The sequence below is a fragment of the Sorangium sp. So ce128 genome (assembly GCF_051525245.1).
In the GTDB taxonomy this organism is placed as follows: Bacteria; Myxococcota_A; Polyangia; order Polyangiales; family Polyangiaceae; genus Sorangium; species Sorangium cellulosum_B.
The window spans coordinates 6489731-6546857 of record NZ_CP150313.1; the positions used below are offsets into that span (position 1 = coordinate 6489731).

Here is a 57127-nt window from a genome sequence, read left to right on the forward strand (position 1 = left end):
AGGGAGCGAGCCCCTCGCCACCGAGCGGCTCGAGGTGGACGAGGACGTCCTCCAGCATGCGACCGAAGCCGTAGATGTCATCGCGGGGATCGCTCGCCCGCCCGGCGAGCCGCTCCGGTGAGACGTACCCTGGGCTGCCGCCGGCGGACGGCGCGCCACGCGGCCTGGCCAGCCCGAAGTCGGTGAGCACGGGCTCGCCGAGGTTGCGCAGGAGCACGTTGGCCGGCTTCACGTCCGCGTGGACGTAGCCGCGCTCATGGATTCGGGCGAGCGCGCGCGCGAGCGGACGCGCCCACCGCGCGATCGGCGCGAGCGCCGCCGCGTCGCCGGCGCGGAGCACGTCTCTCACCGACCCCCGCGCGATCCACTCGAGCGCGATCCACCCCTCCTCGGGGTCCGCGTCGAAGACCCGCACGACGCCGGGGCCCCCGAGCGCCGCGGCGAGCCGCACCTCGCGGGTGAGGTGCGCCCGGTCGCCGCCCCGCCCGTGGTAGACCTTGAACCCGATGCGCCGGCCGAGCACCTCGTCCTCGGCCTCGTAGACCGCGCCGGCGCCGCCGCGCGCCACCTCCCGGAGCAGGCGGAACGGGCTCTTGCCCGCCGAGGGCGCGACGACGGTCGCGTCCTCCAGGCGGGCGACCGCGGCGGGCCGATCCGCGCCGAGCGCCGCCCGCCAGCGCTGGTGGCGCTCGCGCGCGCCTGGCGCGCCGATCTCCCGGACGAGCACGCGCTCGATCGTGCCGACCGCGCGCGGGAGCTGCCCCAGCGAGGCGTAGAGATCGGCCGCGAGGACGAGGCCTTCGGTCGAGGACACCGGCTGCGCGCGCGACGCGCCCCCGCGCTCGCGCGACGCGGCGCCCTCCAGCACGGCGAGCGCGCCCCGCTCGTCGCCCCGGGCCGCGAGCAGATCCGCGCAGGCCACGCGGATCGGATCGGGCAGCACCCGCTCCTCCATCGCCGCGACGAGGTGCGCCACGGCCTCGGCCTCCCGGAGCGTCCCGCGCGCCCGCCGGAGCACGGCGATGACCTCGTCCGTCGAGGGCCCCTCCCGCGTGCCGGAGCTCCGCAGGCGCGCGATGTCGTCGCCTCCGCCTTCACGCGACGCGCGCACATGCGCCTGGGGCCGCTCCGCTCGCGCAGGATGCGCGCTGCCCCCGACGTCCACCCCGCCCGGCCCGGCGCCGCCGCGCGCGTCCGCTGGCGCACCGCCGTCCGCCGCGGCGCCGCCGAGGCGCTCCTTGATCCGCCGCCACAGGCTCACGCCGCGCCGCCCTCGGCGCCGCCGCGCCGGATCGACGGAGTCTCGCCCGCGGGGGGTAGCCGGAAGACCGCCGTCCCCCCGCGCGCCGAGGCGATCGCGTCGCCCGCGCAGAGCTCGACCGACGGCGCGAGCTGGTAGTCGCCGAGGAACGGCGGCGGCGCCCCCGGCGGCGTCTTCAGCGCGACGAACGCCGAGGCCCCCGCCCGATCGACGCGGATCCGCCAGGGACCGACCGGCAGATCGCCGAGCGGCGCCGTGAAGCGATCGCCCGCGATCTCCACCACGCACCCCTCCCCGGTCCGCGGCGTGATCGCGCACGGCACCTCCCCGCCCAGCAGGAGCTGCACGCCGCGGCCGACGGGCAGCGGCCCCGTGAGCCGCGCGCCCGCCAGCGTCGTGCCGTTGCGCGTCCCGAGATCCTCGACCTCGACGCCGGACGGGCCGCGCCGGATCCGCACGTGCGTCCTGCTGACGGCGCGGGACGCGACGACGATGGTCGCCTCGCCGCGACCGATCGTGACCTCGTCGCCGAGCGCGCACCGCAGGAGGGCGCCGCCGAGCTCGAGCGACAGGATCGGCCCCGAGAGGAGCCGCGCTCGGATCGCGCGCAGGGCGTCGGCCACCTGCTCGCCGCCGCGGTTCCCCGCGATCCAGGCCTCGGCCACCGCGATCGCCTCGCGGCGCTCCGCCATCCGGTCGAGATCCGCGATCGACCGCAGGACCGAGGCGAGCTCTCGCTGGTCCCTCTCGACGGTCATCGCGGAGCGGAGCCGCTCCTCGAGCCGCTCGATCGCGCCCGCCGCGGCCAGCACCCGCGTCTCCGACTCGGTGTCGCCCACCAGGGCGTACGCGTCGGCCGCGCGCTCGAGCTCGCCCGCCTCCTCGAGCTCGCGCGCGACCGCCAGCGCCTCGCTCCGCATCACGCTCGCGCCCCGCGCGCGCACCAGATCGAACGCGAGCAGCGCCTTGCGCCCGAGCGCCGAGCGCTTGAGCTCCGGGCTCTCCGCCATGCGGGACGCCGACGCGCAGAAGGCGATCCGCTTCTCGACGCTGCGCTCGGCGTCGGCCCGGAGGAGGAGGACCCGGGCCGCGTCGTCCGGCATCCCGGCGTCGAGGTACAGCTCGACCGCCCCCGCGAGATCGCCGGCGAGCTCCTTGGCCTCGGCCGCCCTGCGTCGGCTGTCCCCCCGCCTGAGCCCGAACCACTCAAAGAGACTCACGCAGCGCCATCCTCGCCACCATCCGACATCCTACCCTTGATGCGCGCCGGCCCCAACCGCCAGCGTTGACTCCCTCCCTCGTCACCCGCAGGATTTGCGGCCTCGATGTCGACAACGAACCGCCTCGGCGAACTGCTCGTCCGCGAAAAGCTCATCAGCCTCCAGCAGCTCAGGCAAGCCCAAGAGGAGCAGCGCAAGACAGGTCAGAACCTCGGGTACGCGCTCGCCAAGCTCGGGTACATCTCCGACGGAGAGATCACGAGCTTCCTCTCGACGCAGTACCGCGTCCCGGCCGTCGCCCTCGACGAGTACGAGATCGACGCGGAGGTCTCGCGCCTCGTCTCGCGGGACGTCTGCGAGAAGCACAAGATCATCCCCATCTCCAGGTCGGGGACGGCGCTCGTCGTGGCGATGGCCGATCCGACGAACCTCCACGCGATCGACGACATCAAGTTCCTCACGGGCTTCAACGTGGAGCCCGTCGTCGCGTCCGAGACCGGCATCACGGAGGCGATCGAGCGCGCCTACAACGTCGGGCCCTCCTACGACGAGGTGCTGAGCGAGTTCGGGGAGGAGGAGGTCGGCTTTCAGGTCGAGGCCGACGACGTGAACGTCCTCGAGCTGGAGAAGGCCGCCGAGGGCGCGCCCGTGGTCCGGCTCGTCAACGCGATCCTCCTGAACGCCATCAAGAAGGGCGCGAGCGACATCCACGTCGAGCCGTACGAGAAGAAGCTCCGCGTGCGCTACCGCATCGACGGCGTGCTGATGGAGGAAATGCAGCCGCCGATCAAGCTGAAGAACGCGATCTCGAGCCGCCTCAAGATCATGAGCTCGCTCGACATCGCCGAGCGGAGGCTCCCGCAGGACGGCCGCATCAAGCTGAAGATGGGCAGGGGCCGGGAGATGGACTTCCGCGTCTCGGTGCTCCCGACGCTCTGGGGCGAGAAGATCGTCCTCCGTCTCCTCGACAAGTCGAACCTGCAGCTCGACATGGCGAAGCTCGGCTTCGATCCGAAGCCGCTCGCCGACTTCAAGTGGGCGATCGGCCAGCCGTGGGGCATGGTCCTCGTCACCGGCCCGACCGGCTCCGGCAAGACGACGACGCTCTACTCGGCGCTGTCGGAGCTCAACCAGATCGGCTCGAACATCAGCACCGCCGAGGACCCTGTCGAGTACAACCTGCACGGCATCAACCAGGTGCAGATGCACGACGACATCGGGCTGAACTTCGCGATGTCGCTGCGGTCGTTCCTCCGGCAGGACCCGGACATCATCATGGTCGGCGAGATCCGCGACTTCGAGACGGCCGAGATCGCCGTCAAGGCCGCGCTCACCGGCCACCTCGTGCTCTCGACGCTGCACACGAACGACGCGCCGTCGACGATCTCGCGCCTCCTCAACATGGGCGTGGAGCCGTTCCTCATCACCGCCAGCGTGAACCTCGTGCTGGCCCAGCGCCTCGCGCGCAAGATCTGCCCCGACTGCCGCGTCCCGCTGAAGGTCGACGCGAGGGTGCTCCTCGACTTCGGCTTCACCGAGCAGCAGGTGGCGCGCGCGGAGCTCGTCCGCGGCGCGGGCTGCAAGACCTGCAACGGCTCGGGCTACAAGGGCCGCGTCGCGCTCTACGAGGTCATGCGCTTCACCGACGCGCTGAAGGAGATGGTCCTCCAGGGCGCGTCCACGGCCGAGCTCAAGGCCGCCGCGATCAAGGGCGGGATGCTGACCCTCCGGATGAGCGGGATCGAGAAGGTGCTCGCGGGCGTCACCACGACCGAGGAGGTCGGCCGCGTGACGATGGGGGACTGAGCGCATGACCACCGAGCTCGTCGGACAGCAGGAAGGCCTCCGGTACACGCTCCAGCAGCTCCTCCGCGCGATGGTGGAGAAGGGCGCGAGCGACATGCACATCACGAGCGGCACGCCGCCGCTCCTGCGCATCGACGGCACGGTGGTGCCGCTGAAGCTCCCGCCGCTCATGCCGAGCGACACGAAGCAGCTCTGCTACTCGGTGCTGAGCGAGGAGCAGGTGGCGGCGTTCGAGCAGCGCAACGAGCTCGATCTTTCGTTCGGCATGAAGGGGCTCGCCCGCTTCCGCGCCAACATCTACATGCAGCGCGGCGCCGTCGCCGCCGCGTTCCGGCAGATCCCCTTCCGGATCATGAACTTCGACGAGCTGGGCCTGCCGCCGGTGGTGCTCGACATCACCGCCAAGCCCCGCGGCCTCGTGCTCGTGACGGGCCCGACGGGCTCGGGCAAGACGACCACGCTCGCGAGCATCATCGACAAGATCAACTCGGAGCAGCGGCTGCACATCCTCACGATCGAGGATCCGATCGAGTACCTGCACCCGCACAAGCTGTCGCTCGTGAACCAACGCGAGATCGGCTCCGACACCGCGTCGTTCAAGGACGCCCTGCGGTACGCCCTGCGCCAGGATCCGGACGTCGTGCTCGTCGGCGAGATGCGCGACCTCGAGACCGTCGAGTCGGCGCTGACGATCGCCGAGACCGGCCATCTCGTGTTCGCCACGCTCCACACGAACTCGGCGATCTCGACGATCAACCGCATCATCGACGTCTTCCCGCCGCACCAGCAGTCGCAGGTGCGCCAGCAGCTCTCGTTCACGCTCGTCGCCGTGATGACGCAGCTCCTCCTGCCGCGCGCGAACGGCCCGGGGCGCGTCATGTCGATGGAGGTCATGATCCCGAACGCGGCGATCCGGAACCTCATCCGCGAGGACAAGCTCCACCAGATCTACTCGCAGATGCAGGTGGGCCAGGCGGGCAGCGGCATGCAGACGATGGCCCAGTCGCTCGTGTCCCTCTACCAGCGCCGGATGATCACGCTGGAGGAGGCGTTCGCGGCGGCCGCCGACGGCGAAGAGATCCGGGCGATGCTGGAGCCCCGTCAGGCGGTGAGCTCACGGAACAACGGCCCGAAGCAGCCTTGACCACAACGGCGCCCTGCCCTTCGGTTCACCCTGCACGCTCGACGCGCCTCGCGGCTCACGGCGCGGCGCGGCGCGGCGGGAGGCGGGCGGACGGGCGAGCGCCGCTGGCATCCAGAAAATCGCAGTAAAATCGAGGCCTTGGAGAAGGGGCTCCACACTTTTTTGACATCTACCCAACCGTTCAGTAGGTTCCGCCCGATGCAGGGGCTCACCGAGCGACAACAGCAGGTGCTTCACTATATCCGGCAGTCGATCAGCGAGCGCGGGTACCCGCCGACGCTGCGCGAGATCGGCGCGCATATGGGGATTCGCTCGACGAACGGGGTGAACGATCACCTCCGGGCGCTCGAACGCAAGGGCTACCTCACGCGCGAGGACATGAAGTCGCGCGCGCTCCGCCCGCGCGATCTCGATGGCGCGGGCGCCGGCGGCGGCGCCGATCTCCGCGGCGCGCTCGTGAACGGTGGGAACGACGCCCCTGCGAACGACCAAGAGGACGACCTCGTCGAGATCGCGGTCGTCGGCCGGATCGCCGCGGGCCTGCCGATCCTCGCCGAGGAGCACGTCCTCGATACGGTCCGGATCGAGCGCACGCTCGTGCGCGGCGGGCGCGAGGTGTTCGGCCTACGCGTCACCGGCGACTCGATGATCGAGGCGGGCATCTTCAGCGGCGACTACATCTTCGTGCGCCGGCAGCTCACCGCGCAGCGCGGCGACATCGTGGTGGCGCTGATCGGCGACGAGGCGACCGTGAAATACTTCTTCCCCGAGAAGGACTACGTGCGTTTCCAGCCGGCGAACGCGGCGATGGCGCCGATCCTGGTCCGGGCGAGCGACTTCAAGCCCGCGATGCTCCTCGGCGTGGTCGTCGGCGTCTACCGGAAGCTCTGACCTTACCCTTCCCTTCCCCGAGCCGGTTGACGCGCGCCGAGCGGCCTTGATAGCGTCGCGACGGCCGGGCAGACGGTCTTAGGTGCCCGCTCCAGAAAGAACGCGATCGTGACGACGCACGGGCGGCGATTCGGGACTTGGATTTCAGGCGCGGGCATGGTGCTCGCGGCGGCTCTCACGGGCGGCTGCGGCGGTACCCTCTACGCGTTCACCGCGAACTCGGCCTCGAGCAAGCTCGAGACGGCCGAGGCGCTCGGCGCAGAGAAGTATGCGCCGTACGAGTACTACACCGCGCGCGAGCACCTCTGGAAGGCTCGGGAGGAGGCCGCGGCCGCCGACTACGGCGACGCGATCGACTTCGCCGACGTCGCAGAGGAGTACGCGGACAAGGCGATCACCCTAGCGAAACAGGCGCACGAGGGCGCGGGTCGATGAGCATTGGAATGACGCGCCGCAGTTCCCGCCGCGCCCGTCGCGCAGGCGCCATCGCTGTCGTGGCGATCGCCGGGGCCGCCTTCTCGTGCACGCAGGTGCCGGTCATGCGCGGCGACATCGAGGCGTTGAGCACCATCGCGAAGCAGGCGGAGCGCAACGGCGCGCTCCGCTGCGCGCCGCGCGAGCTGGCGATGGCGAAGTCGCACCTGTCGTTCGCCTCGGTCGAGCTCGATCAGGGCTTCTTCGTCCGGGCCAAGGAGCACCTCGACATCGCGAAGGCGAACACGCACGCCGCGTACGACCTCTCGCCGCCGCAGAAGTGCGCCGAGCGCGGGTTCGTCGAGGAGGCGCCGCCGCCCAAGCCCGGAGACTGCGACGGCGACGGGCTGCTCGATCCGCAGGACAAGAAGTGCCCGTGCGACGCCGAGACCTGGAACGGCTTCCAGGACGATGACGGCTGCCCGGACGATCCGGACACGGACGGCGACGGCCTGACGGACGGCAAGGACAGCTGCGTGCTCCTGCCCGAGGACAAGGACGGCTACCTCGACGAGGACGGCTGCCCCGAGCTCGACAACGACCTCGACACGATCCTCGACGCGAACGACAAGGACAGCACGGGCAAGAACTGCGCGAACGACCCGGAGGATCCGGACGGCTACGAGGACGCCGACGGCTGCCCCGAGCCGGACAACGACCAGGACACCGTGGTCGATCTCGAGGACCAGTGCCCGAACGAGCCGGGCGTGGTCGGCGGCGACAAGCCGGGCTGCCCGAAGAAGCCGAGCCTGGTCATCGTCACCGAGAAGGAGATCAAGATCACGCAGCAGATCCACTTCGAGTTCGACAAGGACAAGATCCGGCCCGAGAGCTTCCCGATCCTCGACGCCGTGGTGGAGGTCCTCCAGCAGAACCCGAAGATCAAGATCGAGATCCAGGGGCATACGGACAACAAGGGCGCCGCGGCCTACAACAAGAAGCTGTCGGATCGGCGTGCGGCCTCCGTGAAGAAGTACCTGGTAGCCAAGGGCATCGACGAAGCCCGGCTGACATCGAAGGGGTACGGCATGGAGCAGCCGATCGTGCCGAACACGTCCGACCAGAACCGTGCCCTGAACCGGCGCGTGCAGTTCGTCCGCACGGAGGGCGCGCAGTAGTCCAGCCCGTCGCGGGGGCACCGCCTGGCGTGTCGGGGTACGGTCGCTCTCGACCGCGCAGTCCAGGGGGCCGGATCCGGCCCCCTCCTCCTGAAAGCAAGAGCCCCTCCCCAGCACACCCTGGAGGTCTGAACCCGTGTTTTTCCGTCGTTCACGCCGCGCTCGTCTCGCGTCTGCACTGACTTCGCTGTGGGTCCTCGGCGCGCCGGCGGTCGCCGGCGCCGCCGGCGAAAAGGACGCGGAGGCGATGAAGCTGCACAACCAGGCGATGGACGATGACTACCTCTCTGTCGAGTTCGACAAGGCGGAGAAGAAGCTCAAAGACGCCCTGAAGAAGTGCGACAAGAACGCCTGCTCGAAGCCGGTGGTCGGCAAGCTGCACATCGCGCTCGGCACGGTGTATGGCGGCGGCAACAAGCTCCAGCAGGCCAAGGCCGAGTTCGTGCTGGCGCTCCAGGCCGATCCGAAGGCGGCGCTCATCGACGCGCTGACGACGACCGAGCTGGCCCAGGCGTTCAAGGAAGCCCAGAAGGAGGCGCAGGCCGCCGGGAAGGCGCCTCGCGACGGCGGCGGCAAGGCCACGAAGGCCGCGGCGGGCGACGTTCCCCACACCCCGGTGGCGGAGCAGGCGGTGAACACGCCGGTGCCCGTGTACGTCGAGATCCCGGAGGAGATCGACGCGTCCAAGGCGACGGTCCGCTACAAGCCGTTCGGCTCGCCCAAGTGGAAGTCGCTCGAAATGAGGCGTGTCGAGAGCGGCTTCGGGGTGGAGATCCCCTGCGAGGATGTCACGACGACCGGCGATATCCGGTATTTCGTCATCCTGAGGGACGAGGCGGGCGATCCTGTGGGCACCGCCGGTTCGATGCAGGCGCCTCACCGGGTGCCGATCAAGAACGAGATCGAGCAGGAGCCGTCGCTGCCTGGCCAGGCGCCGCCGAAGCGGTGCGCCGCGAAGGAGGATTGCCCGCCAGGCCTGCCTGGCTGCCCCGAGGCTGGCGGCAAGCGCGGGGACAAGACCTGGGGTTCGGCCTGCGAGGCGACCGAGGAGTGCCAGTCGGGGCTCGCCTGCGTGAACGGGACCTGCGAGCAGGGGAGCGACGAGGGCGGCGGGGCGTCGAAGGGCAAGGGCAAGGGCAACCGCAACGTGGTCGGCGTCTCCGGCCAGCTCGACCTGCTCCTGGTGCGCGGTACGGATTTCGTCTGCTCGGGCAGCGACGCCGCCTACGCCTGCTTCTATCCGGGCGGCGACGGCCGGCAGTTCTACGGCGAGCCCGTAGATCTGGAGGGAACGAACGGGGTCAAGGGCGGCCTGAGCCTGGCTGGGTGGCGGGTGATGCTGTCGTACGATCGGCAGCTGTTCTCGGACCTGTCGCTGCTCCTCGGCGTGCGGGTCGGATTCGCGTTCGGCGGCTCGCCGTCTTCCAAGAACGGGCCGAACCCGTGGACGGACGAGGCGGGCAATGACCTGCAGAACCCGCATCTCCAGGCGCTCAGCTTCCTGCCGCTCCATGCGGAGCTCCGCGCCACGTATTTCCTCCTGGGGGATCGAATTGTCGAGAAGGGCGGGTTCCGCCCCTATGCCTTCGCCTCGCCCATCGGGCTGGCCCAGGTGAACGCCTCGGTGCCTGTGGATGTGTGCGATCGCCGCACCGAGGAGGGGGATCCTCTGCGCACCAGCAGCAGCAACAGGTGTCCGGCGAACACCCGCTACGTCGAGAATCTCGATGCCTACCAGATCACCGGGCGGAACTTCTCCGCGCTAGGCGCCGGTGTGGTCTATGGCATCACCCAGAACTTCGGAGTGTCTGCCGAGATGAAGGTGATGCTGATGTGGCCAACGCTCGGCCTCGTCCTGGCCCCCACCGTCAGCCCCGTGTTCGCCTTCTAGCGCCGTCTCCCGCACCCAGAGCGACGTTGTCACGCGCAAGCGTGCTCCAGCACGCCGCCGCGGCGCAGCGCGTCGGTACAGCCGAACCCCCTCCTCCCTCCCCCGTCCCAGCCGCAGCGCGGGGGGTGCCCGCACAGGAGACGGGCCCATCTCGGCGTTTTCGGCGCGCAGGCGTACTCACGTACGCCGAGCACCGAAAACGTCGAGATGGGCCCGTATCCGAAGCGGGCGCCCCCCGCGCTAGAGGTCGAAGTGTTCGGTGCCGAGCAGCTGGTAGAGGCCGTAGAGCGACCCGGCGTCATGGTGCTCGAAGCGAACGCCCGCGCGCGCCGGCCGCCCCGCCGCACCGCGGCGGATCCAGGCGATACGACCGCGGAGGCTCAGCGGATCCCACAGGTTCGGGGCGGTGACCTCGAGCGTCACCGACGCCTCGGGATCCAGGAGCTCCGACGCGAGCTGGGCCTCGGACAGCTCGATGCCGGCGCCGCCCAGCCCCAGATCGCGGAGGCGAACGCCATGCTCCTCGATCGACTGGCGATCGCGCAGCGTCGCCCCAAGATCGACGCGTCGCCTCGCGTGAACGCGAAAGTGGTCCCGGACAGCCATCCTGGCGCATTCTCCAGTCGACGCGAACATATCACGAGAGACGCGCGCACACGCTCGGTTCGCCAAGCCGTGCGGCGCAGGGGCGCGGGCGCGGCCACGCGCGGCGCGCGCCGCGCGAACAGCATGCTCGCCCGGTCGCCCATGGCTGCGTTCGGTAAAGCGACCGTCACGTGTTAGCCTTTGGGCTTCGCGGCGAACCTTGGGTAACATGCGGACCACATCCGCTGGAGCGAGTCGCGAAGTAGACGGGAGTTCTACCCTGATGGCCCAGGATACACGCAAAGATCCGCGAGCGAGAGTGCTGCAGATGACCGTGCGCTACAAGAGCGCCACGGTCGACGAGTTCATCGAGCACCACTCGCATGACGTGAGCCGTGGCGGCATCTTCATCAAGACGCCGTCGCCCTTCCCCGCTGGCACGCTGCTCAAGTTCGAGATCCGTCTGCAGGACGAGCAAGCCGTGATCGCCGGCGTCGGCCGCGTCGTGTGGAAGCGCGAGCCCGCGCAGGGGAGCGACGCGCACCCGGCGGGCATGGGCGTGAAGTTCATCAAGATCGATGAAAAATCCAAGGCCGTGATCACCCGGCTCGTCGACGCGCAAGCGGGCGCCGGGTCGGCGTTCGAGGCCGGCATCACCGACCGCACGGATCTGGGCGACGACGTGCAGGAGATCACGGCCCCGTCGGCGACCGCGAGCGCGCCGCAGGCCGAGCCCGCGGCCTCGAAGGCAGCGCAGGCGCAGGTGAAGCGGGCGTCGACGATGCTGGGGCTCGGCTCGATCGGGGCGAAGGGCGACGCGGGCAAGGGCGAGGCGAAGAAGACCGACGTCGCGGAGGGCGGCAGCTTCTTCCCGCAGACGAACCCCGAGAAGGAGATGCCGCCGCCCGACGAGCGGACGATGATGAAGCAGGCGGCCGAGCTGCTGAAGCAAGCGCTCGCCGACGCCGGCGGCTCGCTGGACGAGATCGGCCCGTCCAAGGAGCCGCTCATGGCCGCCCCGCCGAAGAAGGCCGAGCCCGCTCCGGCGCCGAAAGAGGAGCACGTCAGGCCGCTGGCCGAGCCGGCGGCGATGCCGGTCCCGGCGGTCGCTCAGCTGGCGAACGAGCGGGAGGCGCGGGACGATGCGCCCGCGGCCGAGGCGAGACCAGCGAAGGCGGCCGCAGCCAGGAGGCCGGCCGAGGTCGCGGACCGGGCGCCGGCGGACGATCTGCACGGCAAGCCTGCGCGCCAGGACGTGAAGGCGGCCGACGATCAGGCGAAGGCGAAGCCAGCGGCCGCCAAGCCCAAGGAAGACAAGGTGGCCACGGCCAAGGCCGCACCCGCGGCCCAGGCTCCGCTCGCACAGGAAGAGGAGAGCAGCGGCACCGGGCGGCTGCTCACGATCCTGCTGGTCGCGGCGGCGCTCTGCGGCGCGCTCTGGCTCGTCTTCGGGCAGAGCGACAAGCCCCCCGCGACCCCGCCGGCCGCGCCGGAGCAGCCCGCGGCGAAGCCTGCAGCTCCGGCGGAGAAACCTGCGGCTCCGACAGAGAAGCCTCAGCCGACGGAGGTCGTGCCCGCAGCGACGGACAAGGCTGCGCCCGCCGCGACGCCGGCGCCCACGACGACCGCCGAAGCGCCGGCGGCGCCGGCGGCGAGCGCCACCGCGCCCCTCGGAGCGACCGCGGAGCCTGCGGCGCCCAAGGTGACGGCGGAGCCTGCGGCCCCGGCGACGGCGGAGCCCGCGGCGCCCAAGGCGACGGCGGAGCCTGCGGCGACCACCCCAGCGCCAGAGCCCGCGGCCCCCACGGCGACGGCGGCGCCCGCGGCGCCCAAGCCTGCGGCGCCCAGGCCCAGGCCGGCCGCGCCGAAGCCGCCGAAGAACGACGATCCCTACGGTTGATGACCAGGCCGCGGGTCCTCCGCGGGAGAGGCAGCTGCGATGAGCGGCTCGGTGAGTCACGTCGGTGAATCAGGGCTGGGCCCGAAGGCGGCCGCCACGCTGGCCGCGCTGGGCCTGCTGGCCGCGACCGGGCTCGTCTGCGGCGCGGTCGCGCTGCGCGATCCGACGGCCGTGACGGCGCTCGAGGGGGGCGCCAGCGCCTCGCCGAGCCCTTCGCCGGCCGCCGCGCCCAGCAGCAGCGGCCGCGAGAGCAGCAGCGCGCCGGCCCCCGAGCCGGCGCCGGCGCTCGCGCCCGCGGAGCCCGAGGCCCCGGCGAAGGCGCCGCCTGCCCTCGCTCAGCCCGCGGAGCTCGAGAGCGCCCAGGCCGCGGGGAGCGCTGCGCTCGGCTCGCTCGCGCAGCGGTATCCGGAAGACGCTGCGGTCCTCCGGGCGCTCGCGGTCGCGCAGGGGCGCGAGAAGGCGATGGCGGCCGCGCTGCTCACGGCGCAGCGGCTGTTCGAGATCGCTCCCGAGGAGGCCGGGAACGACGAGCTCAAGCAGATCATCCTGAGGGCAGCGAACGGCACCCCGGACCTCGCCCTCACGGCGTTCGATCTGATGGCCAAGCACATGGGAAGCCGCGGTCCCGACCTGCTCTACGAGGTGGTGACCGCGCCGAAGTTCGGCGATTGGCCCAGGGACCACGCGAGCACACGGCTGATGGAGAGCAGCGTGCGGCAGCTCGCGTCGCCGGCGCTGCTCGTCGCCGACGATCTGCGCCGCCTCACGGACTGCCCCACCAAAGCGATGCTCGCCAGGGCGCGCGAGGAGGGCGATGTCCGCGCGCTCCATTACATCAAGGCGCTGGGCACCCCCCAGCCATGCCGGGGCCATCGGACGCGCAGGTGCCTCAGGTGCGGCCCCCTCCAGAAGGAGCTTCGCGCGACGGCCAGCGCCATCGAGAAGCGCAAGAACGACAAGGCGGCGGCAGCGCCGCCCGCCGCGAGCGCTGCTCGCTGACCGCCTTCGTCTCGCCAACCCCGGAGCGGCCTGTTCCCTTGCATCGCCGCTGTCGCGCCTCGACGTGACGGCGGCGACCGGCCTTCCGCCCTGCCATATCCGCAGCGCTTCCGGCACGCATCGAGGTCCCATGCACGGCCGCGTGGGCGACTCGATGCTCCGAAGCAGCCGCTCACTATCCAGTGGGAGCGGCACGGCCACGCAGACGGCTCGACGCGTGGAACCAGCTCACCAGGGGAGCGAATCGGGGTGGGCGCAGCAGGACTTGAACCTGCGACTTCGTCCGTGTGAAGGACGCACTCTACCGCTGAGTTATGCGCCCGATGCCAGCCGGTTGTCACCCGGCCGTTTCGGAAAGACGTGGCGTCTTTTAACCCAAACATCGGCGTTCGACAAGAAGAACTCGCTGGCGATGCCGAACTTCTTCGCGGCGCTCCGTCAAACCCGGAGCCGGCGGCCCGTGGGGCAGGCTCGGAACCGGTGGGGCGCCGGTGAAGGCGCGTCTGGCGGCTGCGGCCAGCGAGCCGGCCGCGGGGCCCGCGCGCGCCGGCTGCGCGCCCCGCCCGTGAGCGACCGGGGCACGGAGCCAGGCGGGCCGCCGCGTCCGCGCGGCGTCGCGGTCGGGCGATCGGGGACGGGCGCCGCTGCTCTTCGAGCGCGCGGGTGCGCACCGGCGCAGAGCGACGCGCGCGGTCAATCGAGCGTCGCGACGGCGCGCCGGAGCGCGGCGAGGCCTGCTTCGATGTGGTCCTCATCGCAGGCATACGAGAAGCGAAGGTACCCGGGCGCGCCGAAGGGGGTGCCGGCGACCGCGGCGACGTGCGCCTGCTCGAGCATCCACGTCGCCACGTCCTCGTCGCTCGCGAGCGTCGTCCCCTGGAAAGCGCGCCCGCAGAGCCCGCGCACGTCGGCGAACGCGTAGAACGCGCCTTCCGGCATCCTGCAGCGCACCCCTGGTACGGCGTTGAGCCCCTCGACCATCAGCGAGCGCCGCCGGGCGAACGCCGCGCGCATCGCGAACACCGCGTCGCGGGGCCCGTTCAGGGCGGCGACAGCGGCCGCCTGGGAGACGGCCGCCGCGTTCGTGGTGCTCTGACCCTGGACCACATCGAGCGCCCTCGCGACCTCGGCCGGCGCGATGCTCCAGCCGATCCGCCAGCCCGTCATGGCGAAGGTCTTGCTGACCCCGTCGACGACGATGACCCGCGGCGCGAGGTCCTCCGCGAGCGCCGGGAGCGACACGTGCTGGAACCCGTCGTAGGTGAGATCGGCATAGATCTCGTCGACGACGATCCAGCAGTCATGGCGCCGCAGCACGCTCAAGAGCGGGAGCAGGTGCTCTTCCGCATACGCCGAGCCGGTCGGATTGGAGGGCGTGCACAGGATGATCGCCTTCACCCGCGGAGAAAGCGCGCCCTGGAGCGCGTCCGCCGTGAGGCGGAACCCCATCTCCTCGGTCGTGTTGACGATGACCGGCGTGGCGCCGACGAGGCGCACCTGCTCCGGGTAGCTCACCCAGTAGGGCGCGGGGATGACGACCTCGTCTCCCGGCTCGAAGAGCGCGGTCGCGAGGTTGAACAACGCGTGCTTCGCGCCGCAGCTCACGGTGACCTGGCTCGGCAGCGGCCGCCAGCCGCGGTGCTGCTCGGTCGCGGCGCAGATCGCCGATTTCAGCTCGGAGATGCCGGACACGGCCGTGTAGTGGGTGGCGCCGGCGTCCAGCGCCGCCTTCGCCGCGATACGAATGTGCTCCGGCGTGTCGAAGTCAGGCTCGCCCACGCCGAAGGAGAAGACCTTGTGCCCGTCGGCGCGGAGGCGCGCGGCCCTCGCCGCCATGGCGAGCGTTGCACTGGGCGCGACGGCCGACAGACGGTCAGCGAGCTTCCTGGGCATCGAGACACTGAGGAATAAAGGGCGGCCTGAGATAACGCAAGGCGCTACCGCTCCGGCGCTTGCGCGGGCGGCGCGGATGTGCCGCTAGGGCGACGGCGTGGCGCCGCCGACCTGGACCGCGGGCTTCTGCTCGTCCTGCTTGATCGAGTAGCGCACGAGCGCGCGGAGCACGTCGTTGCGCTGCACGTTTCCGAGGAGGCTCTTCATGTCCTCGTAGATCGACGGATCGACCAGCAGGGCGCCGAGGGTCCCCTTGCCCGCCCTCATGTCGTGCACGATCGCCCGCAGATCGCCGGTCATCGCCGTCACGTTGGCGAGCGCCTCGGCGCCGTCGCCCTTGCCGCCATAGAGCGCGTCGTGCGCGAGGCTGTCGCTCTCGCGGATGCCCCGCAGCGTCATGGCGACCTCGTCCGCCGCGCTCCCGAACTGCTGAATCTGCTTCTGCGGGCCGTCGCCGTAGATGACGTCGTGCGCGAACCCCGGCCCCTCCTTGACCCGCGAGACGACCCCCCGCACCTCGCGCACCGCGCTCGCGAGCTCCGTGCTGAGACGATCGAGGCTCTGCACGGTGCGCGAGATGCGCTCGGCCTCCTCGGGATCGGTCAGGAAGCGGTGCGGGTAGCCTTCCCCCTCGGTCACCTGCTTCATCAGCGTGTTCGCCGAGGCGACCGTCTCGCGGAGATCCCTGTGCAGCTTCTCGTCGGCGATGTTCTCCGAGACCTTCTGGATGTTGTCGAGCGTCGCCTCGGCCTTCTCGGCCATGCCGGTCACCTTCCCCATCACGTCGGTCGGCACCTCTCCGGGGATGTGGCCGCCAGGCGGCACCGAGTCCGGGCTCTGCCCCTTCGTGAGCTCCAGCATCTTGTCGCCGAGCAGGCCCTTGTTCGCGATCTGGGCGACGCTGTCCGTCTTGATCCGGCTCGCCTCGCTCTCGACGATCTCGAGCTTCACATAGATCTTGGCGTCCTTCGGATCAGGGCCGTAACCGACCTCGGCGACGTGACCGATGTCGATGCCTCCCATGCGGATGGGCGCGCCCGGCTTCAGCCCCTGGACGTCGGCGAAGTTCGTCGTGAAGCCGACGGAGGAGTCGAAGAGCCGCCGCTCGTCGCCTATCAGGAAAATGACTACGGCGGAGAGCACAAGGCCCGCCAGCACAAAGAGTCCGACCTTCAGATCGCGCGCTCTGCCCATGCAGAAGGGCATCTTGCGCGATCTCGGGGGGATCGTCACGCGCCGAGAAGCGTCTGGACGTCCTCATTCACCGGAGCGGTCCCGGTAATGAAATCGGCGACATGCGGATCGGTAGACGTCCGGAACTCGTCCGGGGTGCCGGTCGCGATGACCTCGCCGCGGAAGATCATCGCCATCCGATCCGAGATCGAGAACGCGCTCTTCATGTCGTGTGTCACCACGATGCTCGTCACGTTGAGCGCCTGTTTCAGCCCCTTGATGAGGTGGTTGATGCGCTCGGTGTTGATCGGATCGAGGCCGGTCGTCGGCTCGTCGTAGAGCAGCACCTCGGGCTGCACCGCGATGGCGCGCGCGAGGCCGACGCGCTTCTTCATGCCGCCGGACAGGTCCCCCGGGCGCATCTGCTCGATGCCCGGCAGGCCGACGAGCGACAGCGCCCAGTTGACCCGATCCGCGATCTGCGCCTCGGTCATCTCCTTGCGGTAGTGCTCGTGCAGGCCGTAAGCGACGTTCTCACCGACCGAGATCGAGTCGAACAGGGCGCCGCCCTGGAAGAGCATCGCGATGCGCTGCCGCACCCCGGCGATGCGCGACTCGCTCAGGCGCGTGATTTCCTCACCGTGAAACTGGATAGATCCACCATCGACGTCGAGCAGACGGATGAGCAGCTTGAGCATGACGCTCTTGCCGACGCCCGAACCGCCCATGATGGTGATCGTCTCGCCCGGGTACACTTCGAGGTTCAGGTCGCGGTAGATGACCTTCGGACCGAAGGCCTTTCGCACACGCGAGAACCGGATCAGCGGCTCAGCCACGCGTTCACGCTAGCACGCCGCGGAGGCCCGCCGCGAACGCTCAGTCGGACGCGGCGACGTGCTCGATCCTGATCTCGACGGCGTCCCCGCCGCGCCAGGCGTCGCGCCGGAGGCGGCCCACCACGTCGACGCGCTTGCCGGTGAACCGCGGCGCGAGCTCGCCCAGCTCGAACCCGAAGCACGAGATCTCGCGGCGGGCGAACGTGAGCTCCAGCTTGAGGTGGCCCTTCAGGTTCCTCGCGGAGCGCACGGCCGCGCCCGCCACGAGGACGTACGACGGGCGGTTGCCCTCGCCGCACGGCTCGAGCCGCTCGAGATCGCGCGCCACGGCCGCCGGATCGTCGCGATCGTCGAGCCGGACGTGGGCGGCCGCGAACGCCGCGGCGGCCGGGAGGTCCTGCTCGCGGAAGGCGTCGCACCACGCCGCCCGGAGCGCCTCGACGCGATCGGCGCGCACCTCGACGCCGGCCGCGGCCTGGTGGCCGCCGAAGCCGACGAGCTCGGCGCGGCACCGGGTGAGCGCGTCGTGGAGCCGCGCGCCCGCTGGACCGCGCACCGAGCCGCGCCCCTTCGCGCCCTCGAGCGCGATGACGATCGTCGGCTTGCCGTAGCGACCCGTGATCCTGCCAGCGACGATGCCGACCACGCCGGGGTGGAAGCCCTGCCGCGCGATGACGATCGCAGGATCCCGATCGAACCCGGCGCGCTCGATCTCGGCGAGCGCGGAGGTCAGCATCTCGTCCTGGATCGCGCGCCGCTTCATCTGCGCCTGCTCCACCGTGGCGGCGAGCGCGGAGGCGGTCACGCCGTCGTGCGCGAGCAGGAGCTCCAGGGAGATGTCGGGATCGCCGAGCCGACCGGGCGCGTTGAGGCGGGGCGCGATCCGGAAGGCGACGTCCTCGGCGGACGCGCCGCGCCCGAGATCGAGGTTGGCGAGCGCCGCGAGCGCGCGGAGCCCTGGACGGGGCCCGGTCTGGAGCACGCCAAGGCCGGCCCGCACGAGCGCGCGGTTGTCGCCGGTCAGCGGAGCGACGTCGGCGACCGTGCCGATCGCCACGAGGTCGAGGTAGGGGCGGATATCGAGCGACGAGCCGAGCTTCTTGCGCACGGCGGCCAGGAGCGAGAGCGCGAGCCCGCAGGAGGCGAGCCCCTTGTACGGGAAGCCGCAATCGGCGCGGTGCGGGTTCAGGAAGGCGATCGCGGGGAGCGGCTCGGCCGGCACGAGGTGGTGATCGATGACGACGCAGTCGATGCCGGCCGCGCGGGCCGCGGCCAGCCGCTCGTGATCGCTGGACCCGCAGTCGCACGTGATGAGCAGCGTGGGACCGGCGCGCATCACGCGCTCGAGCGCGGGCGCCGAGAGGCCGTAGCTGCCTTCGGCGCGCGTCGCGAGGAGCGGCACCACCTGTCCCGAGAGGGCGCGCAGCCCGCCGGTCATGATGGCGGTCGCGGTGATCCCGTCGCAGTCGTAGTCGCCGAAGACGGCGATCCGCTCGCCGGCGCGCACGGCGCGCGCGATCCGCTCCGCGCTCGCCTCGCGATCGGCCATCGCGTCGGGCGACGTGAGGTGCGAGAGCCGCGGGTCGAGGAAGCGCCGGGTCGCCTCGTCAGGCGCCCAGCCGGCCCGGTGCAGGATGTCCGCTACCGTGATCGACAGCCCCAGCTGGCGCGCCATCACGAGCGCCTCGGCGGACGCCTCGCCCGGATCCGCGACGGGCGCGGCGCCCCCCGCCGCGGGCGAGGCCGGCGCCTCGCGCTCGGCGAGCTCCCTCCACGCCTCCGTGGCCGTGCTCATCACAGAAGCGGGTACACCGACGGGAGGGATGTGTCCATGGCCTGGGGCGGTTCAGACAGCGCGGCCCCGCGCGGCCACGGCGAGGCGCTCAGACGACCGCGTCGGCGCGCTTCTGCGTGCGGACGCGGCTGACCTTCTTGCGCTTGTTTGCGTTCGCGCCGAAGAACCGGCGGTCGATCCACTCGGTGAGCGGCGCCGCGACGTAGATCGACGAGTACGTGCCGACGACGATGCCGACGACGAGCGTGAACGCGAAGTCCCGGATGACGCCCGTGCCGTAGAAGAGGAACATGACGAGCGACAGCAGCGTCGTCATGGACACGAGGATCGTGCGCCCGAGCATCTCGGAGAGCGAGAAGTTGATGACGGCCGCGAAGCTCATGTCCCGGTGCTTCCCCAGGTTCTCGCGGATCCGGTCGTAGACGACGACCGTGTCCGTGATCGAGTAGCCGACGATCGTGAGCAGCGCCGCGACCGTGGAGAGGGTGATCTCCCGCTGCGTGATCACCATCGCGCCGAGCGCGATGCCGACGTCGTGCACGAGCGCGACGATGCCACCGGGCGCGAACCGGATGTCGAACCGGAACGCGATGTACGCCATGATGAAGAAGATCGTGATGGCGATGCTCTTGATGGCCGCGTCGCGCAGCTGCGCGCCGGCCTTCGGGCCGATCCACTCGACCCGGAGCGCCTGCTCGGGCACCTTGTCCGCACCGAGGTGCTGCCGGAGGCCATCCATGAGCTGGTCACCCTTCGACTTCAGGTGGAGCTCGACCTTGTGGTCGCGCTCGCTCACGACGAGCGGGTTGTTGGCGCCCGCCCTGAGCTCGACCCCCTCGATGCCCTCGAGCTGCTTCTTGATCCCCTCCAGGTCGGGCGCGGTGTCGTAGCGCGTGGAGATCTTGTCGCCGCCGGGGCTGAACTTGACCTCGGTCGCGCGCAGCGCGGGCGGGCAGCGGTCCTCGGGGACGGTGCCGTTCTCCGGCGGCAGGCACAGCCGATCGCGCACCGCGGCCTTCTGCTGCTCCGACAGGGCGGAGACCTCGTGGACCCGGATGAGGTAGCGGTTCGGGTTGGCCTGGTCCGCGACGGACACGATGTCCGGGGAGTCGAAGCCCGCCTTGGTGACGGCCTCGCGGACCTCGGCGCTCGATACCGGAGCCCGGAAGGCGACCTCGACCTCGGTGCCTCCCTTGAAATCGGTCCCGAGCTTCGGCCCCGGCACGATGAACGAGATGATCGACAGGATGAGCAGCACCCCGCTGAGCCCGATGAAGAGCCAGCGCTTGCCCATGAAGTCGAACTGACGGCCAGGTTTGATGAGTTCCATCGTCGTGTCTCAATCGGAGAGCCGCTCGCGCGTTCTCCCTCATAAGGTCGGAGAGCGGCTCGCGCGCCCTCGTTCTCAGCCGAGCGAGAGCGTCTTGATCTTTCGGCCGCGGACCGCCCAGTCGAACATCAGGCGGGTGCAGACGACCCCGGTGAACAGGCTGATCGCGATGCCGACGATCAGCGTGATCGCGAAGCCCTTGATGGGTCCGGTGCCGTACTGCGCCAGGATGAGCCCCGAGATCAGCGTGGTCACGTGGCCGTCGAGGATGGCGCTGAACGCCTTGTCGTAACCGATGTCGACCGCGGCGCGCGGGCTCTTGCCGTTCCTCAGCTCCTCCCGGATGCGCTCGTTGATCAGCACGTTGGCGTCGACCGCGATGCCCATGGTGAGCACCAGGCCGGCGATGCCGGGCAGCGTCATCGACGCCCCGAACATCGCGAGGACGGCGACCTGCAGGATGAGGTTGAAGATGACGGCGATGTCCGCGATCAGCCCGGCGCGGCTGTAGATCACCACCATGAACACGACGACCAGCAGGCCGCTCGCGATGGCCCCCTTCATGCTCTGCTGGATCGCGTCCTTGCCGAGCGACGGGCCGATGCGCTGCTCGTTCGAGGGGGAGATCGGGGCCGGCAGCGCGCCCGATCGGAGCACCAGCTCGAGCTTGCGCGCGTCCTGGAGCTGCTGATCGGGGTTCTGCGAGCCCATCGTGATCTGCGCGCGGCCGCCGCCGATCTTCGTCTGGATGACCGGCGCGCTCTCGACCTTCTCGTCGAGGATGATGGCGAACCGCCGCTTGACGTTCCTGCCGGTGATGTCCTCGAACCGGTCGGCGCCGGTCGGGGTGAAATCCATCGACACGTACCAGCCGCCGAGGCCGCCGTCGCTCTGATCCGGGAGCGCCTGCGCGTCGCGCACCATGTCGCCCGTGATCTCGGCCTTGCTGAAGAGGAAGTACGTCCGCCAGCCGATCTCCTCGACGGCGTCCTTCTCCTCGTTGTACTCGTACAGCTTGCCGTAGCCGACCTCGTTGTCCGGCGGGACCTGGAGCGTCCCGACCCACTCGCGCAGCCGCTTCAGCGTGTCGCGCAGCTCCTCGTGCTCCGCGCGCACCATCCGGGCGAAGTGGACCGGCTTCGTCTTCCCGGGGCCGACCGGCGCGTTCTCGATCGAGAACGTCAGCCCCTTCGGGAGGTCCTCCTCCTTGGCGCTCCTCGCGATCGGCTCGAAGAAGTCCTGGTCGTCGTCGACCATCTTGAACTCGAGCCGCGCGGTCTGGCTGATGATCTCGCGGATCGTGGTGAACGCGGCCTCGTCGTCGCCGGGGACCTCGATGATGACGTCCTCATCGCGCGTGGAGACGCTCGCCTCCTTGAGGCCGAGCCCGTCGACGCGGCGGAGCACCGTCTCCTTGGCTTGCGACACCGCCCGCTCACGGATGGTGCTCGAGACCTCGTCGCGGATCCGGAACTTCGCCACGCGGCGATCCGCCGAGCGCTGGAGCTGCAGCTCGTGCAGGAACTTCGCCAGGAACTCGTCGTTGATCTTCTCGGAGTCCGCCGGGTCGTTGAACGTGATCACGATCGTGTCCGCCTGCTCGCGCGACTTCTCGATGCGGAGCTTCGTCTGGAGCTTCTGCATCTCCTCGATCGTCGGCGGCTTGTCGCCCTCGTGGAACCCGAACGACTTCGCGAGCGCCGCGCGCAGGTCGTCGTAGTACCGATCGCGCTTGTCGCTGATCGCCTCGTCGACGTCGACCGTGTAGACGAGGCGGAGACCGCCCTTCAGATCGAGCCCGCGCACCAGGCGGAACGGGATGTTCGACGTCAGGAACCGGCTGAACCCGAGCTCGCCGGCCCTCGCCCGGGTCTCCTGCTCCGCGACCTCCTCCGACGAGAGGCCGGTGTGGACGGGGCGGCCGTACCGCTCGTCGTGGTAGGTCGGGTAGATGGCGAGCGCCGAGCCGAGCGCCAGGAACAGGACGAAGCCCGTCTTTGCCCGCCACGCGAAATCGATCCACGGCCCGACGCAGAGCAGCGCCCACGGCACCATCAGGCCGAAGGTCGCGAGGGCCCAGAACACGTGGTAGTGGGCCGCGATCGCGGCGGCGCCGGCGGAGAGCGCCGCCCAGGCGAAGACGCTGCGCTTCGCTCGGCTGAGCCACGCGCCGAGGAGGCACAGGCCGGCGACGCCGGCGAACCCGTACTGGAAGATGTTTAGGAGCATGGAGTGTGGCGCCGCGGGGGCGGCAAAAAAGCTTCCTGTTGGGCCGAGCGCCGGCCTACGACTTCTTTTCCTTCGCCGCGTCGGCCACCTTGGCGTCCGCCGCCGCGACCTCGCCCGGATCGGGGCCCTGGATCGCGCTCTTCAGGACCTGCACGTTCACGCCGGGGGCGATCTCCAGCTTGACCCTGGGGGAGTTCGGGCTGATGTCGATGATCCTGCCGAGGAGCCCGGACTGCGTGACGACCCGGTCGCCCGCCTTGAGGCTCGACTCGAGCTGCTTCTGCTTCTTGCTCTGGCTCCGCGTCATCACGAAGATGAGCAGCAGCGGCAGCGCCAGGATGAGGAACTGGAAGGCCCCTCCGCCGAACGGCGAAGAAGGCGGCGCCTCCTGCCCTCCGGACGGCGGCGATTGACCTTCGACCGGCGTCGCGGGCGCATTGCCCGCTCGCCCGGGGGCGGCGTTCGGCTGGAACCAGTTTGAGCTTGCCAAGGTGACGCGTGTCTCCGGGCCCCGACGGGCTCGCCCGCAAATTGCGGGCCTCTCCCAACCCCCCGGGGCCCGCCTCCATACCCAGGATCCAAGGGTCGCGCAAGGAGCTAGGCGGGCAGGCTCACCCGGGCGTCCGGGGAATGCAGCCTGGCGGCCCTTTCCACGCTTGTGTCCCCTGCCGCTCTTCCGCTGCCGCGCGGCGTCAGCCGTCGCTGCCGAACACGATGTGCCGGCGAGCGCGCTCCCCGCTCGCGATCTCCGCAAGCGAGAGGCGCACGTCGCGTTCGGTGATGGTGCCGTCGATCGTCGCGAACGTCGCGGAGAGGATCGGCGGGATGCGCCCGACGCTGGGGAAGCCCGGGGCCCAGGTGAGCGCGTCCGCGAACGCGGCCTTCACCGCGGCGGCGACGGGCCCGTACGGCGCGAGCGGCACGTCGAGCGGCTCCAGGACCACGATGGCCTTGGCCCGCCCGAGCGTCTTCACCACGTCGGCGCCGAAGAACGGGCGGAGCGCGCGGACGCCCACGAGGCCGACGCGGCGGCCCTGCGCGCGCAGGCTGCGCACGACCTCGCGGGCCGCGGGGAACGCGCAGCCCACGACGACCAGGATCTCCTCCGCGTCCGCGGTGTCGACGCGCTCGATCGCGCCGAGCGGCCTGCCGGTCAGCTCGCAGAGCTCCCGCATCGCGCTGGCGAGCGCGAACGGAACGCGCGCGCAGAAGCCCCGCTCGGCCCGCTTCCGGACGACGCCGCGGCCCTGCGGGCGAGGCCCCCCGTCGCCGTCGCTCTCGCCCGGCGCCGCGTCGGTGAAGGTCGGCGCGCTCCGCTCGGAGCCGAGGAAGCGCGCCGCGAGCTCGCGCGCCCCGCCGAGGGCCGACACGTCCGACGGCAGCGCGTCGACGAGGTGCAGGAACGGCGTCTCGCTGTCCTCGGCGGCGCGCCGCGCCACCAGCGTCATGTCGGCCGCCTCCTGGCTGCTCCAGGTCACGAGCACCCCCGCGCCGACGTCGAGCGCAGGCGCGAGCTCGTCGCGCCCGACGGCGAGCCCGCCGCGGCGCTCGATGACGTGCACGGTGACCGGCGTCCGCACCGCCGCCGCCTCGCCGAGCGCGGCGAGCGCCCCGACGAGCTCGTGGGCGCCCAGCACGACGCTCGCACGCTGCCCGGCGCGCGAGCGCGCAGCGGCGCCGCGGATCGCCTCGGTGGCGCACGCGGCGCGCTCGATCGGCAGATTGCCGGGCACGGCCGCGTGCGCGGCGAACAGCGCGCTCCCCGCGGCCACCTCGACATGTGCGATCACCGCCGCCGGATCCGGCGGCGAGCCTAGACCGTCAGGCCCTGCCATCCCATCGTTCGTCGCCCGAGCCGCACGCGAGGTCAAGCGCGAGCGCGATCGGCCTCCGCGCAGCGGCCGGCCTGGAGTAACGCGGCGATCGCGATCGTCGGTGTTCGTCAGTGTCCGGACGTAACTCCGAGAATTCACGCTCCCACCGCGCAATGAGCTTCCGCCGCGCGCGGCTCCCGACCGGTCGCTCGCCCGGAGCATCGAGCGCGCCGGGGAAGCCTGCCGCGCCCGGCCTGCGGCTGCCGCCGGGCCTCGTCGACCGATCGACGGCATCGACGGTTCGACGAACCGGCCGCTCGACCAAGGCGGCCCGGCGAGGACGGCCGCCGCCCGAGCCTTCACCTGGAACACCACAAACCGGTCACCAGGCACCAGGCCGCCACGGCAAAAGCGACCCTCAGGAAACATATCGCTTGACGGGCTTCCCCCCCCTTGATAGGAGGCGCTCTCCGTTTCGTCGGCCTCGGGCCGAGCGGGCGGGACATAGGCGCGTAGCTCAGTGGTAGAGCACTACCTTGACACGGTAGGGGTCGCCGGTTCGAAACCGGCCGCGCCTACAAATCAGCAGGAGACCTAGCCTGCGAGGTTTCATGGCCCTCGATCAGACAGCCCTGGCCGCCCCGGCGGCCCGCACCACGGTGCGCAAGGCTCTCGCCGACGACATCGCCAAGAACCGCCCCATCCTCGGCGCCCACGTCAACGGGCGCCTCGCCGATCTTCACACCCACTTCGACGACTCGGCCCGGATCGGGCTGGTCCGGACGAGCGCTCCGGATGGCCCTTCGGCGAACGCCGTGACCGCCCTCCGGTCGCGCGACCTCGACGAGGCCCTCGGGGCGATGCCGCTCGCGGAGCTCGCCGATCGGCGAACCGCAGCGCGGAAGCTCCCCCGGCTCGCCGTGAGCGCATCGGGTTCGTGACCTGCCGCTCCGGCCGGCCTCTCTCGCCCGGCAGTCCCTTCCCCACCCCCGTCGAGCCCGGCGCGCCATGGCCCGGAGCGCCGATGCGCCGCGGCGCTCGCCCTGCTTGCTGCCGTTGCCTGCGGCGCAGAGTCAGGCGACATTGTCGTGGTGATGGACGCCACGACCGGGCTCGGTCGCGAAGCGGCGGACCGTCGCGTTCAAGAGCACAGAACACAAGGAGGCAGCGAAATATCACATGGCGATGAGACGCTTCGACCCTCGGCAGGCCCAGCGGGGGCCGCAGATCCGCATCAACCAGCGCATCCGCGTCCCGGAGATCCGCGTCATCGGTGATGATGGCGAGATGCTCGGCATCATGCAGACCCACGAGGCGCTGCGCCGAGCACAGGAGAAGGGGCTCGACCTCGTCGAGGTTAACCCGAAGGCGGATCCCCCGGTCTGCAAGATCCTCGACTTCGGCAAGTACAAGTACGACGAGAAGAAGAAGGCCCGCGAGGCGAAGCGCAAGCAGAGTGTGGTGGAGATCAAGGAGATCAAGCTCCGTCCCAAGACGGACGACCACGATCTCGAGTTCAAGACCAGGGCTGCTCACCGGTTCCTCGGCGCAGGCCACAAGGTGAAGTTCACGGTGCGCTTCCGCGGCCGAGAGATCACCCACCCGGAGAAGGCGCAGGAGCAGCTCGACTGGATCGTCCAGCACTGCGAGGAGATCGCGAACGTCGAGGTGCGCCCCATGATGGAGCAGCGCACGATGACGCTGATGATGGCGCCCAAGCCGGCGATCCTGCAGAAGGTGGCCCAGGCCCGCGCCGCCGCGGAGAAAGCGCGTCAGAAGGCGATCCAGGAAGGGCGCGCCGCTCCTGCCCAGGACGACACGGAGGACGAGGAGATCGAGAAGCTCGAGAGGGAGCTCGAGGAGCAGGACGACGAGGAGGACGACGAGGCGGAGGGGACCGAGTAACGCGTCCGGCGAGAGAGCGCGCCACGACGCCGATCACGGTGCGGCGCGCCTCGCAAGGGCGGCGTGTTGACGCGTGCTGACATGCGCTGAGCGCTCGCGCGCTGGCCACCTCGCCGCCGCCCAGCACGCAGCGCCCATGGCTCGGCCGTGGGCGCCGCAGGGAGCACGCTCCCTTTGCCGGGTCAGTGCGGGATCAGGCCGCCGAACCACGCGCCTGCGGCGAGGGCGGCGAGCGCGGCGACGAGCAGCACGGCCTTCACCGCGCCGCCCCCGGTCCTGGCTGGAGGGGCCAGATCCGGCTCCAGGTCGCGCGGCGCGGCCGGGACGAGCGGCGCGGCCGGGACGAGCGGCGCGATAGGCGCCGGCGTGGGCGGCGCAGGGCGCTGCACCTCGGGTACGGGCCGCGGGGAGGCCAGGGTCGGCACGGCTCGCCTCTCGAGCGGCGGATGCGCCGGCACAGGCGGCGCGAGCAGCGGACCCGCTGGCCTGGACGAGGGGACGCCGGAGGAAGGGGCGAGCGGAAGGCCGAACCCCGTCTCCTCGAGCGCGGCGAGGTTGCCCTCCTCGACCGACACGGTGGCGAGGGACCGCCGCATGACGTCCTCCCCCGACGCCGAGAGCTTGTCCCCCGGCGCCGAGAGCTTGATCTCGTCGGCCCACTTGCCGATGTCCTCGAAGGCCGAGATCTTGAGCGGCTCGTTCAGGCGCGTGGTGCTCGGCGCCGCCTTGTCGTCCGGGAGCGACGTGAACTCGAGCAGCGTTTCCTCGATGAGCCTGTCGATGAACGACGCCTTGTCCGACGTGGGAGCCCGCTTCCGGAGCGCCATGGCGCTGCGGACGTGCTCGGCGATGTCGTAGGCGCTGACGGGCCTGCCGAACCTGTACAGGAAGGTCGTGAGATCCCGGCCGAGCTCGCGCGCCGAGCCATAACGCTCCACGGGATCGCGGGCCAGCGAGCGGGCGATGATGCGATCGAGCTCGGGGGGAACCGCCTTGTTGCTCTCGGAGAGCGGCGGGATCTGCGCCTGCTGCACGAGCTTGACCGTCTGGTAGTCGGTGTCGCCGAGGAAGAGCCGCTTCCCGGAGAGCATCTCCCAGAGGATCGCGCCGAGCGCGAAGATGTCGGTGCGGTGATCGACCTCCTGGCCCTGCGCGGCCTCGGGCGAGAGGTAGCTGAACTTGCCCTTGATGATCCCGGCCTCGCTCTTCTCGAGCTGGCTCGTCGCCTTGGCGAGGCCGAAGTCGACGATCTTCACCTCGCCGTACTTCGTGATGAGCACGTTCGGAGGCGACATGTCCCGGTGGACGATCTGGAGCGGATGCCCGTCGGCCGACTTGAGCTCGTGGGCGTACGTGAGCCCCTCGCAGAGCTTCGCCGTGATGAACACGGCGGACTCGACCGGGAGGGTGCGGCCGGCCTTGCGCATCGACTCGAGGACCGCCTTCAGGTCGGCGCCGTCCACGTACTCCATCACGATGAAGTACGCGTTGTCGCCGACGCCGATGTCGAACACCTGCGCGACGTTGGAGTGGGAGAGGTGCGCAGACAGCCGCGCTTCGTCGAGGAACATCGCGATGAAGCGCTTCTTCTCGCTGAGGTGCGGGAGCACGCGCTTGATCGCGACCTGCTTCTTGAACCCCTCGATCCCGGCGCTCTCCGCCAGGAAGACCTCGGCCATGCCGCCCGAAGCTAGCCGCTCGATGACCCGGTAGCGCTGCTGCTGGTGGGCATCCGTCATGGTCCACCTAGTACACCACGTCCCACGCTGCGCGCGGAAACAACCGGCTCGTCTTCATCGGAGCCCGCGGGCGAGGCGCGCAAAGAGTGCGGTCTGTAACGATCGCGCACGAGCGCGCGCCCTCTCCCCTGGACGCAGCCTTACGCGGGCATCGCTGCGGCCAGGCTAGGGAGGCGAGGCGCGCTCAGCCCGTGAGCGCGCTCCGCATGAACGGGCGAGGTGCAGGTGTGAGCGGCACCGCCACCGCGCGCACGCGGCTCTTCGACGCGACCGCGCCGCGCGCGAGCGCCGCCGGCTCGATCTGTGCGACCTGCGCGACGGCGCGCTTCCGGCGATCGTCCAGCTCCGCGGCGAGCATGTCCTTCACCATGTCGAGGAGCTCCGGGAAGCCCGACAGGCGCAGCCCGACGTCGTTCGTCCAGAGGATGATCTCGAGCTCTCCGTCTGGCGCCCTCGCCTCGGGATCCCACGCGAAGACCGTCTCGGCCGCCGCGTCGATGCCGAACGGGACGAGCGCGCTCCGCGCACCATAGCGGCCGCGCACGGTCGCCGGCGCGCCGTCGCGCTCGCCCGCGCCGCGCACCTCCTCGCCGTCGCAGTGCTCGAGCACCATCCGCCCGACGTCCATGTACGAGCCGCGCGCGAGCGCGCGCACTCCGAGCAGGCTGGCGCCGGCGAACAGCTGCGGCCAGCCGTCGTGCCGCGAGAGCAGCTCCCGATAGCTCGGCGGCAGCGCCATCCCGAGGCGCCGCTCGACGCCGGCGATCGCCTCCTCGGGAGCCCCGGCCGGCGGCGCGATCGGCATTCCCCGCCGTGGATCCATCCGCGCGAGCTCCAGCTTGAGCGCGCGGATGCGGTGCATCGACTCGAGCCACTCCATGCGCGCGACCCTACGCGCGCGGCGCCGGAAGGAGCAAAAAACGAGCGACGCTCCGCCCCGCCGCGCAGGCGCAACCCGGGGGACACACGCGCTTGACAGTCATTTGGGTCAGCGGCACGGTGCTTGCGTGGCTGGCTTGGGCTCCTGGGCATCGCTTCGCACCGCGTTCGTCGTGGCGGGCGCCACGTTCGTCGTCGCGTCGCTCGCGACCGCGTGCCTCGACTACGCGGGCGAGGAGCTGTTCGATCAGTGCGACACGCCGGCGGCGCCGCTCCCCGGCTCGGGATCCGGCTCGGGCGCCACCACGAGCGCCGGGGCGGCCAGCGTGGATCAGCCGGACTGCGGCGCGCCGACGCACGCGCCCGGCTCGGGATCCGGCTCGGGCTCGTGAGGGAAGAGCGGCGCGATCTCCTCGCGCTCGCCGCGCTCACCGCCGCCGCGCTCGCCTCGCGCCTGCTCTTCTGCATCGATCACGACGAGGACATCGACGCGCTCCGGTTCGCGCTCGGCGTGGAGCGGTTCGACGTGGCCGCGCTCCGCCCGCACGCGCCGTACTACCCCGTGTTCGTCGCGGTGGCGAAGGGGCTCGCGCTGCTCGGCGCGACGCCGCGCGCGGCGCTCGCCCTCGTCAGCGCCGCGTCCGGCGCGGCCGCCGTCGCCTTCACCGCCCTGCTCGCGCGCGAGGTCGCCGGGCGGCGCGCCGCGGTGTTCGCCGGGGTCCTCGCGCTCGCCTCGCCGTTCCTCTGGCTGTCGTCCGAGAAGCTCCTCAGCGACATGGCCGGCACCGCGGCGGTGACCGCGGCGCTCTGGCTGTGCGCCCGCGCGCGGCGCCCCCGCGGCGGGCGGGCGGCCGCTCCGGCCGCGCCGCTGGATACCGCCGCCGCCGCGGCACGCACGCGCACCTGGGCGCTCGTGCTGCTCGGCGTCGGGCTCGGCGTGCGGCTCTCGTACTTCCCGTTCGCGCTCGCCTGCCTCGCCGTCATCGCCCGCGGCGAGGGCGGCCGCCTCGCGTGGCTCGCGCGCGGCCGCGACCTCGCGGCCGGCGCGCTCGCGTGGCTCGTGCCGCTCGTGCTGATCGCGACGCCGCGCGACCTCGTCGCGACGACGTGGCTCCAGGGGCTCGGGCACTTCACCCGCTGGGGAGGGACGGCGATCACCGTCTCGTCGCCGCTCGATCGCCTCCGCGGCGTGATCTGGGGGATCTGGGCCAACGGGCTCGGCGGAGCGTGGCCCGACGCGCCGGCGGCGCGCTGGCTCGGCGCGCCGCTCCTGATCGCGCTCCTCGCCGCGGGCGCGCTCCGCGTCGCGTCGCGAGAGCGGGCCGCGCGCGCGCTGCGCGAGCAGCCCGAGCTCTGGGCCTCCGCGTTCGCTTACTTCCTCTGGGCGCTCCTCGGGCAAAACATCGCCTACAAGCCGCGGCACTGGCTCCCGCTCGTCCCGCTCCTCCTCGTCGCCATGGCCGCCGGCGCAGCGGCCCTCTCGGCGGCGCGCCCCGCGGCGGAGGGCGCTCCGCGCCACCGCGCGCTCCGCGGCACCGCGCCCTTCGCCCTCGTCGCGGCCCTCGCGGCGCAATGGCTCGTCGACGCGATCTCGCTCGCTCGACAGCACGAGGCGCCCTCGCCGGCGGCCGCGATCGTGCGCTTCCTCCGCGACGCCGGCGCAGAGCAGCGCCCGGTGCTCACGCGCGACCTCGACCGGATGATCCAGGAGGGCGCGCCGGGCCGGCTGCCCGTGCGCGTCCGCGACGACGCCGCGCTCGTCCGCGACGTCGAGCAGGCCGGGCCGGGCGGCGCGCTCATCACCAGCGAGGCGCTGTCGCGGGAGGCGCGTGACGCGCTCGCAGGCCGCGGCTACACGATCGCGATCCGCTTCGCGCGCCCGCGCTCGCGCTACGTCGACGCGCTCTGGAGCGATCTCGCGCTGCTCGAGGCGCTGCCCGCCGGACCTCCGGCAGGCGGCGCGCTCTCGCGCGCGCCGCACGGCGCGCCCCCTCGCTGAAAACGAGGTTGACCTCCGTTTTCAAGGGCGCGAAGACTCCCGCCCCCCGGGCTCCCGGTCCTCGTCATGAAAGCGATCATGTCCTTGTGGCCTCGCTCCGCGGGCGTCGTCCTCGGCGCGCTGCTGCCCTTCGCCGCCGCCGCGCAGCCTGCGCCGGCCACGCAGCCCGCCCCCGCCGCACAGCCCGCGCCGGACGGCCCGGTCCTCGACCTGCCGCCCGAGCACGCCGCGCCGCCGCCGGAGCCCGGGAAGCCCGCCGTCGGTCTCGGCGCCGGAGAGGCGCCCGAGCACGAGCTCGTCCGCGGCCTGACCGAGCAGCGGTTCCGCAGCGCCGGGGCGAGCGCCAGCAGCACCTCCGTCGGCGGCTACGGCGAGGTGCATGTCCGCGGCACGACGACCGGCCGCGAGGGCGAGCGCGCGTGGGTCGCCGACATCCCGCGCCTCGTGCTCTTCGTGGCGCACGAGTTCACGGCCGACATCCGGTCCTACGTCGAGCTCGAGGTCGAACACTCGATCTCCTGCGCGAGCTGCCCGGGCGCCGCGGAGCTGGAGCAGGCCTACATCGAGTGGAACGCGGCAGGCCGCGCCCTCGGGCTGCGCGCGGGCCTCGTGCTCGTCCCGATGGGGATCATCAACCAGTGGCACGAGCCGCCGGTGTTCCACGGCGTGGTCAGGCCCAAGGTCGACACCCTCGTCATCCCCTCGACGTGGCGCGAGATCGGGATCGGCGCGTTCGGTCAGCCGCTCGACTGGCTGCGCTTCGAGGCCTACGCCATGACCGGCCTCGATCCGCTCGGCTTCCGCGCGGGCGGCCTCGCCGGCGGGCGACAGAGCGGCGGGCTCGCCCGCGCCAACGCATGGGCGGCCGTCGCGCGCGTCGAGGCCGAGCCGCTGCTCGGGGTCGTCGCGGGCGCGTCGGTGTACGCGAGCGACGCTGGCCCGAACGGCGAGGGCAAATTCTTCCTTCGCGATGGCACCCCGGTGGATCTGTCGGTCCCGGTCCTCGGCTGGTCGCTCGACGCGCGCTGGCGCAGGAGCGGCCTGGAGACGCGGGTCCTGTTCGCCGAGTGGCACCTCCCCGAGGCGCGCGCCCTGATGGTCTCGTTCAACGAGGGCGGCGCGCCGAATTTCATCGATCCCACGAGCCCCGTGGCCTCCCGGATCCGCGGCGGCTATGTCGAGGCCGCGTTCGACGTGCTCCGCCCGCTCGGCGTGGGCCACGAGCTCCTGCCGTTCGCGCGCGTCGAGGCGTACGACACGCAGTCCGCGGTGCCCGAGGGCTACGAGGCCAACGCCTCGTACGGCGTCCGCGAGCTCACGCTCGGCGCCTCGTACCGGCCGACCCAGGGGGTCGTCGTGAAGGCCGACTACCAGCTGCGCGACCGCACCCTCGGGTTCGACCAGACGCAGCTCAATTTCGGCCTCGGCTTCATGTACTGAGCGCGCCGGACGCGGGCACACCATGTCACTCCGCCCAGACGACGCCGGGCCCGAGCGCCTCGTGGTCGGCGCCGGCATCTCCGGCCTCTACGCCGCGCTGCTGCTCGCGCGGGCCGGCCGGCGCGTGCGCCTCCTCGAGCGCGCGGCGCGGACCGGCGGGCTCGCGGGCGCCGAGACGTTCCGCGGCCTGCCGTGCGATCTCGGCTCGCACCGGCTCCACCCGGCCGCCCTCGATCAGCCGCTCTTCCGCGAGGTGCACGCGCGCTCCCCGTTCCTCTCGCGCCCGCGCCGCGGTGTGCTCGTGCTCGGCGAGCGCCACGTCCCCTACCCGCCGAGCGCGCCCTCGATGCTCCGCGCGCTCGGCCTCCGCGCCGGCGCCGCCATGGGCCTCGGGTTCGTGGCGCAGCGCGGCCGCCGCGCGGCCTTCGCCCGCTGGGAGCACGACCGCGCCCTCGCCGGTGAGGACGTCGGCTTCGAGCGGTTCGTGCGCGACCGCGTCGGCGCGGCGGCCTACGCGTCGTTCTACCGGCCCTACGCCGAGAAGGTCTGGGGCATCCCGCCGTCCGAGCTCTCCCAGACCGTCGCGAAGAAGCGGATCAGCACGACGAGCCCGCTCGCGCTGTTCAAGGGGCTCGCCCGCGGCCGCGCCTCGGCGGATCTCGCGCGGTTCATCTACCCGCCGGCGGGCATCTCGTCGCTCATCACGTACCTCGAGGCGCGCCTCGCGGAGGCCGGCGTCGAGGCCGAGTGCGGGACCGCCCTCGGTCTGGCCGGGGCGGGCGCGCGCGCCGGCGCGGCGCCGATCCTGTTCGCCGGCGATCTCGCGGATCTCGTGCCCGACGCGCCGCTCGAGCACCGCGGGCTCTACCTGGTCTACCTGGCGTACCCGCGCGCGCGGCTCGGCGCCCCGGAGACCTACTACTGCCCCGACCCGCGCTTCTGGTTCGGCCGCGTCTCCGAGCTGCAGAACTACGCGCCCGATCTCCGCCGCCCGGGCGAGACGGTGCTGTGCGTCGAGATCCCCGAGGGGGCCTGGGGGAGCGGGCGCGACTTCGCGTCGGGCCCGCCGCTCGAGGCGCTGCTCGACCAGCTCGTGCGCGCCGGCATAGCCCCGCGCGGGGTGGCGCCGCTCGAGGCCCGGCAGCGCTTCGTGCCCCGCGTGTACCCGCTCTACCGGCGTGGCTGGCTGCGGGACTGGCGGGCCGCGATGCGCCGCGCCGCCGCGCTCGGCGTGGTCCCCTTCGGGCGGCAGGCGCTCTTCCTGCACTGCAACCTCGATCACTGCGCCGCGATCGCGGCCGACGCGGTGGCGCACGTCGAGGCCGGCCGCAGCCCGGAAGCGTGGGCGCTGAACGCCGAGCGCTACCTGGACGTGCAGGTGCGCGACTGACGCCCGCGCCGCAAATCCGCGGCCCAAACGCCGTTGACTTTGACTTTCACGAATGACAGCTTCGTCGGAGCCTTGATGCGTCTTTCTCGTGACCTCCGCACCGCCCACTTCGCTGCAGCAGCGGCGCTCACGTTCATCCTGGCGGCGCTGCCCGCCCACGGCGCGACGTACTGGACGGTCCCTGCTGTCCTGAAGAGCTTCTTCGCGAGCTCGAAGAAGGTCGGTTATCGCAAGGTCGTCCTCGGCGACGCGGAGGCGCAGGAGCTCGGCAAGAAGCTGGGAGCGCCGGTCAAGCGCGAGTGGGTGGTGTACGTCGCGGAGTCCGACGGCAAGATCGACGGCTACGCGATCAAGGACGAAGAGAAGGGGATGCACGAGCCGATCGACTTCGCCGTGCAGTTCTCGACGGCCGGCGCGGTGGAGCGCATCGAGATCCTCGAGTACCGCGAGGCGTACGGCGACGAGGTCCGCGGCGATCGCTTCCGCGCCCAGTTCCGCGGCAAGACGGCGGGCGACCCGATCACCGCGGGCAAGGACATCGACATCGTGTCGGGCGCATCCATCTCGTCCCGCTCCGTGGCCCTCGGCGTCAAGCGCGACGCGCTCGTCCTCCAGCTCGCGCTGAAGCGCGGCGGTCTGTGAGGGATTTCACAGCTTCAGCCGGTCGGCTGAGGTCGCTCTCGCTCGGCGCGAAGCTCCTCTACTCGGCGTTCGCGCTCGCGTCGGTCATCGGGCTGCTCGTGTCATGGCGCCTCTACGGGGCGATGGTGCAGGACGCGGGGGCCGCCGCGTACTACGCGGGCGCGGCGGTCGCCGCGCCGCCGCCTGCCCCGACCCAGGCGCCCGCGGCGGCCGAGGGGCCCGCGCTCGATCTGGGCCCGGAGCTCGAGCTCCCCGGAACGCCGGAGGCGCCGCGCGTCCTGGTCGAGCAGATCTCCGAGCGGAAGCTGCTCGAGGTGACGCATTTCCACCTCTTCTCGGTGCCGGTCTACGTGCTGATCCTCGCGCACCTCTGGCTTCTCGCGCGCCTGCCGTCGTGGCTCCACACCGCGGGCGTCGCGGCGGCCGTCGTCACGAGCGGGCTGCACATCGCGGCGCCATGGCTCATCCGGAGCGCGCCCGGCGCCGCGGCGCTGATGCCAATCTCCGGCGTGGCGATGCTGCTGTCGCTCGGCGCCATGGCGGTCGTCTCGACGGTGGACATGTGGCTGCCGAGGCGCTCGCGGCGAGGCGAGGCAGCGCCGGCCGACGAGGCCCAGGCCCAGTAAACCGCCGCGCGCGCCCCGCGCGGCGCGCGCTCGCCCCGACGAGCGAAGGCGCCCTGGGGACCTGGTTGCCAGCGCGCCGGACGAGGCCTCAGCCCTCGGGGACGAGCCAGAGCACCCCCAGCGGCGGGAGCGAGAGCACGATGGATTGCGGGAACCCGTGGCTCGGGACGTCCTCGACCTCGACGCGACCCAGGTTGCCCACGCCGCTGCCGCCGTACTGGACCGCATCGGTGTTGAGCACCTCCAGGTAGGCGCCGCGCCGCGGGACGCCGATCCGGTAGTGATGGCGCGGGACCGGCGTGAAATTGCCGATGAACACGACGTGCGTGCCCGAGGGCGACATCTGATCTCCCGCGCCGTCACCGTAGCGGATGAACGAGATCACGGTCTGCATGTGGTCAGTGCAGTCGATCCACCGGAAGCCGTGGTGCTCGTCGTCGAGCTCGTACATCGCCGGATACTTCTTGTAGAGCGCGTTGAGCTCCGTCACGAGCCGCTTGAGCCCCGCGTGCTCGGGCACCGAGAGCAGGCCCCAGTCGAGCTCCGTCTTCTCGCTCCACTCGGCGAACTGGCCGATCTCACCGCCCATGAAGAGCAGCTTCTTGCCCGGGTGCGCCCACATGTAGCCGTAGAGCGCGCGCAGGTTCGCCAGCATCTGCCAGTAGTCGCCGGGCATCTTCGAGAGCAGCGCCCGCTTGAGGTGCACGACCTCGTCGTGGCTCAGCGGCAGGAGGAACTTCTCGGAGAAGGCATAGATCAGCCCGAACGTGAGCTGGTGGTAGTGGAAGGCGCGGTGGATGGGCTCGTGCTTGAAGAAGTCGAGCGTGTCGTGCATCCACCCCATGTTCCACTTGAAGTCGAAGCCGAGCCCGCCGACGTACGTCGCGTGGGTCACCGACGGCCAGGCGGTGGACTCCTCCGCGCAGAGGATCGCGCCCGGACAGCGCTCGTGCACCCGGTTCGACAGCTCCCGGATGAAGTCGATGGCCTCGATGTTCTCGCGGCCGCCATACCGGTTCGGCACCCAGTCGCCGCCCTGCGCGGCGTAGTCGAGGTAGAGCATCGAGGCGACCGCGTCGACCCGCAGGCCGTCGATGTGGAACTCGTCGAGCCAGTAGAGCGCGTTGGCAACAAGGAAGTTCCGCACCTCGTGGCGGCCGTAGTTGAAGATGTACGTGTTCCACTCGCGGTGCTCGCCGAGGCGCGGGTCGAGGTGCTCGTAGAGCGCCGTGCCGTCGAACCGCCCGAGCGCCCACGCGTCCTTGGGGAAGTGCGCGGGGGTCCAGTCGAGGATCACGCCGATCCCCCGCTGGTGGCAGCGGTCGATGAAGTAGCGGAGGTCGTCGGGATCGCCGAAGCGGCTGGTCGGGGCGAAGTAGCCCGCCACCTGGTAACCCCATGACCCGTCGAAGGGGTGCTCCATGACCGGCATGAGCTCGATGTGCGTGAAGCCGAGCTCGGCCACGTACTCGACGAGGTGGTCGGCGAGCTCGCGGTACGTCATCCAGCGCATCCCGCCCTCGTACGGCGGGCCCTCGCCCGGCACGCGCCGCCAGGAGCCGGCGTGGACCTCGTAGATCGTGAGCGGCTTCTTGCGGGAGTCGATCTTGCCGCGCTCCTGCATCCAGTCGCCGTCCTGGAACGCGTAGCGGCTCGTGTAGACCCGCGAGGCGGTGGCCGGCCGGAGCTCCATCGCCTGGGCGACGGGATCGGTCTTCACCGTGAGGTGCCCCTCCGGCGTCTTGATCTCGTACTTGTAGAGCGCGCCCTCGCCGAGGCCAGGGATGAAGAGCTCCCAGAAGCCCTCGCCCATCCGGCGCATCGCGTGGCGGCGGCCGTCCCAGTGGTTGAAGTCGCCGAGGACGCTCACCCGCCGCGCGTTCGGGGCCCAGACCGCGAACGACGTCCCGGAGACCCCGTCCACCTCGCGCACGTGCGCGCCGAGGACGCGGTAGAGCTCCCAGTGCCGCCCCTCGGCCAGGAGGTGGCGATCGATGTCCCCGAGCGTCGGCGGCATCGCGTACGGGTCGAGCTCCACCGAGGAGTTGCCGTCCGCGAAGCGCAGCTCGATCTGGTACGGGAAGCGTCCGTCCGCGGGGTAGGACACGCCGGGGAAGCGCGCCTCGAAGAGGCCCGCGGGGTGGACGCGCTCCATCGGCTGCCTCCGGAGCCTGGGGTCGCCCGGGACCACCGCGATCTCGGTGGCGTCTGGCCGAAAGACGCGGACCACCAGGTCGTCCTCGTCTTCGTGCGCGCCGAGCACGTGGTGCGGATCCGGATGCTCGACTGCCGCGATGAGATCGAGTTCTCGTTGTTCCAACATGTCGGGGTCCGCCTATAGCGGCTCCACTCGCCGACGTCATGCCGAGAGTCCGCCCGAGACGCCGACCAGGCTCACCCGGGCACACCGGCGCGGCCTGCGGCGCCGGTCCCCCCTGGCGCAACCACGGTGTGCTCACCATTTGTCCGCAGCGCAACAGCGGATGTCGGTGGGCCGGATCGACCGCGAGCACGCCGAGAATCGTCGGGATTCATCGGGAAACAGCGCAAATGCTCATTTGCTGTACCTTCTCGGGAAGGGTAGGGTCCCGGCGTCGAGCAGCGAGCCACGGCGGCCATCCGGCAAGCGACGCGGGCTCGACAGGCGGAGGGATCGAACATGGGTCAGGTGGTGAGCGAGCGCCCGATCGGGGGCAACGGCAGCGGTCCTGGCATGAACGGGCACGGGGGCGCGGCGATCCGCAGCTACGCGCCGGCGACCGGGGAGCTCCTTGGAGAGGCCCCGAACACCAGCGCCGAGGAGGTGCGTGCCGCGGTCGCCCGGGCGCGGCGCGCGCAGGAGGCGTGGGGCGCGCTGCCCGTGGAGGAGCGCTGCCAGCGCGTCCTTCGCTTCCGCGACGCCATCGTCGATCGGACGGACGAGATCGTCGATCTGCTCTCGCGCGAGTGCGGCAAGCCGCGCCACGAGGCGCTGCTGCACGAGGTCCTGGTCGCGGCCGACATGGCGACGTACTTCGCGCAGGTCGCCCCGAAGGCGCTCGAGCCGCACGAGATCAAGCTCCACCTCTTCAAGCACCGGCGCAGCTGGGTCCACTACGTCCCTCGCGGCGTGGTCGGCGTGATCTCGCCGTGGAACTTCCCGTTCCAGCTCGCGCTGCGCGACGTGCTCGCGGCGATCGTCGCCGGCAACGCCGCCGTGCTCAAGCCGAGCGAGGTGACGCCGCTCATCGCGCTCAAGCAGAAGGAGATCTGGGACGGCGCGGGCATGCCCGAGGATCTGTTCCAGGTCGTCACCGGCTACGGGCCGACCGGCGCGGCGCTCATCGACAGCGGCATCCAGATGCTCCTGTTCACCGGCAGCGTCGGCACCGGGAGGAAGGTCGCCGCCGCCTGCGGCGAGCGCCTCATCCCGTGCGTGATGGAGCTCGGCGGCAAGGCGCCGCTCATCGCCTGCGCGGACGCGGACATCGAGCGCACGGCGCAGGCGATCGTCTTCGGCGGCTTCGCGAACGCGGGGCAGGTGTGCGTCGCGGTGGAGCGGGTCTACGCGCACCGCGAGATCCACGATCGGCTGCTCGAGCGCACCGTCGAGATCACGAAGGGGCTGAACCAGGGTGATCCGGGCAAGGAGTTCGTCGACGTGGGGGCGATCATCTTCCCGCCGCAGATCGACGTCGCCGAGCGGCACATCAAGGACGCTGTCGACAAGGGGGCGACCGTGAAGGCCGGCGGCAAGCGCGCGCCGGGGCAGGGCCAGTTCTTCGAGCCGACGATCCTCGCGGGCTGCGATCATGCGATGACGGTGATGACCGAGGAGATCTTCGGGCCGGTCGTGCCGTTCATGCAGGTCGCGACCGAGGAGGAGGCGATCCGCCTCTCGAACGAGTCGCACCTCGGCCTCAACGCCTATGTCTTCTCGGAGGACACCGATCACGCCCGCCGGCTCGCCGAGCGCCTGCAGGCCGGCAGCGTGCTGGTGAACGACGTGCTCATGAACGGCGCCCTCCCCGACGCGCCGTTCGGCGGCGTCAAGCAGAGCGGCTTCGGCCGGGTGATGGGCGAGGACGGGCTCCGGCAGATGTGCGACGTCAAGCACATCAACGCGGACCGCATCGCGCTGGGGTCGAAGGACCCGACCTGGTTCCCCTACACCGCGTCGTCGTACAGCTGGTTCAAGCGAGGCATGCGCGCGCTCTTCTCGAGCGGCGGCTTCCTGCGGCGCATCGGGGAGCTCTTCTAGGGCGGCGCGCTGTCGACAGGGCGACGAGATCTGGAGAAACGCCAGCTGGCCATATGCCAGATGGGCGGCTGCAAGGCGGGCACAGATCCTGCGCTTCGCGCCAGACGCGCACTCTCTTGCATCCCTGCCCCCTCCTGATCCACGCTGAACCCATGTCTACCCGGCCCGGTTCCTTGCCGAGCGACCCCATCCTCGCGGCCCTCGATCGCGCACAGCGTGTCCAGAGGCTCACGCCGGAGCAGCGCGCCGAGCTCGATCAGGACCTCGCCGACATCGCGGCGGGCCGGGCGCGCCTCGTCGCTCATGAGGATCTGCCGCAGGCCCTGGAGGAGCTGGCCCGCGAGCAAGGCGGATGAGCTTCCGCGTCGTCTGGAATTTCCCTGCGCTGAGCACGTTTTACAGGCTGCCGATGCACTCGGCCTTCATGATCGACCGGGCGGTCGTTCGCTTCGCGGAGACGGGCGAAGGCGAGCTGGCGTGGGAGGCGCCCTACCACCTCCTCAGCGCGGGATTCTACGACGTGGTGCTCACGATCGAGCGCGAGGCGCGGACAATCGCCGTGCTCCGCATCTACCGCGCTCGCTGAGCGCCTCGGCCCCCCAGGGAGCGCCGCCCGAGCGGGCCCCTCGATCATGACCGACCCCGCGCTGCGGCGTCACAGCAGACTCCCCTGGAGGACGACCTGCGCGACGTTGAAGTAGAGGACGAGCCCGGAGACGTCGACGAGGGTCGCGACGAACGGCGCGGAGGCGCTGGCCGGGTCGAACCCTAGCCGGCGGATCACGAAGGGCAGCATCGCGCCGGCGAGCGTCCCCCAGGCGACGATGCCGACCAGGCTCGCGGCGACGGTGATGGCCACCTCGATGTAATGCTCACCGTACGTGTGGAAGATCGCCTGCCACACGAGGATGCGAATCATGCCGATCGTGGCGAGGATGAGGCCGAGTGAGAGGCCGGCGGTGAGCTCGCGGCGGACGATGCTCCACCAGTCCTTGATCGTGACCTCGCCGAGCGCCATCGCGCGGATGATCAGCGTCGTCGCCTGAGACCCGGAGTTGCCGCCGCTCGAGATGATGAGCGGCACGAAGAGCGCGAGCACGACCGCCCTCGCGATCTCGTCCTCGTAATGTCCCATCGCGCTCGCGGTGAGCATCTCGCCGAGGAAGAGCGCCGAGAGCCAGCCGGCGCGCTTCTTCACCAGGGCGAGCATGCCGGTCTGCATGTAGGGCGTGTCGAGCGCCTCCATGCCGCCGAGCTTCTGGATGTCCTCGGTCGCCGCGCTCTGGACGACGTCGACGATGTCGTCGACGGTCACGATGCCCTTCATCCGGCCCTCGGCGTCGACGACAGGGATCGCGTTGAGGTCATGGCGCGCGATGACGCGCGCGACCGCCTCCTGGTCCAGCGTATCGGGCACCGAGATGATGTCCCGCCGCATGACCTCGCACAGCGCCCTGTCGCTGCGCGCGGTGATGAGGTCCCGGAAAGACACCACGCCCAGAAGCCGCTGCTCCTTGTCGAGCACGTACGCGTAGTAGATGGTCTCGAGCTTCTCCTGGGCCTGCCGCTGGAGGTACCGGATGGCCTCGCCGACCTTCATGTCGGGCCGCAGCCGCGCGAACCGTGGGCTCATGAGCCCGCCGGCCGCGTCCTCGGCGTACGCCATGAGCGCCGTGACCTCGCGCCGCGTCGGCTCGTCCAGCGTCTCCAGGAGCGAGGCGCGGACTCCCTGGGGGACGAGCTGGATCACGTCCGCGGCGTCGTCGGGCGCGAGGAGCCGCATCCAGAGCGTGCGCTCGCCGGCCTTCATCGCGAGGAGAAGCGCGGCCTGCTCGTGCTCCGCGAGGCCGAGGAAGAAGCTGTGCTCCTCGCCTCGATCGAGGTGCTCGACGCCTTCAGCGCGCTCCTCGGGGGACAGCGCCGCCCAGATCTCGCCGAGCTCAACGGCGGTAAGACGGTCGTCGGACATGGGTCACCTCCACGACGAGGTAGCGGACGGGGAACGCTGGCTCGGGAATGGCCAGGCGGCGCACGACCTGGATTCCCACCGCAACACCAGGCCCGGGCGCGCCGAGCATCTACCGGCGAGCTCGTCCTGCGCAATCTGGATTTTTCGGCTCAGATCAAACCGGCATATCGCCGCTCAAACGGCACGTGCCAGGGTCGAACCAGAGCGATCCAGGCAAGGAGTTCGCCGAGGCGCTCATCTTCCCGCCGCAGACCGATGTCGCCGACCGGCACATCAAGGATCCGCCCGCGTCATGGCCCGTCCGCGAGGACAGCCGACTGGCGGACCGCCGCCGGCGCGCGCGCGTATTCCTTGAGCGCGATCGCGTCGTGCAGCCGGACCCCGTGGCTGCTCAGCTTGGCCAGCGCGCGCGACACCCCGGGCGGCACCACGCTGACCAGGCGGCCGATCTGCGCCAGCGACCACAGCTCGAACCTGCTGCCCGGGACCAGGCGCCTGGCGGCGTTCAGCGCGAACACCCTGCTGCGGCGCACGTAGTCGGCCAGCTTCCGCTCGCAGGCCTGGAACGCGCGCGCGTGGTCGCCCCCGGCCGCGGCCAGCTCGCCGGCGAGGACATAGGCGCCGACGACCGCGAGGCTGGTGCTGCCGCCGACCGCCGGCCCGGGCGAATAGCCGGCGTCGCCGGTCAGGGTGACGCGCCCGCGTGACCACGAGTCCATGCGCAGCTGCGTGATCGAGTCGAAGTAGAACGCCGGGGTCCGATCGAGCTCGGCCATCAACCGCGGCACCTCCCAGCCGGCCCCGGCGAACGCCTCGCGCAGCAGCTGCTTCTGCCGCGCGACGTCGCGATGGTGGACATCGAGCTCGCGCGGGCTGCGGAACAGGAACACCGCGCGCGCGTCGTCGATCGTGTGCGAGCCGTAGATCGCCGCCATCCGCCCGACCCCGCCGAGCACGATCGCGTGGTCGTGCAGCCCCAAGTAGTTGGGGATCGAGATCACCGCGAGGTAGGCGCCGATGAAACGGGCGAACTGCCGCTCCTCGCCGAACACCAGCCGCCGCACGTTCGAGTGCAGCCCGTCGGCGCCGATCACCAGATCGAAGCGCCGCGGCGCGCCGCGCTCGAACGTCACGTCGACACCGGCCTCGTCCTCGGCGAGCGAGGCGATCGAGTCGCCGAACACGTACTCGACGTCGCCCCGGGTCGCGTCGTGGAAGATCTCGCTGAGATCGTCGCGCATGATCTCGACGTGGCGGTCGGACACCGCGTGCATCAGCCGGCCGACGTCGATGTCGACCTGCCCTTGCACCCCCTCGCGCAGCAGCGTCATGCGCTCGGTGCCGGTCTTCTTGGCCTCGACCCGCGCCAGCACACCCATGCGCTCGACGATGTCCATCGCGGGCCGAAACAGGTCGACCGCGTGGCCGCCCGTCTTGCGCAGCGTCGGCGCGCGCTCCACCACCGTGGGCCGAAACCCGTGCCGCTTGAGCCAGTAGGCCAGCACCGGACCGGCGATGCTGGCGCCCGAAATGAGGATCTCCATGGGCCCCTCCTTACTTACCGATAGGTAAGCATGCGACCCAACCCTGCACAAGGCTTACCGAACGGTAAGTAAGCGGCTACACTACACAGGTGCCCCGAGCCCGGCCCTCCGACACCAAGGCGCGAATCCAGGCGGTGGCGCGCGAGCTGTTTGCGCGCCAGGGAGTCCAGCGGACCAGCCTGCGCGAGATCGCCGATCACCTCGGCATCACCAAGCCCGCGCTCTACTACCACTTCGACTCACGCGAATCGCTGGTCGCGAGCATCGTCGAGCCGCTGCTCGCGGAGATGGACGCGTTCGTCGCCGAGCGCGAGGGCGGCCCGCAGCCAGACCCACGCGTCCTGCTCGCCGACTACTTCGATCTCCTGCACCGCCACCGCGACACCCTCACGATGGTGGTCCGCGACCTCGCCACGCTCGCCTACCTCGACCTGGGCATGCGCATGATCGAGTGGCGCCGCCGCCTGATGCGCCTTCTCATCGGCCCGCGCCCCTCCCTCGCCGCCCGCGCCCGCGCCGTCGTCGCCATCGGCGGCCTCTCCGACTGCGTCATCGAGTTCACCGACGTACCGATGGAGAAGGTCAAGTCGCTCGCCGTCGAGGCCGCCCTCGCCGCGCTCGCGCCGACGTCATGAATCGCGTACCCACGCCTTACTGCCGTGCAGCTCGGCGCCCTTCGACCGGCGCTCACAAGACAACGTGAGCGCCGGCGGGGGGCTGTGCGCGGCGGCGCGCGGGTGGGCGCGGCGAGCACCGAACGAGGTGCCATAAGCTCTCAGGAGGCTCCACGTCCCAGGCGCGCCTTGTGTGGCGCGCGACGAGACGTCTCAGAAGGCATGGCCCGAAGTGAGACATGCCGGGCGGTGGCTCATGCGCAAGCTCTCCCGCCCCGGTCTTGGCGGATGGCCGAGCGCCCACCCGCGCGCCGCCGCGCACAGCCCCCCGCCGGCGCGGCGGCTCGGCTCAGCCCCCCTCTCCCTCTCCGCTACGCAGCCGCCGCCGCGCCGGTCACGCCGCCCGTGCCCGCGGCCTCGATCGGCGCCTCTTCCAGCGCCGCCGCGATCACCTGGCTCATGTCCTCGACGAAGATGAGCTCCAGCTCGGCCCGCACCTCCTTCGGGATCTCCTCGGCGTCGCGCGCGTTCTTCTGCGGCAGGACGACCCGCTTGATCCCGGCGCGGTGCGCCGCGAGCACCTTGGACTTGATCCCGCCGACCGGCAGTACCCGCCCGCGCAGCGTGCACTCGCCCGTCATCGCCGTGTCCGAGCGGACGCGCCGCGCGGAGAGGAGCGACGTCAGCGCCGTGAACATCGTCACGCCCGCGGACGGCCCGTCCTTGGGCACGCCGCCCGCAGGGACGTGGATGTGCAGGTCCTCCGCCTCGAGCTTCGCCGTGTCGACGCCGAGCTCGATGGCGTGGCTGCGCACGTAGGTGAGCGCCGCCTTCGCCGACTCCTTCATGACGTCGCCGAGCTGACCCGTGATCTCGACCCTCCCCTTCCCCGGCATCCGCGACGTCTCGATGAACAGGATGTCCCCGCCCACCGGCGTCCAGGCGAGCCCGGTCGCAACACCAGCGACGCTCGTCCGCTCCGCCACGTCGCTGAAGAACCGGACCTTGCCAAGGTACGTCCCGAGATCGCTCGCCTCGACCACCACGCGCGGCGCCTTGCCGTCCGCCGCGCGGGCGATCTCCAGCGCGACCGCCCGGCAGAGCTTCTTGATCTCGCGGCCGAGCTGCCGCACCCCGGCCTCGCGCGTGTAGTCGCGCACGATCGCCGCGAGCGCCTCGTCCGAGATCGACAGCGACCCCGGGTCGATCGCGTGCTCCTTGAGCTGCTTCGGGACGAGGTGCGACCGCGCGATCGCGATCTTCTCGTCCGGCGTGTAGCCGGACAGATCGATGACCTCGAGCCGGTCCCGCAGCGGCGCCGAGAGCGCGCCGAGGTCGTTCACCGTGCAGAGGAAGACGACCTCCGACAGATCGAACGGGAGCTCCAGGTAGTGGTCGACGAACGTCCGGTTCTGCTCCGGATCGAGCACCTCCAGCAGCGCCGCCTCGGGCGAGCCCCGCCACCCGGCGCCGAGCTTGTCGACCTCGTCGAGGAGCACGATCGGGTTCTTCACCTTGGCCTTCTTCAGCGCGTGCACGATCCGGCCGGGCAGCGCGCCGACGTACGTCCTCCGGTGGCCGCGCAGCTCCGCCTCGTCGTGCACGCCGCCGAGCGAGATGCGCACGAACGGGCGGCCCGTGGCGTCGGCGATCGACTGGCCGAGCGAGGTCTTGCCCACGCCGGGGGGGCCCGCGAAGCACAGGATCGTCGCGCGCGCCTTCCCGGTCAGCTTGAGCACCGCCATGTGCTCCAGGATGCGGCGCTTCACGTCGTCGAGGCCGCGGTGATCCTCGTCGAGCTTCGCCTTCACCGCGTCGAGGTCGTCCTTCACCTCCGCCCTCGCGCTCCACGGCAGGTCCGCGATCCACTCGAGGTACGTGCGGATCACGTTGTGCTCCGCGCTCTGCGGGCCGACCGACTCGAGGCGGCGGAGCTCCCGATCGGCGACGGCGCGCGCCTCCTCGGGGAGCCCGGCCTCGTCGAGGCGCCGCCGGAGGGCCGACAGCTCGTCCTCGCCCTCCTCGCCGCCCGCGAGCTCCTTCTGGATGGCCCGGAGCTGCTCGCGGAGGATCACCTCGCGCTGGCCCTTGCCGAGCTCGCGCCGCACGTCGCCGTCGATCTTCTTCTTCAGGTCCGCCAGCGCGGACGCCTCGGCGAGCAGGCCGGCGACCCGCTGGAGCCGAGGCACCACGCGGAGCTCCGAGAGCACCTCCATCTCCTTCTCGGTGGGCAGGCCGAGCGCGCCGGCGACCTGATCCGCGAAGACGCCCGGCTCCGCCCGGCTCGTGGCGGCGATCTCGGCGAGGTTGGTCCCCGTCTTCGGGCCGACCTCGCGGGCGCGCTCGCGCAGCGACGCCGCGAGCAGGCGCGCCTCCTCGGCGTCGCCGAGGAACTCGGGCGCGAGGGTGCCCTCGGCCCGCCACGTCGGCTCCGTCTCGACCAGGGCCGAGAGCGCGAAGCGATCGAGCCCCTCGATCACCAGCCGGTAGCCGTTCGAGACGCGCGAGATGTCGACGACCCGCGCGAACGTGCCGATGTCGTGGAGGTCCTCGCGCCGCGGATCCTCGCGCTTCGGATCGCGCTGCGCGATGACGCCGATCACGTCGCCGGCGTGGACGGCGTTGAGCAGCGCCACCGAGCGGGGGCGCCCCACCGGGAGCGTGAGCACGGTGCCGGGAAAGAGGACGCCGGTGCGGAGCGGGAGCAGGGGAAAGGGAGAACGAGGCGCGCTGGCGCCGCTGCGAAGCTGGCTCATGCGAACTCCTGTGGCAGCGGTCGGCTCGCGCCATCCCTGCCGGATCGGTCGAAGGTCAGGTGGACTGCGTGGACAACGCGCCGCTCCTCCGCCCGTGAGGGCGGCGCAGCGCGCGGATGGGCTCACGTAGACCGCCGCGAGCAACCGCTCGGGCGAGCTCCATGAATCGATGAACGAAAAGTAAATTCGTTCACGCATCCGTCAACCCGCCCCGCCGGCGAGCGCGACGGCCGGATCAGAACGCCTGTACGCCGAGCACGAGGCCGGGCCAGGCGCGCTCGGTGCTGGTGGCGTCGGAGCCGAGGGGGGCGCTGCCGTAGGGGCTCAGCTGGGCGTCCTTCGGGGTGCTGCTGAACGAGACGTTGAAGCTGGGGCCCCCGAAGATCGCGAGCGCCGGGAAGAGGCGGAAGCCGAGGAGCGCGCGCGCCTGCGCGATCGTGGCCGCGGACTCGAGCGTCGAGGGCTCGTGGAGCGTGTACCCGAGCACGTCGAGGTCGACATAGGCGCGCTGGTGGATGGAGATGCGGCCGCCCAGGCCGAGCGCGGAGACCAGGAGCGGGCGATTGCCGATCGTGCGAAGGCCGATCCCGTAGATGTTGTGGAAGTGGTCGCTCCCGTGCTTGACGCCAGCCACCACGATGCCGGACTCGAGCCCCCAGACGTCCACGTGCAGGCGGCCGTTGCGGATGAAGTTGAACAACCCGAGCGAGAACGGCGAGTCGCCGGCGTAGTTGACGAGGCCGATCTGCGCGCCCCCCACCTTCCCGGTGGCGATGTTGAAGAGCCCGATCTGCGTGCCGGTCGACTCGCCCGCGGCCACGTTGGTCACGCTGATCTGCGTGCCGGTCGACTTGCCCGCGGCCACGTTGGCCACGCCGACCTGCACGTCGGTCGCCGCGCCCGCGGCCACGTTGGCCACGCCGACCTGCACGTCGGTCGCGTCGCTCACGGCCACGTTGGCGACGCCGATCTGAAGGTCTATCGCGGCGCCCGCCGCGACGTTGGCCACGCCGAGCTGCGCCCCGTCCACGGGCCCGACGGCGACGTTGAACACGCCGCCCTGTGCGCCCGTGACCGGGCCGACGGCGACGTTGAACGAGCCGACCTGCGCGCCCCGGAGCGATCCGGCGACGTTGAGGCCCATCGTGATCTGCGCGCCGCGCGCCGGACCGAGCACGAGGTTGGCGCCGGACGAGAGCTGGGCGCCGCACAGGAACGACGACGCGATGTTGACCCCGGCGCCGAGCTCGAGGCCCGCGACGCCCGCCGTGTACCCGGCGATGAGGTTGAGCGAGTAGCGGCGGACGACGTTCGTGCCGTCGAGGGTCGAGGTGCCGACATACGGGAAGACGTCGGCGCCGAGGAGGACGGTCTTCGCGCCGGGGAGCGTGCACCGAGGAGGCTCCGGTGGCGCGGGGGCGGGGCGAGCGGCCTTCGCGGGGCGCGCGGCGCGGGAAGGCGGCGTCGGCCGACTGGCGGCAGGCGGCGCGGGGGGCGCCGCAGGCGATGGCTGCGCCGCAGGCGGCGCCTCGGGCGGGCGCTTGCCGAGCGCCGCCGCGAGCTCCGCTGCCTCGTCCCGGACGAGGTTGCCCGCGAGCAGGGCGATCGCCTCGGCGGCGCGATCGGGATCCTCCGGGACGTCGATGGTGCGCTCGATGCGGCGGCCGTCCGCGGCGCTGTGGCTCAGCGTGACGCGGCCGTCGGGCTCGCCGCGAAGGACCAGCGTGGAGCGCCCGGCGGTCGCGGCGCGGGCCAGCGTGACGTCGGCGCCGAGCTCGCGCCCGATGGCGGCGCGCACCGCGTCGGGATCGAGCGTCCACGGCGCGCCGTCGACGACGAGATCGACGCCCGCGGCGCTCGGCTCCTCGGCGAGGGCAGGCGCGGGGGGCGCGGTGACCGCGGCGAGGGCGCCCGCGGCCGCGAGCGCGTGCAGAAGGAGGAGGCCTGCGCCGCGCGCGGACGTCTTCCGGTCACGGCGCGGCGAGCCCCGCGGCGGCGCAGGGAGAGGTGCGAGGGCGGGTGTGTTCATCGACCGTGCTGTGCCCGCTCGCAGCACGTTCGTTCACGCGCCGCGACGTTCACTCGTCCGCGCTGCGCATCGCCTCGATCAGCGAGCGCGACTCGGCTTGGCGGTAGCCGCCGAGGGCGCCCTGCGCGAACGGCTCGAGCGCCCGCCGCGCCTCGTCCTTGCGGCCGAGGCGAACGAGGCAAAGGGCGCGGTTGTACTGGGCCTCCACCGCGAAGCGGCCGCGCGGGGCGGCGGCCAGGTACGCGTTCCACGCGTCGAGCGCGGCCGCCGGGTTGCGCTCGACGAAGTGCGCGCGGTGCGCCGCCTGATAGAGCGCGTCCGCGTCGGGGCTGGCCGGCGAACGCTCGATGGCCTGCGGATCGGCCGCAGCCGGCCGCGGCGCGGTCGGCAGGCGCGCGGCGCTCGGCGCGACGGCCGCGACCGGGCGCGAGGCCGACCGGACCGGCGCGACCGCCAGCACCGGCGCGCGCGGCGGCGCAGGGGCGATCGGGGGCTCCGCGATCGGCGCAGGCAGCGGCGGCGGCTCCGGCGCGACCGCCTCCGCGACCGCCTCGGCCTCCGGCGGCGCGGGCGCCTCGGCCGCGTGCCGCGGCCCGGACAGCGGGCGCTGCGGCGGCGGCGCGGGCGGAATGTAGGGCGCCTCGGAGACGCGCAGCCCGAGCCGCGACGCGAGGTCGTCCCAGCCGCCTGGGAACCAGCGCGCGGCCGAGGCCCACGCGACCGATCCGACGAGCACGGCGGCCAGCGGGACCACCACGCGGACCATCGCGAGGCGGCGGGCCCGCTGGGCCTTCAGGCTCCTCATCACGCGGGCGCGCGTCTCGTCGCGGCGGCCGCGCGACGCGTCTGCCTCCGCGCGCAGGGCGCGCGCGGCCTCGCGGAGCACGTCGTCCTTCATGGGGCCCTCTCTTCCAGCAGCGTACGGAGCTTCTGCTTGGCGTGGAACAGCCGCGTGCGCACGGTGGCCTCGGGCACGCCCATGATCTCGGACGCCTCGCGCGCGCTGCGCTCCTCGACCTCGCAGAGCACGAACGCCACGCGCTGCGCCGTCGGCAGCGCGTCGAGGGCGCGGTTCAGCGCCTGCGCGAGCGCGGCGCGGCCGGCTTCCCGCTCGGGGCTCGACGTGTGCTCCTCGTCCGGCTCCAGGGCGAGCCGCGCCATGGCCGCGCGGCGCCGCGCCGCCGCGCGGAGGTGGTGGCGGGCGTGGTTGACCGCGATCGCGATAAGGAACGTCTTGAGCGACGAGCCGCCGCGGAACCGCTGCGCGGCCTGCGGCAGGCTGATGAAGACGTCGTGGGCCAGGTCCTCGGCGGACGCGTCGTCGCCGGTGAGGCGGCGAGCGAACCCGCGCACCGCGCCATAGTGCCTGTCGTACGCCTCGCCGACCGCCGCGGCGTCCCCGCGCCGCAGCCGCTCGACGAGCTCCTCCTCCGCGTCCTGCGCGCGCTCGGCGCCACGGGAGAAGAAGAACGGCATGAGGAGCGCCATGGTCTTCATCGGGCGCCACCTCTCCTCCGCGCGCGGGGGCTCGTCGGCGCCGGACGGCTCTGCGCCCGGAAAACCCGCTGCTCGCTCCGTCCCATCTCGGTCCATCCCTGCGCCGTCATCGTTACACCCGAACGCGCTCGGCGGCGTTGCCCGTTTGCCATCAACAAGCGTCCGAGAGCCCGGGTCGACATGTGGCACACCCCGTCGTGCCCGGCGTGGAGGAGAGCGTTCATGGTCGGCGCGTCGGTTTCGTGCCCGGAGAGGTCGGGAACGTTCAACGCCGGTCGGCAAAATCGACCACCGGGGATCCGGACGGCTGAAATCGACGGCCAGGGGGCGCGATCGACCGCCGGGGTCCATCCCGCCGCCCGGGAGCTCCGGACCGGCGACCGTCGAGATCGTGCGCAGGCGCGCGACCCGTTGAACGGAGCGCGTGGCAGCGGGCACGCAGCTCCGAGTGGGCAGAGGGCGCCGCGCCGACGAGCCGCGCCGCTGCCCTGGATCCATCGCTGATCAGGAGTGATGACATATGAGCATGCGCACGGCCTTCGAATGGGGTCTCGGTCTCTCTTTGTCCTTCTTTTCGATGACGACGGTCGGTTGCTACATCGAGACTGGCGAGGACTGCGACTGGGACGACGACTGTATCGACGCGCCCGACGCTCCCGACTTCGAGCGCCCGGATCCGGAGGAGGACTCGGACGACGGTGAGGAAGGCGCGAGCAGCGGCGGGGAAAGCAGCGGCGAGGAAAGCAGCGCGAGCAGCGGCGGCGCGGGCGGGAGCTCCCCAGGGGGACCGATCGCCTGCGAGGCGGCGTGCGACTGCCCGAGCGGCGACGCGTGCGTCGAGGGGATCTGCAGGACGCCGTGCGCGGCCTCGTGCGATTGCGCCGAGGGCGAGTCGTGCGAGGCCGGCTATTGCGCGCCGCCGCCCGAGCCGGCCCTCTCCTGCGAGGTGGACTGCGACTGCCCGAGCGGCAGCGCATGCGTCGAGGGCCTCTGCAGCTGAGCCGCGCGGCGCTCCCCGGGGGCGCATCGCCCCGCGCGCGAGCTCATCGGGGGACCTCACGGGCCGCTCCCGCCCATCATCGTCCCAGCCCTGCTCGCTCCGGGGCGGCATCGCCTTCGCGATGCAAGCGCCACGGTCAGAGGTGAGCCCCCTGCAGAGCGAGCAGGTCCTTCACGTCGCCGAGGACCAGCTCGCAGCGCCGAGCCGCCGTCCCAGGGGCGCCCGTTGAACGATCATGTGCCCATACAGGAGATCGCCGTTGGCGAACGACGCCCCGAGGTGCGCGTGCTCGGAGCGTGACCGTTCGAGCCTCGCTCGTTCCGGGTCGTCGACGGGCCGCCCCATCATGGCAGCCTCCGACCAGGCGCGGCTCAACGACCAGAAGCCGGCGACCCGATCGCTCCACGTCTCGAAGTGGAGAGTTCGCAGCCCCGCGGCGCGCGCCGCGCTGCGGTATGCATCCGGTGAGCCCATTCGCGTGCGGTAGTATGTGTCGACGCGGGGCGCCGCCTCGGGACGACCGACGAACCAGTCGGCGATGTGCGCCGAGCCGCCCGGCTTCAGCAACGACGCGAGCCGCTCGAACCAGGTGCGGCGCTCGAGATAGCAAGACGTCTCGATGGCGACCGCCGCGTCGAACAGGTCGGAGCCCGGCAAGGCGTGCGCATCGCGCACGAAGACGCGCACGCGGTCCGCGACCCCCGCCATCTTGGACAACGCGCGAACGACCGCCGCGTGCGATGGCACGAGCGTGATCGCCGTCACGCGCGCTCGGAGCGACTCCGCCCAGTACAGCGAGCCGCCGCCGAGACCGCAGCCCACGTCGAGGAGCTCGATCCCGCCGCTGCGCGGCGCGATGTGCCGCGTCACCTCGGCGAGCAGCGCCTCCTGCGACTCGATCAGTCGCGCGCGCAGCTCATCGAGAGACCATCGTGGATCGACGGCGCCATCGCTGAACCCCGTGTGATAGTGCACGCGCGGCCCAGGGCCATACTTGGCCAGGATGCGCCGCGTCTTCTCATCATAAAACGCCGCGACGACCTGCTGCTCCTCGGTGAGGCTCAGAGGGCTGCTTCCAGTGTCGGCACTATCGTTCTCAGCGCAGCATCGATGCATCGGAGGCTCTCCTTCGCGAGAGAGATGGCGAGATCGCGCGCCCAGAGGGTCACCGCGCGGCGCTCATCTGGAGCGAGGCCGTGGATACGCGGGTCGCCCGTGGCGAGATCGCGCGCCACATGGGCCGCGATGCCGAGCCCGCGCCCGGCGCGCGCTGCAGAGGGCTCAAGGGGCGTCCCGACCCAGAGAATGCGCAGATAGGCCGCGTACTGGAGCCCTGCGATCGCCTCGGCGACCTCGCGTGTCGCTGCCTCCGTCCAGACGGTCGTCCGCATCTCTGCGAGCTGCGCACCGGCGGCCGCGACGAGGTCCGCGGCCGCGCGCGCCACGGCGTCGGACGGCACCGCGCCGCGCGCGAGCGTCGCGAACGCGAGATTCTGCAGGATGAACTGGACGGCCGGACCGGTGCGGGTCGGCCGTTCCAGGTACGTGCACTCCCCATCGGCGATGTCGTCCGCGAGGTTTGCAGCGCAGAAGCTGAAGAAGACCGCGGCGCCCCGCGCGAGGAGGGCGTCACGGGCCAGCCCGGCCTCCGCGCCCGCCGCATAAGCGAACGCGAGCGGCCCGGAGCGGCCTGCCTCGAGCGCCCGGATCACGTCGGCCTTCTCGAGAGGGCCGAGGGCGCTGCGGCCGACGACACGCAACGCCTGCTGAAAGATGGCTCCGCCGCTCATGGCGACCCCCGCGCGCGGCGCTATGGCGCAATCGTGAGATAGTATCCGCTCTTCGCATTGACCTCGTTGGCGTCCTGACGCGCCTGCGCGATGCGCTGCTGGAGCTCGTTCTCGATGTCCGGGTTGCCGCGATGCTCGATGACTATCCTTACCTCGCCGCCGGCAGCGACGGTGTGGAGCGCCTTGAATATCTCCTTGATTTGAGGGCTCAGATCCATCGCGCCGAGCGTCCCCTCGATGATACCCAGATCGATGAGGCGCATGAGGTACTCGTAGCCGCTCCGGGTCATGTTGTATGCGACCAGGCCAGGGCCTTGATTTGCCGAATAGCTCACTTCACATCTCCCTGAAATACGAGGTCGCAGCAGAGCGGACGGCCCCCGATGAGCGCTGCGAGCAGCACCGGTGATCGGCATGAGCGAGGCCGTGTGCCTGGCGCCCCCAGGAGTATGTAGGGTGGCGCAGGCGAGCGCGTCAATCCACCGGGCGAGCCGGGTGGTGCTCCCATTTTCTCTGAGAGAGTTCACATGAAGGTGGGAAGAACATTGTTTTTTCTTCCCTCCTTCCCGTCGTCCCGCCTTCGTGTGAGATGACAGAAAGGTGCTTACGCGATCCGCCTTCCTCCTGAATGAGCGGGGCAATGAGCGCGGCGGGGGAAGCCCAGGCTCACCGCGACGGGATGAGCCGCTCGAGCCGGGAGATGTACCCCGGCAGCTCCGCCGCCAGCGCTCCGGGCAGCGCCCGGTCCGCTTCGAACAACATCGCCAGGTTGCCGTAGAGCGCCGCGTCCGCGAGGCTCGGGGCTTCGCCGAACAGGAACGGCGATCGCTTCAGCGTCCGGACGGTCGGCGCGAGCAGGGTTTTCGCGCGCTCGAGCAGCGCCGGGGTGTCGCGCTCCCACTGCTCGATACAGCCGGCGCCGAACTTGCGCTCCTTGATCAGCGTGTACAGGGCGCGCTGACCCGGCCGCTCCCAGGCGTCGCGGATGCGCGGCGACGCGATTCGAAACAGCACGTCCTCCAGCGGTCCGTCGCAGAAGTCCGCGTAGGCCCAGACCGGGCCCTCGAGGACGTCGAGCGTCAAGCGCCGGGCGGCAGGGTCCTCGAGCAGGAGCTCGCAGATCCGCCGCGACTCGACCGTCACCCGGCCGTCGTCGCCGACCAGCACCGGCACGTAGATATAGCCGCCGGTCACGCGGGCCAGCTCGTCGCGATCATCGTACGGCACCTCGACCAGCTCGTACGGGCGACCCAGGAGGTCGAGCAGCATCTGAACTTTGCGGGCGAAGGGGCTATATCGGAGTCGGTAGAGCTTCATGACTCCCGGGATACCGCGGCGCGCCTGGACGAGCGAACGAATGTTTTCCATGGTACATGAGAAATTCTCATGACCAGCCCCGCCCCGGGGGATCACCCTCCGCCGCTGCCGTCGCTCACCGCCCTTCAGGCGTTCGAGGCCGCGGCGCGCCATGCGAGCGTCACCCGCGCGGCGCGCGAGCTGGGCGTGACCCAGGCCGCCGTCAGCCACCAGATCCGCGCCCTCGAGGACACGCTGGAGACGGCGCTGTTCCGGCGCTCGCCGCACGGCATCACCTTGACGGAGGACGGCGAGCGCTGGGCTGCGGAGCTGGGCGTCGTGTTCGCCAGGCTGCGCGAGGCGAACGCCCGCCTGCGGCGGCCCGCCGCGGACGCGCGGCCCGCCGTGTCGGTCAGCGTCACGCCGTCGTTCGGGGCGCGCTGGCTCGTGCCGCGGCTCGGGCAGTTCCTTGTGAGCCACCCGGAGGTCGACGTGCGCATCTCCGCCACCGAGCGCCTCGTCGATCTCGCGAGAGAGCCGGTGGACATCGGCATTCGTTATGGACTCGGCAGCTACCCGGGCCTTTTGACCGTCAAGCTGGCGGACGACGCCCTGATCGTGGCCGCCGCGCCGAGCGTCGCGAGCAAGCGCGCGCGCTGGCGCGTCGAGGACCTGAGCCACGAGGTGTTGCTCGGGGACGACCACCCCGACGCCTGGGGCCGCTGGTTTCGCGAGCGCTCGCGCCGCCTGCCGGCCCGGGTGCGCCAGAGCCAGCTCACCGACTCGTCGATGCTGGTGGACGCGGCGGTGCGCGGTCAGGGGGTGGCGCTCGCGCGCTGGTCGCTCGCGGCCGCAGAGCTCGAGCTCGGCCGCCTGGTGCTGCTCTTTCCCAGGCTCCCGGCGCTGCCGACGGGCCTCGCTTACTTCCTCGTGAGCACGCGCGCGAGCCTGCGGCGAAAGCCGGTGGCCGCCTTCAGGGACTGGATCGTATCCGAGGCCGCGAGCCTGCGCAGGCCCGGAGGCTGACGGCGCGGCCTCAGCCCCCCGGCTCGCGGGCGGGCCCGCGGCCGACGAGGCCGTAAAGGACGATCCGGTGGACCGCGGACAGCATCGCCTCGACCTCCTCGCGGGAGCCCTGGAACAGCCACGGTGGAGCGAAGCTCGCATAGGCGCGCAGGAGGGCGCGCGCTGTGAGCTCGGGGTCGGCGGCGTCGAGCTCGCCGGCGCCGGCGCCGCGCGCGACGAGATCGCGGAGGAGCGCGCGCTCCTCGTCGAGGAAGCGGGCGTGGGCGGCCTTCACGGCGCGGCTCTGGCAATGCACGAGATCGCACGCGTGCGCGCCCGAGCCGGCGAGCTCCAGGAAAGCGCCCGCGCGGGCGTCGAACACGGCCCGCAGCCGGTCGCAAAAGGGCACGTCGTCCCTGGCCGCGGCGGCGCGCATCGCGGCCATGACGGCGCGGTGCTCCCCCTGGGAGAGCTCCTCGACGATGGCGTCCTTCGAGGCGAACTCCAGGTACACGGCGCCGACCGCGATCTCGGCCTCGCGCGCGATATCGGCGACGGTGGTCTTGGCAGGCCCGTACCGGCGGAGGAGCCGCTCTGTCGCCTCGAGGATCCGCTGGCGCCGCTCCCTTTCGCCGCCGGGGTAACCGTGCTCCATGAGGTGAGCGATGTTCTCCCGGATTCACGGCCGGGGGAAGCGTCCTGGCGGGCGGCCGGCAAGGACCATGGGGACGCCACGGCGCGCGGGCACGGGCGGGGCCGCGCGCTGGAGATGGCACGAACCCGACGGCGCGCGGCCCGCGTCGGCGCGACGGAGCCCAGCCCCGAGATTGATCGCCGTACGCCCGGCGGCTATCGTGGGCTGGCTTTGCACCGGATTTTCCGCGAAGATCGCGCTGTTCACGGGATCCGCGGTCCGGCGTGCGAGGGGATCGAGCCATGACGAGCACCGCGCCGACACACGACGAAGCCGAAGGGCTGGTGCGACCGGGGCAGGTCATCGCCGAGAAGTACCGCGTCGAGCGGGTGATCGGCGCGGGTGGGATGGGCGTCGTCGTCGCCGCGACCCACCTCCAGCTGGAGGAGCGGGTCGCGATCAAGCTGCTCCTGCCCGAGGCGGCGAAGTCGCGCACGCTCGCCGAGCGCTTCGTGCGCGAGGCGCGCGCCGCGGTGAAGGTCAAGAGCGAGCACGTGGCGCGCGTGACCGACGTCGGGACGCTCGACTCCGGCACGCCGTACATGGTGATGGAGTACCTGTCGGGCAGCGACCTCGCCGACGCGCTCCGCGCGGGCGGGCCGATGACCCCGCAGGCGGCCGTCGAGTACGTCCTCCAGGCCTGCGAGGCGCTCGCCGAGGCGCACGCCGCGGGCATCATCCACCGCGACCTCAAGCCGGCGAACCTGTTCCTCACGCGGCGCGCGGACAGCTCCCCGTGCGTGAAGGTGCTCGACTTCGGGATCTCGAAGGTGGCGACCGGCGGCTCCGACCCGCGGATCACCGACACGAAGGCCATCATGGGGTCGCCGCTCTACATGTCGCCCGAGCAGCTCAAGTCCTCGCGCGACGTCGACGCGCGCACCGACATCTGGTCGCTCGGCGTCATCCTGTTCGAGCTGCTCACCGGCGCGCCGCCGTTCGACGGCGCGACGATGCCGCAGCTCTGCGTGGCGATCATGCAGGGGATCCCGAGCCCCCTCGCCGCGTTCCGCTCCGACGTGCCCCCGGCGCTCGAGGCGGTGATCCGCAAGTGCCTCGAGAAGCTGCCGGAGCAGCGGTTCCGCCACGTCGGGGAGCTGGCCGAGGCGCTCGCGCCGTTCGCGACCGGGCGGGCCCGGCTCTCCGTCGACCGGATCAGCGGGATCTCGCGGAGCTCGGGGCCCCCGCGGCCAGAGCTCCCTTCGGCGAGCGGGGTGACCTCGCCGACCGTGGTGAACACGTCGCTGAACACCTCGCCGACGTGGAGCGGGACGGTCGTGCCGCGAAAGCGGCCGGTGGGGCTCGCCGTCGCGGCCGGCGCCTTCGTGTCGCTGATCGCCGCGGTGGCGGTCTTCGCGCTCCTGACGTCCCGCTCGCGCGGCGACGGCGCAGCGACCGAGCCGGCCGCCAGCGCCTCGGCGGCGCCGTCGCCGGCGGACGCCGCGGCACAGCCGGCGACCGCGCCCGCGTCGCTCTCGCCGACCGTCACGCCCGGCGGCGCCGAGGCCCCGGCGCCGGTGGACGACCGCACGGCGGCGCCGGGCCCGGCCGAGATCCCCCCTGCGCCCCCCGCGGCGCCGGCCAGCGGCAAGCCCGCGGCGCCGCGCCGGCCGAGCGCCGCACCGCGACCCCCGGCCGCCACGCACGCCACGCAGGCTCCGGCCACCCGGCCGCCCGCCGCCCCGGCCGCTGCGCCGCCCGGCGGCAACCTGTT

The 57127-nt window shown here is 71.7% G+C and carries 48 protein-coding genes and 2 tRNA genes (2 of these 50 cut by a window edge); 24 read left to right on the forward strand and 26 right to left on the reverse strand.

Annotation, left to right across the window (positions count from 1 at the left end; genetic code table 11):
- Together WME82_RS24560 and WME82_RS24565 are read right to left on the reverse strand one after the other, a co-directional pair.
- Positions 1 to 1261 carry the 5' portion of a serine/threonine-protein kinase gene (locus WME82_RS24560; RefSeq protein ID WP_438044772.1) on the reverse strand. 83 nt of this gene lie to the left of the window's left edge, so the window shows 1261 of its 1344 coding nt (coding positions 1-1261); it begins with the start codon at positions 1259 to 1261; its stop codon lies off the left edge, out of view.
- The gene (locus tag WME82_RS24565; protein WP_438044773.1) at positions 1258 to 2481 is read right to left on the reverse strand and encodes an FHA domain-containing protein; all 1224 of its coding nucleotides are present in this window, start codon (positions 2479 to 2481) and stop codon (positions 1258 to 1260) included. The genes WME82_RS24560 and WME82_RS24565 overlap by 4 nt, the downstream gene beginning before the upstream one ends.
- A 105-nt stretch (positions 2482 to 2586) precedes the next feature.
- Here WME82_RS24565 and pilB point away from each other — a divergent pair, with 105 nt between their 5' ends.
- The 6 genes from pilB (at position 2587) to WME82_RS24595 (ending at position 9805) form a co-directional block, all read left to right on the forward strand.
- On the forward strand, positions 2587 to 4287 hold the full coding sequence (gene pilB, locus WME82_RS24570) for a type IV-A pilus assembly ATPase PilB (RefSeq protein WP_437747881.1): 1701 nt from the start codon (positions 2587 to 2589) through the stop codon (positions 4285 to 4287).
- A gap of 4 nt (positions 4288 to 4291) precedes the next feature.
- Complete coding sequence (locus WME82_RS24575; RefSeq protein WP_437747882.1) at positions 4292 to 5431, forward strand: type IV pilus twitching motility protein PilT; 1140 nt, start codon at positions 4292 to 4294, stop codon at positions 5429 to 5431.
- Positions 5432 to 5629: 198 nt separating this feature from the next.
- Positions 5630 to 6322, forward strand: a complete 693-nt coding sequence (gene lexA / locus WME82_RS24580; RefSeq protein ID WP_012237101.1) for a transcriptional repressor LexA — start codon at positions 5630 to 5632, stop codon at positions 6320 to 6322.
- Positions 6323 to 6430: 108 nt separating this feature from the next.
- Positions 6431 to 6757, forward strand: a complete 327-nt coding sequence (locus tag WME82_RS24585) for a DUF4398 domain-containing protein (RefSeq protein WP_012237102.1) — start codon at positions 6431 to 6433, stop codon at positions 6755 to 6757.
- A gap of 8 nt (positions 6758 to 6765) precedes the next feature.
- Entirely contained in the window at positions 6766 to 7914 is a 1149-nt protein-coding gene (locus tag WME82_RS24590) for an OmpA family protein (protein ID WP_438044774.1), read from the forward strand.
- A gap of 247 nt (positions 7915 to 8161) precedes the next feature.
- Positions 8162 to 9805, forward strand: coding sequence for an EB domain-containing protein (locus tag WME82_RS24595; protein ID WP_438044775.1), 1644 nt, complete (start codon positions 8162 to 8164; stop codon positions 9803 to 9805).
- Between the two features lie 240 nt (positions 9806 to 10045).
- On the opposite strand, the gene WME82_RS24600 is transcribed toward WME82_RS24595, so the two are convergent.
- Positions 10046 to 10411: a PilZ domain-containing protein gene (locus WME82_RS24600; RefSeq protein WP_438044776.1), complete on the reverse strand. Its 366-nt coding sequence runs from the start codon at positions 10409 to 10411 to the stop codon at positions 10046 to 10048.
- Positions 10412 to 10673: 262 nt separating this feature from the next.
- Between WME82_RS24600 and WME82_RS24605 the strand changes: the two genes are divergently transcribed.
- Positions 10674 to 12290 (forward strand): TIGR02266 family protein, encoded by a 1617-nt coding sequence (locus WME82_RS24605; RefSeq protein WP_438044777.1) that lies wholly within the window; start codon positions 10674 to 10676, stop codon positions 12288 to 12290.
- A 51-nt stretch (positions 12291 to 12341) separates the two neighbouring features.
- Positions 12342 to 13289, forward strand: a complete 948-nt coding sequence (locus WME82_RS24610) for a hypothetical protein (RefSeq protein WP_438044778.1) — start codon at positions 12342 to 12344, stop codon at positions 13287 to 13289.
- A gap of 250 nt (positions 13290 to 13539) precedes the next feature.
- Here WME82_RS24610 and WME82_RS24615 read toward each other — a convergent pair.
- The 9 genes from WME82_RS24615 to WME82_RS24655 form a co-directional block, all read right to left on the reverse strand.
- Positions 13540 to 13611 (reverse strand) — tRNA-Val (locus WME82_RS24615).
- Between the two features lie 371 nt (positions 13612 to 13982).
- Positions 13983 to 15125 carry a pyridoxal phosphate-dependent aminotransferase gene (locus WME82_RS24620; protein WP_437873737.1) on the reverse strand — a complete coding sequence of 381 codons (1143 nt, stop codon included), beginning with the start codon at positions 15123 to 15125 and terminating at the stop codon, positions 13983 to 13985.
- Between the two features lie 141 nt (positions 15126 to 15266).
- A complete protein-coding gene (locus WME82_RS24625) occupies positions 15267 to 16376 on the reverse strand; it encodes an MlaD family protein (RefSeq protein ID WP_438044779.1) in 1110 nt (369 codons plus the stop codon).
- A 35-nt stretch (positions 16377 to 16411) separates the two neighbouring features.
- Positions 16412 to 17191 carry an ABC transporter ATP-binding protein gene (locus WME82_RS24630; RefSeq protein WP_438044780.1) on the reverse strand — a complete coding sequence of 260 codons (780 nt, stop codon included), beginning with the start codon at positions 17189 to 17191 and terminating at the stop codon, positions 16412 to 16414.
- Between the two features lie 40 nt (positions 17192 to 17231).
- On the reverse strand, positions 17232 to 18986 hold the full coding sequence (gene recJ / locus WME82_RS24635) for a single-stranded-DNA-specific exonuclease RecJ (protein ID WP_437873739.1): 1755 nt from the start codon (positions 18984 to 18986) through the stop codon (positions 17232 to 17234).
- 88 nt (positions 18987 to 19074) lie between these two features.
- On the reverse strand, positions 19075 to 20316 hold the full coding sequence (gene secF / locus WME82_RS24640) for a protein translocase subunit SecF (protein ID WP_438044781.1): 1242 nt from the start codon (positions 20314 to 20316) through the stop codon (positions 19075 to 19077).
- A gap of 75 nt (positions 20317 to 20391) precedes the next feature.
- Positions 20392 to 22545 (reverse strand): protein translocase subunit SecD, encoded by a 2154-nt coding sequence (secD, locus tag WME82_RS24645; protein WP_438044782.1) that lies wholly within the window; start codon positions 22543 to 22545, stop codon positions 20392 to 20394.
- A gap of 55 nt (positions 22546 to 22600) precedes the next feature.
- The gene (gene yajC / locus WME82_RS24650) at positions 22601 to 23035 is read right to left on the reverse strand and encodes a preprotein translocase subunit YajC (RefSeq protein ID WP_437519798.1); all 435 of its coding nucleotides are present in this window, start codon (positions 23033 to 23035) and stop codon (positions 22601 to 22603) included.
- Between the two features lie 202 nt (positions 23036 to 23237).
- The gene (locus tag WME82_RS24655) at positions 23238 to 24380 is read right to left on the reverse strand and encodes a transketolase (protein WP_438044783.1); all 1143 of its coding nucleotides are present in this window, start codon (positions 24378 to 24380) and stop codon (positions 23238 to 23240) included.
- Between the two features lie 485 nt (positions 24381 to 24865).
- Here WME82_RS24655 and WME82_RS24660 point away from each other — a divergent pair.
- From WME82_RS24660 to infC, 3 genes are all read left to right on the forward strand, one after another.
- Positions 24866 to 24937: transfer RNA gene (locus tag WME82_RS24660), tRNA-Val, on the forward strand.
- A 33-nt stretch (positions 24938 to 24970) separates the two neighbouring features.
- Positions 24971 to 25300 carry a hypothetical protein gene (locus tag WME82_RS24665; protein ID WP_438044784.1) on the forward strand — a complete coding sequence of 110 codons (330 nt, stop codon included), beginning with the start codon at positions 24971 to 24973 and terminating at the stop codon, positions 25298 to 25300.
- A gap of 238 nt (positions 25301 to 25538) precedes the next feature.
- Positions 25539 to 26264, forward strand: a complete 726-nt coding sequence (infC, locus tag WME82_RS24670) for a translation initiation factor IF-3 (protein ID WP_437747895.1) — start codon at positions 25539 to 25541, stop codon at positions 26262 to 26264.
- Positions 26265 to 26446: 182 nt separating this feature from the next.
- On the opposite strand, the gene WME82_RS24675 is transcribed toward infC, so the two are convergent.
- Both WME82_RS24675 and WME82_RS24680 read right to left on the reverse strand, forming a co-directional pair.
- Positions 26447 to 28003, reverse strand: coding sequence for a serine/threonine protein kinase (locus tag WME82_RS24675; RefSeq protein WP_438044785.1), 1557 nt, complete (start codon positions 28001 to 28003; stop codon positions 26447 to 26449).
- A 184-nt stretch (positions 28004 to 28187) separates the two neighbouring features.
- Positions 28188 to 28883 (reverse strand): SMI1/KNR4 family protein, encoded by a 696-nt coding sequence (locus WME82_RS24680; protein ID WP_438044786.1) that lies wholly within the window; start codon positions 28881 to 28883, stop codon positions 28188 to 28190.
- Positions 28884 to 29010: 127 nt separating this feature from the next.
- On the opposite strand from WME82_RS24680, the gene WME82_RS24685 reads away from it, so the two are divergent.
- The 6 genes from WME82_RS24685 to WME82_RS24710 all read left to right on the forward strand — a co-directional run bounded on the left by WME82_RS24685 (position 29011) and on the right by WME82_RS24710 (position 34979).
- Positions 29011 to 29274 carry a hypothetical protein gene (locus WME82_RS24685; protein ID WP_162144007.1) on the forward strand — a complete coding sequence of 88 codons (264 nt, stop codon included), beginning with the start codon at positions 29011 to 29013 and terminating at the stop codon, positions 29272 to 29274.
- Entirely contained in the window at positions 29271 to 30881 is a 1611-nt protein-coding gene (locus WME82_RS24690; protein WP_438044787.1) for a hypothetical protein, read from the forward strand. The genes WME82_RS24685 and WME82_RS24690 overlap by 4 nt, the downstream gene beginning before the upstream one ends.
- Positions 30882 to 30959: 78 nt before the next feature.
- The gene (locus WME82_RS24695; protein WP_438044788.1) at positions 30960 to 32321 is read left to right on the forward strand and encodes a hypothetical protein; all 1362 of its coding nucleotides are present in this window, start codon (positions 30960 to 30962) and stop codon (positions 32319 to 32321) included.
- A gap of 22 nt (positions 32322 to 32343) precedes the next feature.
- Positions 32344 to 33711, forward strand: a complete 1368-nt coding sequence (locus tag WME82_RS24700; protein ID WP_438044789.1) for a protoporphyrinogen/coproporphyrinogen oxidase — start codon at positions 32344 to 32346, stop codon at positions 33709 to 33711.
- Between the two features lie 75 nt (positions 33712 to 33786).
- Positions 33787 to 34353: an FMN-binding protein gene (locus WME82_RS24705; protein WP_437747901.1), complete on the forward strand. Its 567-nt coding sequence runs from the start codon at positions 33787 to 33789 to the stop codon at positions 34351 to 34353.
- Entirely contained in the window at positions 34350 to 34979 is a 630-nt protein-coding gene (locus WME82_RS24710; RefSeq protein ID WP_437873752.1) for a hypothetical protein, read from the forward strand. The genes WME82_RS24705 and WME82_RS24710 overlap by 4 nt, the downstream gene beginning before the upstream one ends.
- Before the next feature lie 88 nt (positions 34980 to 35067).
- Here WME82_RS24710 and glgB read toward each other — a convergent pair whose 3' ends face one another.
- A complete protein-coding gene (gene glgB, locus WME82_RS24715) occupies positions 35068 to 37302 on the reverse strand; it encodes a 1,4-alpha-glucan branching protein GlgB (protein WP_437873753.1) in 2235 nt (744 codons plus the stop codon).
- Positions 37303 to 37638: 336 nt separating this feature from the next.
- On the opposite strand from glgB, the gene WME82_RS24720 reads away from it, so the two are divergent.
- The 3 genes from WME82_RS24720 (at position 37639) to WME82_RS24730 (ending at position 39805) form a co-directional block, all read left to right on the forward strand.
- Positions 37639 to 39219, forward strand: coding sequence for an aldehyde dehydrogenase family protein (locus WME82_RS24720; protein WP_437917313.1), 1581 nt, complete (start codon positions 37639 to 37641; stop codon positions 39217 to 39219).
- 152 nt (positions 39220 to 39371) lie between these two features.
- On the forward strand, positions 39372 to 39575 hold the full coding sequence (locus WME82_RS24725; protein WP_438044790.1) for a hypothetical protein: 204 nt from the start codon (positions 39372 to 39374) through the stop codon (positions 39573 to 39575).
- On the forward strand, positions 39572 to 39805 hold the full coding sequence (locus WME82_RS24730) for a hypothetical protein (protein WP_438044791.1): 234 nt from the start codon (positions 39572 to 39574) through the stop codon (positions 39803 to 39805). The genes WME82_RS24725 and WME82_RS24730 overlap by 4 nt, the downstream gene beginning before the upstream one ends.
- Positions 39806 to 39874: 69 nt before the next feature.
- On the opposite strand, the gene mgtE is transcribed toward WME82_RS24730, so the two are convergent.
- Positions 39875 to 41188: a magnesium transporter gene (gene mgtE / locus WME82_RS24735; protein WP_438044792.1), complete on the reverse strand. Its 1314-nt coding sequence runs from the start codon at positions 41186 to 41188 to the stop codon at positions 39875 to 39877.
- A 290-nt stretch (positions 41189 to 41478) separates the two neighbouring features.
- A complete protein-coding gene (locus WME82_RS24740) occupies positions 41479 to 42732 on the reverse strand; it encodes an FAD-dependent monooxygenase (protein ID WP_438044928.1) in 1254 nt (417 codons plus the stop codon).
- Between the two features lie 89 nt (positions 42733 to 42821).
- Between WME82_RS24740 and WME82_RS24745 the strand changes: the two genes are divergently transcribed.
- Entirely contained in the window at positions 42822 to 43367 is a 546-nt protein-coding gene (locus WME82_RS24745; RefSeq protein ID WP_437873755.1) for a TetR/AcrR family transcriptional regulator, read from the forward strand.
- Between the two features lie 350 nt (positions 43368 to 43717).
- Here the strand turns inward: WME82_RS24745 and lon are convergent, their stop codons facing one another.
- The 4 genes from lon to WME82_RS24765 all read right to left on the reverse strand — a co-directional run bounded on the left by lon (position 43718) and on the right by WME82_RS24765 (position 49628).
- Positions 43718 to 46102, reverse strand: coding sequence for an endopeptidase La (gene lon, locus WME82_RS24750; protein WP_438044793.1), 2385 nt, complete (start codon positions 46100 to 46102; stop codon positions 43718 to 43720).
- Positions 46103 to 46337: 235 nt separating this feature from the next.
- Positions 46338 to 48131 carry an LA_2272 family surface repeat-containing protein gene (locus WME82_RS24755; RefSeq protein WP_438044794.1) on the reverse strand — a complete coding sequence of 598 codons (1794 nt, stop codon included), beginning with the start codon at positions 48129 to 48131 and terminating at the stop codon, positions 46338 to 46340.
- 49 nt (positions 48132 to 48180) lie between these two features.
- Entirely contained in the window at positions 48181 to 49029 is an 849-nt protein-coding gene (locus WME82_RS24760) for a tetratricopeptide repeat protein (protein ID WP_438044795.1), read from the reverse strand.
- Positions 49026 to 49628 (reverse strand): RNA polymerase sigma factor, encoded by a 603-nt coding sequence (locus WME82_RS24765; RefSeq protein WP_437747909.1) that lies wholly within the window; start codon positions 49626 to 49628, stop codon positions 49026 to 49028. The genes WME82_RS24760 and WME82_RS24765 overlap by 4 nt, the downstream gene beginning before the upstream one ends.
- 577 nt (positions 49629 to 50205) lie before the next feature.
- On the opposite strand from WME82_RS24765, the gene WME82_RS24770 reads away from it, so the two are divergent.
- A complete protein-coding gene (locus WME82_RS24770; protein ID WP_438044796.1) occupies positions 50206 to 50628 on the forward strand; it encodes a hypothetical protein in 423 nt (140 codons plus the stop codon).
- A gap of 171 nt (positions 50629 to 50799) precedes the next feature.
- On the opposite strand, the gene WME82_RS24775 is transcribed toward WME82_RS24770, so the two are convergent.
- From WME82_RS24775 to WME82_RS24790, 4 genes are all read right to left on the reverse strand, one after another.
- Positions 50800 to 51744, reverse strand: a complete 945-nt coding sequence (locus WME82_RS24775; RefSeq protein WP_438044797.1) for an SAM-dependent methyltransferase — start codon at positions 51742 to 51744, stop codon at positions 50800 to 50802.
- Entirely contained in the window at positions 51690 to 52418 is a 729-nt protein-coding gene (locus WME82_RS24780; RefSeq protein ID WP_438044798.1) for a hypothetical protein, read from the reverse strand. Before WME82_RS24780 ends, WME82_RS24775 begins: the two co-directional genes overlap by 55 nt.
- 20 nt (positions 52419 to 52438) lie before the next feature.
- Positions 52439 to 52681, reverse strand: a complete 243-nt coding sequence (locus WME82_RS24785) for a hypothetical protein (RefSeq protein ID WP_437873764.1) — start codon at positions 52679 to 52681, stop codon at positions 52439 to 52441.
- Between the two features lie 403 nt (positions 52682 to 53084).
- Entirely contained in the window at positions 53085 to 53786 is a 702-nt protein-coding gene (locus WME82_RS24790) for a glutathione S-transferase family protein (protein WP_438044799.1), read from the reverse strand.
- Between the two features lie 18 nt (positions 53787 to 53804).
- Between WME82_RS24790 and gcvA the strand changes: the two genes are divergently transcribed.
- A complete protein-coding gene (gene gcvA, locus WME82_RS24795; protein WP_438044800.1) occupies positions 53805 to 54740 on the forward strand; it encodes a transcriptional regulator GcvA in 936 nt (311 codons plus the stop codon).
- Positions 54741 to 54750: 10 nt separating this feature from the next.
- Here the strand turns inward: gcvA and WME82_RS24800 are convergent, their stop codons facing one another.
- On the reverse strand, positions 54751 to 55374 hold the full coding sequence (locus tag WME82_RS24800; protein ID WP_438044801.1) for a TetR/AcrR family transcriptional regulator: 624 nt from the start codon (positions 55372 to 55374) through the stop codon (positions 54751 to 54753).
- A gap of 281 nt (positions 55375 to 55655) precedes the next feature.
- Here WME82_RS24800 and WME82_RS24805 point away from each other — a divergent pair, with 281 nt between their 5' ends.
- Positions 55656 to 57127, forward strand: the 5' portion of a protein-coding gene (locus tag WME82_RS24805; protein WP_438044802.1) for a serine/threonine-protein kinase. 16 nt of this gene lie beyond the right edge of the window; the window shows 1472 of its 1488 coding nt (coding positions 1-1472); it begins with the start codon at positions 55656 to 55658; its stop codon lies beyond the right edge, outside the window.

Excerpts from the sequence above, each read along its gene's own strand:
- pilB (WP_437747881.1), top strand. The coding sequence starts at position 2,587 with ATGTCGACAACGAACCGCCTCGGCGAACTGCTCGTCCGCGAAAAGCTC.
- WME82_RS24575 (WP_437747882.1), top strand. The coding sequence starts at position 4,292 with ATGACCACCGAGCTCGTCGGACAGCAGGAAGGCCTCCGGTACACGCTC.
- lexA (WP_012237101.1), top strand. The coding sequence starts at position 5,630 with ATGCAGGGGCTCACCGAGCGACAACAGCAGGTGCTTCACTATATCCGG.
- WME82_RS24590 (WP_438044774.1), top strand. The coding sequence starts at position 6,766 with ATGACGCGCCGCAGTTCCCGCCGCGCCCGTCGCGCAGGCGCCATCGCT.
- WME82_RS24595 (WP_438044775.1), top strand. The coding sequence starts at position 8,162 with ATGAAGCTGCACAACCAGGCGATGGACGATGACTACCTCTCTGTCGAG.
- WME82_RS24600 (WP_438044776.1), bottom strand. The coding sequence starts at position 10,411 with ATGGCTGTCCGGGACCACTTTCGCGTTCACGCGAGGCGACGCGTCGAT.
- WME82_RS24605 (WP_438044777.1), top strand. The coding sequence starts at position 10,674 with ATGGCCCAGGATACACGCAAAGATCCGCGAGCGAGAGTGCTGCAGATG.
- WME82_RS24620 (WP_437873737.1), bottom strand. The coding sequence starts at position 15,125 with ATGGCGGCGAGGGCCGCGCGCCTCCGCGCCGACGGGCACAAGGTCTTC.
- WME82_RS24625 (WP_438044779.1), bottom strand. The coding sequence starts at position 16,376 with ATGGGCAGAGCGCGCGATCTGAAGGTCGGACTCTTTGTGCTGGCGGGC.
- recJ (WP_437873739.1), bottom strand. The coding sequence starts at position 18,986 with ATGAGCACGGCCACGGAGGCGTGGAGGGAGCTCGCCGAGCGCGAGGCG.
- secF (WP_438044781.1), bottom strand. The coding sequence starts at position 20,316 with ATGGAACTCATCAAACCTGGCCGTCAGTTCGACTTCATGGGCAAGCGC.
- secD (WP_438044782.1), bottom strand. The coding sequence starts at position 22,545 with ATGCTCCTAAACATCTTCCAGTACGGGTTCGCCGGCGTCGCCGGCCTG.
- WME82_RS24655 (WP_438044783.1), bottom strand. The coding sequence starts at position 24,380 with ATGGCAGGGCCTGACGGTCTAGGCTCGCCGCCGGATCCGGCGGCGGTG.
- WME82_RS24665 (WP_438044784.1), top strand. The coding sequence starts at position 24,971 with ATGGCCCTCGATCAGACAGCCCTGGCCGCCCCGGCGGCCCGCACCACG.
- infC (WP_437747895.1), top strand. The coding sequence starts at position 25,539 with ATGGCGATGAGACGCTTCGACCCTCGGCAGGCCCAGCGGGGGCCGCAG.
- WME82_RS24675 (WP_438044785.1), bottom strand. The coding sequence starts at position 28,003 with ATGACGGATGCCCACCAGCAGCAGCGCTACCGGGTCATCGAGCGGCTA.
- WME82_RS24680 (WP_438044786.1), bottom strand. The coding sequence starts at position 28,883 with ATGGAGTGGCTCGAGTCGATGCACCGCATCCGCGCGCTCAAGCTGGAG.
- WME82_RS24695 (WP_438044788.1), top strand. The coding sequence starts at position 30,960 with ATGTCCTTGTGGCCTCGCTCCGCGGGCGTCGTCCTCGGCGCGCTGCTG.
- WME82_RS24700 (WP_438044789.1), top strand. The coding sequence starts at position 32,344 with ATGTCACTCCGCCCAGACGACGCCGGGCCCGAGCGCCTCGTGGTCGGC.
- WME82_RS24705 (WP_437747901.1), top strand. The coding sequence starts at position 33,787 with ATGCGTCTTTCTCGTGACCTCCGCACCGCCCACTTCGCTGCAGCAGCG.
- glgB (WP_437873753.1), bottom strand. The coding sequence starts at position 37,302 with ATGTTGGAACAACGAGAACTCGATCTCATCGCGGCAGTCGAGCATCCG.
- WME82_RS24720 (WP_437917313.1), top strand. The coding sequence starts at position 37,639 with ATGGGTCAGGTGGTGAGCGAGCGCCCGATCGGGGGCAACGGCAGCGGT.
- WME82_RS24725 (WP_438044790.1), top strand. The coding sequence starts at position 39,372 with ATGTCTACCCGGCCCGGTTCCTTGCCGAGCGACCCCATCCTCGCGGCC.
- WME82_RS24730 (WP_438044791.1), top strand. The coding sequence starts at position 39,572 with ATGAGCTTCCGCGTCGTCTGGAATTTCCCTGCGCTGAGCACGTTTTAC.
- mgtE (WP_438044792.1), bottom strand. The coding sequence starts at position 41,188 with ATGTCCGACGACCGTCTTACCGCCGTTGAGCTCGGCGAGATCTGGGCG.
- WME82_RS24740 (WP_438044928.1), bottom strand. The coding sequence starts at position 42,732 with ATGGAGATCCTCATTTCGGGCGCCAGCATCGCCGGTCCGGTGCTGGCC.
- lon (WP_438044793.1), bottom strand. The coding sequence starts at position 46,102 with ATGAGCCAGCTTCGCAGCGGCGCCAGCGCGCCTCGTTCTCCCTTTCCC.
- WME82_RS24755 (WP_438044794.1), bottom strand. The coding sequence starts at position 48,131 with ATGAACACACCCGCCCTCGCACCTCTCCCTGCGCCGCCGCGGGGCTCG.
- WME82_RS24760 (WP_438044795.1), bottom strand. The coding sequence starts at position 49,029 with ATGAAGGACGACGTGCTCCGCGAGGCCGCGCGCGCCCTGCGCGCGGAG.
- WME82_RS24765 (WP_437747909.1), bottom strand. The coding sequence starts at position 49,628 with ATGAAGACCATGGCGCTCCTCATGCCGTTCTTCTTCTCCCGTGGCGCC.
- WME82_RS24770 (WP_438044796.1), top strand. The coding sequence starts at position 50,206 with ATGACGACGGTCGGTTGCTACATCGAGACTGGCGAGGACTGCGACTGG.
- WME82_RS24775 (WP_438044797.1), bottom strand. The coding sequence starts at position 51,744 with ATGCATCGATGCTGCGCTGAGAACGATAGTGCCGACACTGGAAGCAGC.
- WME82_RS24780 (WP_438044798.1), bottom strand. The coding sequence starts at position 52,418 with ATGAGCGGCGGAGCCATCTTTCAGCAGGCGTTGCGTGTCGTCGGCCGC.
- WME82_RS24785 (WP_437873764.1), bottom strand. The coding sequence starts at position 52,681 with ATGCGCCTCATCGATCTGGGTATCATCGAGGGGACGCTCGGCGCGATG.
- WME82_RS24790 (WP_438044799.1), bottom strand. The coding sequence starts at position 53,786 with ATGGAAAACATTCGTTCGCTCGTCCAGGCGCGCCGCGGTATCCCGGGA.
- gcvA (WP_438044800.1), top strand. The coding sequence starts at position 53,805 with ATGACCAGCCCCGCCCCGGGGGATCACCCTCCGCCGCTGCCGTCGCTC.
- WME82_RS24800 (WP_438044801.1), bottom strand. The coding sequence starts at position 55,374 with ATGGAGCACGGTTACCCCGGCGGCGAAAGGGAGCGGCGCCAGCGGATC.